This is a genomic window from Leptospira andrefontaineae (assembly GCF_004770105.1).
GTDB classification, from domain to species: domain Bacteria; phylum Spirochaetota; class Leptospiria; order Leptospirales; family Leptospiraceae; genus Leptospira_B; species Leptospira_B andrefontaineae.
In genome coordinates, this window is record NZ_RQEY01000012.1 from 170,620 (window position 1) to 228,290 (window position 57,671).

Below are 57,671 nucleotides of genomic sequence, written 5' to 3' on the forward strand. Positions count from 1 at the left end.
CTTTTTAGCATATTCTGATTTGCTAAACCAGGGAAGATTTGGAATGCCGTTCACGACTCTAACTGTAAGTCAGGTAAAGATCATTTCCGGCATTTTAAGTTTGGGAATTGCAGGTCCTTACTTGTATAAAGTGTATAAAGGTGCTTCGGAAGGATTCGTTCTATCCGGGTTATTTTTCTTCTCCGTAATTTTCAGTGGGATCTCGTGGATACACGCATTCGTATTCTTATTATTCCCAACTGCATTTGTTCTTTCCAAACTTTGGCCGGAAAAGGGAGAACCACTCTTGGTCTGGGATAAATGGAAATCAAAACTATTAGAATATAGATCAGCTACGATCTTTATCTCCATTTCCGCATTAGTTCTACTCTTAAACAGAAGTTTTATAGGGAATATAGCGGAAGAAGCGATACTGATGTTCTCCTTCTTATTATATACTTCTTTAATACAATATGTATGCACTTTCTATTCGGATAGAACTAGTTAATCATTTTAGAATACTTATGCTAAAAAAGGAAAATTTAAAATACAAACCAAGAGTCGCAGTAGATGCAAGACCCTTGTCTTATGGTATTACCGGGAATTCCAGATACCTTGCAGAGGTTTTAGAAAGACTTTTGCGTCCAGATTCTCCTTTAGAATATTATCTTTATTCGAATAAACCGATCCATCCAGTATTCAATCATCTGATAGGACTTACGCCCACTTTTATTCCGAGTAAACTTCCGGGAGTTTTGTGGCTGAATTTTACTATACCTTCTTGGGTAAAAAAGCATAGGATAGATCTGTTTTGGGGAACCTTACAATTGCTCCCTGCATTTGGTTTGAAAATTCCTACTTTAGTAAATTACCATGATCTAAATTTCAAATCCGCACCTGAAACGATGACTACTGCAAATTATTGGCAGCATAAGATCATGTCTCCGATCACTTTAAAGAAGGCAGATAAAGTTCTTTGCCTTTCCCAAAATACCAAAAATGATATTCTAAATTTTTTACCCGAGTTAGAGCCTAAATTAGAAGTAGTTTATCCAGGGGTCCAAGGTTTTGGCTCCGTATCCCCTCCCGAAAAAACCCTTCCTAAAAATTTTCTATTTTCTGTAGGGACATTAGAACCTAGGAAAAATTTAAACACTCTTGTAGAAGCTTATCTTTCTTTAAAAAAAGAAGAACCGAACTTCCCCTATCCTCTTGTTTTAGCAGGAAGACTTGGTTGGAAATCGGAAGGCCTAACCTCTCTTTTAAAAGAAGGAGGTTTGGAGAAGGACGGAGTTTATTTTATAGAAAATCCGAATGACTCAATATTAGGTTGGCTTTATAAAAATTGCTCTTATTTTGTTTTCCCTTCTTTACATGAAGGTTTTGGTCTTCCATTACTAGAAGCGATCAGAGAAAACAAACCTTGTATCGTTTCGGATATTCCTGTCTTTCATGAAGTTCTGGATGAATTTACGGATTCTTTCGTTTCTCCTAAGAATTTAGAGGCATGGAAAAACGCACTTTCCTTGACCGGTAAAAAAGGGATCTATGGCAGAAAGCCGAGTAGAAACGATTGGTCTTGGGATTCGACTGCAAAGAAGGTCGAAAACTCTCTCGTAGAACTTTGGAAATCAAGAAAGAAAAACTCCTAGGCCCTCAAAGTATGAAAAAATCCGATATATCCAAATCCGTATGGTGGAATTGGGAGAACTCCGAACCGGAAATCAGATCTTCCAAGATCAAAAAAAGTAAATTAAGGATCAATTATATACCTCCTTTCCTTGCGATTTTGGTTTACGGACTTTTCTTATTGTATTTATTTCCTTTGAGAACCTTAGTCTCTACTTGGATTTTCAAATTTGTAGAGTTACTCCAGATCACCAAGGTATTAAAACTTTCCCTATTAACTGACAAAAGACTGTATGATTATACGGCGCTTTTTGTGATCTCTTATATCGCGTTCGCTTTCTTTTTAGATCTAGTCCGATTCCTAAGAAAGAATCTATTCCAAACTTTTGTTACTGAAGAAAATAGACTCGCAGTCACCAAATGGGGCTTCTTAGGAAAAGAAACAATTCGTTGGAATCCAGACCAAACCGGTTTACAGATCCATCATAAATCCGGATGGTTCCGTTCTCTGTTAGGTTTCGAAAAATTATCCTTTAGAATTCATCTTTCGGAAACTGAAAATTCAATACTTGCAGAATCTCCTTATTTCTTCTCCAAAAGTAATCAGGATTTTTTATATTCCGTTTTTAGATCCGTTTAATGTTTAAACGTTCTCTCGAAAGTCTGGAGTTCCTTAAAAAGGCAGAGAATATATTTCGTTCTCCTTCTATTTGGGCGGGCTTTTTATTCCTGGTATGTTTTACAGGAATTTTATTTTTATTCGATCTTAGATTTTTATCCAGACATTACGATTGGGATTCGATCGTTTACACTCATAATATAGTTACCAATAAATATTGGAAAGTATTCTTCAATCCTCACCATATCGGTTTCGAAAGCACGGGATTATTATACTTAAAGTTTTGGTATTGGTTTCATGGGCCTGACTCTGCAATGTTTGGTCTCAGACTTAGAGTTTTAGCAGTAGCATCCTTCTTCATTTTTATACTTATGTTCTCTTACTGGAGATTATATAAGGATATGATCGGTGCTGTTCTTTTGGGATTAGCAGTTCATTGTTCCCAAGGCTTTTGGTTTTATGCCCAGCATAATGATACTCCGCTCATTCATTCCTGTTTTACTGCTGCATTATTTTTACTTTGTGTTTGGAATTCTAAGAACGGTTGGTCTCCCGGAAAACTATATATTGCGGGGTTTTTGCAAGTTTGGAATGTTTATTATCACCAATCGGATACCATTTTCCTAACATTCGTTCCGGCTTCCGTTCTTCTTGCGAATAAATGGAGAGGAAGAAGTTTCGAATATTCTTATAAACTAAAACTAATCTTCGTATATTTATTCTCCGTAATTCTCATTCTCACGCTTTCATATTTGTATGTTGGATTTATTCTATTAGAAAGAAATTTAACTGCACCGGTAGAAAGTGAGAAAAACTTTGCTAACTGGCTATTTTTATACGCTTCTCAAGAAAAATGGGGAGCAGCTCCGGGGCCTAAAAATTATATCATGAATTTTTATAGAGGGATTGGAGATGCTTTCTTGAATTTTGAAGGAGTTAAGAATGGACTAAGGATCAATACAAACGATCTTAAATCTCTCAAAAGTTTCCCTTATAATCTAAATCTAGGCTTCTGGATTGGGATCTTATTTTTAGCATTCTTAAATTGGATACGTCTTTGGAAGTCCTATAAAACAGAACTCATTCTTTTATTCTTCTGGCTTATTCCTTCCTTTATATTTTACACTTGGTGGGAAGGTTATTTTTTCGAGTTCTGGGTCTCTTCTGTGATCGGACTTTTAATTTTCGCTGCCTTAGTATTTCGTTCCTTAGAATTTGAGAACTTCAGATTTGGGATCAGATCTATCTCTCATATCATTTTCTCCTCTTATGTGAGCTTACTTTTTCTAGTCAATTTCACTTATTCCACGCTTCCTAGATCAGAAAGATCTCATAAAAGTTTTATAGAGGGAATTGAAGATAAGTATGAATATATCACTCCTGAACCAGTATATCGAAACGAATAAATAAGTGCTTGTGAGTTTCCCTCAGTCCAAAAAACTGCACAGGAGTCGAGGACAAACGAACGAATGCTGTTCAATTCAGCCCATTTTCTCGTATTTTTGCCGATCGTTTTGATCCTAGCAAAAATCCTAAAAGGTACATACCAAAGGGCTTTCCTTCTTCTTGCCAGTCTCTATTTTTATAACGCTTGGCATCCTGCTTCTATAGCATGTAACGATATCAGAACCTCTACTTGGTACGAGAACTGGATCGATCTATCCTTCTGTAATTTTAATATTAACTTATATATCATCATTCTGATCGTTTCCATGATCGTGGACTATGTAGCGGGAAGATTGATGAGTGGCGAAGGAGTTTCTGAAAAATTCAGAAGACTCTGCTTAGTAGCTTCCTTGATTACGAATCTTGGGATCTTAGCTTATTTCAAATATACAAATTTCCTTTTGGAAGTTTTTGCAGATCTATTCAATCAGATCTCCACCGGTGCACCTCTTAAGATAGAACATTTAAAGATCATTCTTCCTGTTGGTATTTCATTTTATACATTCCAGTCCATGAGTTATACTATCGATGTATTCCGCAGGAACTTGGAGGCTCGCAAGTCCTTCTTAGACTTTGCATTGTATGTTTCCTTCTTCCCTCAATTGGTCGCGGGACCAATCGTTCGTGCCCACACTTTTTTCAGGGATTTAGATGATACTCCTAAAGTTACGGCAGAAGATGTTCAGATCGCTTTTGCACAGATCTTAATGGGATTCACTAGAAAGATCGTATTTGCGGATAACTTAGCGAAAGTTGTAGACTTTACATTCAATAATTATAAAATTCTAAACCCTGCCGAGATCTGGGTAGGAGCAATGGCTTTCGGTTGGCAGATCTATTTCGACTTTGCGGGATATACTGATATCGCAATCGGAACTGCGAGACTTTTCGGGTATAAATTTGATCCTAACTTCAATTTTCCGATGGTTGCCAGAAATATCGCGGATCACTGGTCCCGTTGGCATATTTCCTTCTCTACTTGGATCAGAGACTATATTTATATTCCTCTAGGCGGTTCTCGAGTTGGAGTATTAAAAGGATACAGAAACCTTTTTATTACTTGGTTATTCGCGGGAATCTGGCACGGAGCAGCTTACCACTTCGTTGGGTGGGGACTTTGGCAAGGTGTCATGTTAGGTATTCATAGAGAATATTCTAAAACCAAAATTGCTGCCTGGCTGAATGAAAAAGGAGGTTTAAGCTACGATATCGGAGCTCGAATCTTTACTATGTTCTGTCTTTCCTTTGGATTCATTTTATTTCGCGCAAAAACAATGAAGGCTGCTTGGGCAATGATGAAGTCTCTCGTATTCGTAGTGCCAGGCGGAATCTATTCGGTTAAAACATTCGTAAATTACGATTATGGAATATTACTCGTGATCTGTTTCATTCTTTCTTATTATTTCTCCCGAAACCCGATAGAAACAATCGTGGAAAACAAGAAAAAGTTCGGGGTATTCGTTACAGCGAATCTATTTATCATTCTGTTCTTCGGAGCAGGAGGCCAAAACTTCCTGTATTTCGATTTCTAAGGCAAATATGAATCCGTATATCAGTTTGATCCGTCAGAGAAGTTTTTGGATACCAATTTTAGTATTGGCTTTATTCGATCTGTGCCTACAAACAGGAGTTTATAGGCCTTATCTTAAAAAGGGGTCCTTTGCGGCGAACGTTATCCGAAACACTGATTATGTTTTAGAAAAGAAAGCAGAATTCGAACCTACGATACTTCTTCTTGGGACCTCAGTCGCTCACCAAGGACTTTCTCTCAAAACTTTAAATGAAACTCTGGAACCTTATGGAGAAAAGATCCAATCCATCGCAATGGAAGGGACCGAGTTAGTAGTACAGGACTCACTTGTACGTAACCTTCTTCCTAAATTCCCTAAAGTACATACCGTTCTACATATACTCGAGATCTCTACTCCTTGGGTGGATCAAGAAGATCTACAAATCCATACTCTAGCAATGCTCGGAGAGTTGGATAGAAGAGTGGCATTTCCTCTAATTTACGAATTCAATTATAATGTGCGTTATGATGATCTTGGATTTTTAGCGTTTAAGAGTATCGCATATAGAAGAGACATCCGCGACTTCATACTAGATCCTTCCAAACGTTTAAAAGATATTAGTAGAAGGAAAAAAGAAGCTAAACTCACTCCTTGGCCTCATGAGAATACGAACCTGCCTAGTATCAGTATGTTCCCGGAAGTAAAAGATATCAAATCCTGTTTGAAGATCACTAATCCTGGAAATGGTATCGCTGCTCCTGAAGGTTCCGACCAATTCCATAAAAAAGCAATCTGGGACACCTGCGGTTTAGGGGAAAGAACTCCTGTAAAAGTAGAAAGGACCAAACAGGTAAATAACTACTTCCATAGGTTAAAAATTTTGCATAATGATATTCGCCAGGTCGGTTCAAAGAATGGGCAGAATATCAAGATCATTGGAGTGATCGCACCTTATAGTGAAATTATTAGAAATTGGAGAAGCCCCGACAGAAATCGTATCTGGGTAGAAGAGATTCAAAAGATTGATCCAACCACTGTTCTACTTGATTACCAAGCTAGCCTAGATGGGGAGAATAATGGGGATTATTATTACGATCTAATCCATTTGAATAAAGCCGGTATGGAAAAATTCTCTGCGATATTCACTGCTGACTTACCTTCCATTCTAGGATTAACTCGGAAAAAATAAAGATGATCTTTACCTCGACTTTATTTTTCGTATTCTTCCTGATCGTTTATATTCTGTACTGGTCTTGGGATAGCCGTAAGTATAGAGAATGGATCTTATTAATTGCATCCTTAGTATTTTACGCATCTTGGAATCCGCCTTTTCTTTTACATTTATTAGGGATCGTATTCTTAAATTATCTTTTTCTTAAGCCGATCGCTAGGACAAAAAGCAAAAAGTTACTTACTATCATCGTCTTGATAGACCTGATTAATTTAGGAATATTCAAATATTTCTATTTCGTATCCGACAATCTTTTCTACGTCACAAACTTATCTCTGTTCAACACGAGCACATTCTCTTTTAGGATCATCCTTCCTTTAGCGATCAGCTTTTATACATTCCAAGTAATGGCGTTCGTGATAGATGTATATCGAGGAAAAGTAGAAGAGCTTCCGAACTTCTTCCATTTCACTTTATTCTTATTATTCTTTCCTCAATTGGTCGCAGGACCTATTATGAGGGCGAAAGATTTTTTCCCAAGACTGGAACATTTAAGAATCCATAAAACTGCGATCTTTACGGGATTATTCCTGATAGGACTCGGAGCATGTAAGAAAATCCTAATTGCAGACAATTTAGGCAGTTTGATCGATCCTGTATTTTTAAGACCGAGAGAATACGGAAGCGGATCTTTACTTTTAGCAACAATAGGATTCACATGGCAGGTGTATTCAGACTTCTCCGGATACACTGATGTAGCCAAAGGTTGCGCTTTATTATTTGGATTTAATATTCCAAGAAACTTCAACGCCCCATTCTTCAGTAAGAATATACATGAACTTTGGAGAAAATGGCATATCACCTTGGGCACTTGGCTTAAAGATTATATCTATATTCCTTTGGGAGGAAGTAGAGGCTCGGAAGCCAGAACCAATATCAACCAAACAATCACATTCGCTTTGGGCGGTTTATGGCATGGTGCCAACTGGACTTTCTTAGCCTGGGGACTCTCTCATGGACTGTTCTTGTTTGTGGAAAGAACCTTCGAAAGAAAGGGGATCAAGATACTGCCAGAAGTCGGAAAGTTTTTCACGGGAATACGGATCTTTTGGACCTATTCTCTATTTACTCTTGCAGGAGTATTCTTCCGAACTATTAATATAAGTGATTCTTTTTACTTTTTCGAAAGTTGGTTCTATCATATACGCCCAGAACAAGCCAATATACTTTCTTTCAATTTAGTAATTCCTTATATTATCGGTGGAATTATTTTCCATGCGGCAGAAGCGCCTAAACATTACCCACTTTGGTTCCAAAGAAATAGGACCAAACTTTTACTTGCCTTCCTTTTGATCGGAGCCTTGATCTTTGGAAATTACGCGGGCAAGGGACAAGACTTTATTTACTTTGCATTTTAGATTATGAAAAGAATTCCTTTGTTATATCGCAAAATTCTTTGGATCCCTATCGGGATAGCCGCCCTACTTCTCGTATGGGACAGGATACTTTCTTCCGAGAAGGTCAGACCTTATACAGAAACAGGTGCAGAATATTATTTTTATAATATGAAGGATAAGGTTCTTTCTGCCATGAAGAAAGAAACCGATTCCAAAAAAGAAGACCAAAAGGTCCTCACTTTTTTCGGAACTTCTCATATGGGAGAATTCTCGCTAGTAGAGTTTGAAAAAGAAAGTCCGGGCTTGATTGTATATAATCTTTCTGGACCTTCTGCTCCTTATTCTTTCCATAATTTTACTTTGGAAAAACTACTATCTAGAAAAATCCCTTTAGATTACGCGATTTTAGAATATTATCCTGATTCCGGGACGGATTTCGCAAACAGATATCCATTACGTTATTCTTATGATTTCCCATTCTTCTTAAGATATTGGAATATATTTTCTACAAATGAATGGGATAGTTTTTTAAAAGCGAAAGTGTTCCACACTTCTGTATTTCCTCCCAGATTCAAAGAAGCATTTTCTAGGATCAATAATCCTTTGGAAGTCATGCAGCTTATGTATGTTCGTGATATTTTGATCAACGAATCGGACAAGTTTAAAGGTGGAATTCCAAATGGACTTCTGGCGAATACTCCGGAAGATAAACTAGGTTCTGAGTCAGACAGAATTTTTAATGAATCTTATAAGAACTTCAAAAGTTCCAAAGTACAGGAATACTTCCTTAGGAATTTCCTGAAAACCGCAAGAGAGAATCATATTAAAGTAGTCTTATGGACTCCTTTATTATATTCCACATTCTCCGAAAAAGTAAGATCCGCACCATTCTTCCAAGAATGGATAGATTTACGTAACAAACTCATCCAAGAATATCCGGAAACTTTGGTATTAGATATGGAAGAATATCGTTCAAGAATGAAATGCCAAAAGTTTATCGATCCTCACCATCTTAGCGGTGGATGTTATGCGGAACCGACTAGATTTTTAGTGGAATTTTTGCAGGAAAAGGGAAATCTTCCTAAAGTAAGATGAACTTCGACGAAGCCCAAAAGACGGTAGATGATTGGATCAAAACCATCGGGGTTAAATATTTTTCAGAACTTACAAACCTAGCAATCTTAATGGAAGAAGTAGGAGAATTCTCCCGCTTAGTCGCAAGAAAATACGGAGACCAATCTTTCAAAAAGGGAGAAGATCCGGAAGGTTTATCCAAGGAGCTAGGAGATATACTTTTTGTTCTGACCTGTTTGGCAAACCAAATGGGGATTTCAATGGAAGAAGCTTTTAAAGCCACCTTGGAAAAGAACACTACCAGAGACAAGGATCGTCATAAGAACAATCCCAAGTTAAAAGATCTTTAATATATTATTTTTGGCCTTGGACAGCAAGTTCAAGGGAAGAAGCTCCACTTCTACTTAACAAATCCAATACTTTTACGATATCTTCGTAGTTTGCCGTTTTATCTGCGAAAAATCTGACTTCTTTTTCTTTTACAAGCCCTTGTTTTAATTTTTCTTCCAGGCCTGCTTTTTGGACTTTTTGATCTCCTATTCTATAGGAACCGTCCGGCAAAAGTGCAAATTCCACCCTCTCACCTTTTGGATCTTCTCCTTGACCTACTTTAGGAAGTTCTAATGGAATGGACCGGATCTCTTTTCGGAAGCTGACCGCCAACATTACGAAGACTAGAAGTATAAAGACTACGTCTATAAAACTTGTCAGGTCTATTCCCTGATCTTCTTCCTTTAAAATCGACTTTCTCATTTGTATTTATCTAGGAGGGATTTTTAACCAGGACAATGCTTCTCTTTCCAGATCTAATAATCTATGTTTTAGGAATTGGAATCCGAATAAGGAAGGGATTGCCACAAACAAACCTAGAATTGTTGTTACGAGTGCAAGTTTGATCCCGCCTGCAAATGCATCTAAACTAACGGTTCCTGCTGCTTGTAAAGAAGAGAATGCTTCGGAGATCCCAAGCACGGTTCCTAAAAGTCCGAGCATTGTCGAAATTCCTGCGAGATGTTTCATCCAGGAAAGTTTGGTTTCAATGGGAAATAATACTTCTGAAAGTTTTTCCTCCCAGATCGAAGAATTGTTTTCGGTTAAGAAGGTTTGTTTTAAGGATTCTTTTCTTTTTGGAAGAATGCTCCATACATGGATAAAGGTTCCGAGATTCCAAACGGAAAGAAGGATGATCAGGCCGGAAACCCAATCCAATCCTTGTAGAAAGCCTAGGTCTTTCATCGTTTCTCCAAAATACGGGAACTTCTACTTTCTGTCACCCGAACAAAAATCCAAATCCCTCTTGCGCCCTAGAGATTCGCCAAAATCCTAAGGGAAATGGCCTCTTTTCAAATGCCTTCTTCAGATACGAAGGCGGATTTCGTTCGAGTAAATTTCAACAGGATCGCTTCCAAGTACGATCGTTTCAACGATTGTAGTAGCTTCTTCTTACATAGATCTTGGAAGAATAGACTAGTAGAAGAGATTGAAACTGAAACCAAGGGGCCAATCCGAGTTTTAGATCTATGCTGCGGGACTGGAGATATCTCCGTTCGTCTGGAACGGTCCCAGAGAGTGGAATCCTTACTGAGTCTGGACTTCTCCGAAAACATGTTAGAAGTCGCAAAGACAAGGTTAGAAAAACCGATCAACCAAGGCAGAGTAAAAATAGAATGGGGAGATGCCACCAATCTTTCTCAAATCAAAACTGAAAGCCTAGATGCGGTCAGCATTGGATTCGGTTTAAGAAATGTGAACGATCTAGATAGGGCGTTATCAGAAATTTATAGAGTCCTCAAACCTGGTGGTGTATTCGCGAATCTTGACGTAGGAAAGGTTAAAAATCCTTTTATAAAAGCATTCGCTGATTTTTATTTTTTCAGGATCGTTCCTCTTTTCGGTTATATACTCTGGGGAGGCAAAAACGAAATGTTCGATTACCTACCGGTTTCTTCTCTTTACTATCCGGGCCAAGAAGGTTTAAAATCCAAATTAGAACAAACAGGCTTTGAGAAAGTCAGATATACCAATTTCGTATTCGGGAATAGTGTTCTTCATATAGGAAAAAAACCTAATAGACCGTAGTACCAAACCTTTTCCCCCCGTCTCCTAAGGTAAAGAGATTAGAGTGGGGTTACCCTTCATGAAAAAGTTCCTAGCCTTGGCAATAATTGCCGGGTTCGTTTATAACTGTGGCCATAAGAAAAACGGCCTATTACTACCGTTTTTTTTCCTAGGTAGCCAGCACACTGCAACCGGAGGAGTTCCGGGAAACAGCGGTAGCCCCGGAGTAGTATTTGTTCCAGGAGATGGTTCCGGAAATCCAGTAACCCCTCCTGCAGATAATACAAATAATAGCGGTGGTTCCACTACTACCCCATCTGATTCTAATTCGAATCCATCAGATTCTTCTAATACATCCGGATCTTCTTCCGGAAGTGCAGGAAGTTCTAATGATTCCAATTCAGGAAATTCCGGGTCTAGTTCTTCTCCTTCCGATACTGCAAATAATAACAGTGGCTCTTCTAATGGAAGTAGCAATTCCGGATCTTCCGATTCAGGTTCAAGTTCTTCTTCTAACTCAGGAGATAATACTTCTTCCAATTCGGGATCTTCTTCTGATTCCGGAAACAATACCGCGTCCAGTGGTAATTCCAATTCTAATAATTCTTCTAGCGGTTCTTCAAGTTCCTCTGGGGATTCAACTGCATCCAACGGGTCCTCTAATAGTGGAAACTCGGGATCTTCTTCTAATAACACAAGTACTGATTCCAATTCAGGAAGTGGTTCCAATAGTGGATCTGGAGATTCTTCCGGAACTCCTACAGTGGTTGTAGTTGTGGTAGAAGATCCGAAAGGAGAACCTACTTTTAACTATAATACTACGATCAATATTCCGTTAAACCTTACCGTATTGGATAAGAAATCCAATGTGGTTTCTGGAGCTACTGTTCTAGTATATGATGAGAATAATAACATACTATTCCAAGGTGTTTCCGATTCTTCCGGTAAAGTAACTGGAACATTAACCGTTCCAACTTCCGTGGGAAATATCACTATCGATATCTCGATCGGTGGAGAATCTATTACTCAATATATCAGCTTAGATTCAGTTCTTGGTATTAACAGAACAATCCGATATGAGATCAATCTTCCAAGCACTCAAATTGTAGATACCGATGGAGACGGAGTTCCTGACGATACCGACATTTATCCGAACGATGCTACTCGTTCTACAGAGGTCTCTTACCCTGCTGAGGGAGTATTCACTGTAGCTTACGAAGATCTTTATCCTTCTGCCGGTGATGCAGATTTAAACGATTATGTAATCCAATTCAAAAATAAAGAGGATCTAAACTCAGCTGGAAAGATCGTAAGACTGAAAGGAACCTACCAACACGTAGCAAAGGGTGCCGGTTACAGACACCAATTGTTTATCAAATTACCTGTGGATGTAGGCGCTTCAGTAACTTATAAACTGACACAAGCAGATGGAAAAGTAGAAGTTGCAACGAACACTGTAAATGTAACTGCTGCGAATCTAAAATCAGGTTACCAAATCTTCGATGATTCCAACAAAACGATTCGAGGACAGAATGTTCACCCTGGTGATGTATTCAAGGCTGGATTTATTGCAACGGTAGAGATCGTATTCAACGCTCCTGTAGAAAGAGCTAAACTGGGATCCTTCCCTTACGATCTATATGCATATGTGATCAACACAAAACAAGAGATCCATTTCCCTGGATTGTATAAGAATAATAATGGAACAGATAAGTATCTGGACAGCACTGGATTCCCTTGGGCGATCTTAGTTCCGGGAGCTTGGAAGTATCCGTATGAGAAATACGATATCAGAAAAGCTTCTGAGTCCGGATATTCAGAATTCAATCTCTGGGTGTCTTCCGGTGGAAAAGAATACAAAACTTGGTACTATGATGTGACAAATGAGTCCAAGGTGTTCCCTGTTCCAACCGATAGTAACCTACTCGGTTACCTATTTCTCTCCGTGAAAAAATTTGCGATCTTCTATGCGATGGGATTAGTCATCGCAGGTGGAATTGCAGTTTATTTCTTGAGAAAAAAACAAAGTTTAGTCGTGTAGAACACAAAACCCCGCTTAACAAATATTGCGGATTGAAAGGCGTCGCTTAAAATTGTCGAGCGACGCCTTTTTTATTAAAGCGAATGGAAAACTGGATCAATTTAGGCAAACCAATCTCTGCGATTATCGCCGCCTGGTTTTATTGGGACTTTTACCGTAAGACCTACTACTCCGGACAAGGAAGTACATTCACAACATTTGCGTTCTTTTATGGAATGATCGCAACTGGGATCGCTCTTGCTTGGGAAGTAGGAGTATTCGATCTATTCGAAAATTACACAACATTCTCCAAGGCAATGCTTATAGGAGCCATTCCGGAAGAAACCTCCAAGGCAATCCTAATCTTTATATTCTTAAAACAGGTAAAAAATTCGACAAACCTTGCGGATGGATTGTATTTCGGTCTAACCTTGGGCGCTTCTTTCGGTTGTATAGAGAACGTATTTTATTCTTTCAAATTGGATTTTTGGCAAGGTTTGCTTCGATCCGGAACTTCTTTACCTTTGCATACCTTCTCAGGAGGTATATTAGGATTTTTTATTTTAAAATTCCTGCAATCTAGAAAGGGGAATCTTTCCGGATTAGATCTGATCTCTGCATTCTCCTTTTTAGTGATTTTACACGGATTTTATAATTTCTTACTGATACAGGGAGGACTGGGTACAGTTTATATCCCTCTAATACTAGGACTTTCTTTTTTAACTTTAGAATTACTCGTGGTTCAAGCAGAAGTAACTCTTCCATTCGAGTTACTACAGGCAGAAGATCTGTATGTGGATGATTATTCTATGATCCGCAAATTTTCCAGATACGATTCCTGGTTAAGGGCAGCCCAATCCAAAGAAAGTATAAAAGAAATTCCTTTATTAAGAGATCTTTCCACGATTCGATCGTTTATCTCGGTTTTACTTTTTGGGGTTCCTATCTTCTGTCTGAACTTTTATCTATTCGTTCCGGAATGGATACCGTACTATTTAGCAAATATTAGCTCATTAGAATTTATCACATTATTCATGGAATATCCCGCTTGGCTTGGATTTTTATTCCTACTTAGAGGTATGATTAACCCTTCTTTCTTCCGAGAAAGAATTTTAAAGATCCCATTATTCCTTTCTGTGAACCTAGGCCCACAAGGGGATGAAGAGCCTAGCCTTGCCTATTCACTTTCCAGAAAAGGTTTTTACTCTCCTGTGATCCGAGAGCCAGAACTAAATAAAGAAACAACAGTTTCCTTTTATATTGCGGGAAAAAATTTCGAGAAGATTCCCGTAATCCCGGTTTGGAAAAATTTTAGACCGGAAGATCCAAATCATGAAAGCGGTGCGCTGTATAGATTCCCCAAGATCCCATGGGGACTTCTAGCCTGGAGATGGTTTATCAGGGTAAAACAACAATATCGAAATACATTAGATGCGTTTTCCGGGATAAAAACTTAAAACTGCAGAAAGGACAGAAAGATAATCCGAATAATCCCGAAATACATGTTGAATTTTCTGCTCCTTCCATTTCGAAAGAAGTTCGTGATCTTCCGTAATACCTATAAAGTCGAGACCTAAGTTTCGAGCAGTCTTGGAGTCCCATATTCCGTCACCGAAACAAATTGTTTTGGAAAATTGTTTAGAATATTTCTTATTAGATTCTTCTATCGCAAACTGAACAATGGATTCCCTCTCATAAAAGGAAGAGGCAGTTGCAAGAGGAGCATCTAACGGGAGATCACAATCTTTTAATTTTAAGAATGCAGGTCCGTAAAAAGATCCGGTTGCATAAGCAAAAGGGATCCCTTCCGATCTTAGTTTTTCTAAAAAAACTCTCGCTCCTGAAATTTCCGAAATTCTGTTTTGAAATTTCTCTTTTATATTTCGGGCTAACTCTTCTTCGAATTTTTTAGAGATCTCTTCGGTCCAATCGTCTCTGAAAGAAGTATAAATCTCTTTGAATATATTCGAATCCGTATGATGTTTATATTCTTTCACTTCCGGACTTAAGCCCGGAAGTCCGAAAGAAATCAGAACTTCATGAAAAGACTTTCTGTGTAGGGTGACAGTGTCGGTTAAGGTTCCATCTATATCAAATACAACCAAGACCGACATTCTATAATTCTAACGAATCCGATTCAGACCGTCAAAATCATCTGTTCCGATATAGAACTCGGACGGCCCTGCTTGGTACCAAGAAATCCTCATCACCTTCGCTGTTAATGTTTTGGCTCCCGCAGGAACTCCTAACCCTACTTGGTTCACTGTAGTAGTCAAAGGTGTACTTCTGGATTGTAATTCCACGCCATTCTGATCGGAAAAGATCCAACGGATATAAACCGGCTTTCCAGCCTTAGGAGCTTCTTCCAAGGCGATACGTAAGCTGATATTTCCTTTATCACCCAGGTTCCAAGAAGTTCCGGAACGGAAGATATGATATCTTCCTCCGGCCTTCTCTTGGAATTTTGCCTTTGCGGAAAGTTGATAAGTTTTTCTTTCTTCGTATCTGAATTCTGGCCCTTGCAATTGAGAAGATTGCCGGATGAACGCTTTTGCCGTTAATCCTAAACCGAATAACAAACAAACCAGATTGAATGCAGGAATCATCCACCATTTAGGCAGAGTCCGGGTAGAAGGTCCGGAAGCGCTTAAAAGCCATATTAAAAGAAAACCTAATATACCTGCGCCACTTGTCCAAGGCTCATAGAAAGTAACGGGAAAGAATAGAAGAGGTAAAAACCAATAAGAAGTTCTGGTAAAAGATTCTAAACCCACCCAGACAAAGAACAAAAGGAAGAATAAGATCCCACCTTCTGAAAGTAAGAACACCCAAGAAGTTAATGCAAAGTCTTGAGTCCCATTCTGAGGATAAGCACCTCTTGGTCCGGACTCGATCCAATGCAGCGCAAACCCACCAAATCCCTGCCCAAATACTGGAGCTTCTTTGAACCAATTCCAGGCGGATAATGTCTGGACCCAGCCATCCTTCCAGAAAATTTCCAACATTTTGGAAAGTGTTTTGCCTTTCGTCCATGCGTTAGACGCATCTTCTCTGATCAATTGCCAAGGAGTGAAGGCCCAGTCCATTCCACCTACAAAATAGACTCCTACTAATACGGATATAGTCCCAAGCACAACGAATGGAATAAAAGAATATTTCCAGATCGGATTTCTGAATCCCCGTTGGTAACTAAGTCCAATCACTAAAGCAGTTTGGAAAATAATCAGAAGCCAATAACCGGAGCTTTGGTATTTCCCTGCAAGTCCAAGTGCAATAAACACAGCAATGCTTAATAGAACTCTAGAAGAGATCCTCCAGTTTCTGCTATGGATCTGGTAAAAGAAAAACCCGAATAAGATCGGCATTCCTATTCCAAAAGAAGAAGCGTCCGGAAAGAATGCAGAGACTCCGAATGTTTCCGCATTTCCCGCGGTAAATGGAAAATCAGTAGAAGGAGCAAGTCCTTGCATAGCACCCAAAATTAAATTCGCAGTGAAACCTGCAGTGATCCCCGTTCTCCAATGTTTTCCAGGAGCATCAGTATCATGAGAACTTGTTTCTTCTGCGAAGAAATATAAGAATGCGGATAACCAAGAACCTATACTATCTAAGCTCAATGCAAACGCATACTTAGAAGAAATCCCGGAAGAATATTCGGTATCCTGCAAGATCCAGGATGTCAAAGGATCCGTTCCGAAATAAGCAAGTAGTCTATCTAAAAGCAAAAATACCGCTAAGATCAGAAATGCTGTCCTAGGATTTTTAGTGAACTCAAGAGAATTCTTATAAGGACGGTTTATATAAAAATATCTTAATACAGGATCGTCATCATTTGCAGGATGCCCGTAAAACGTGGAGATATATTGTCTTAGGAAAATCCCAAAAATCGCCCCGGCAAATAGAGCGGATAAATATAAATACCCACCTTCCCCATAGAGCAATAATCCAGGAGAAAGTAACGCGAATGCTGCAGTGAACATTCTGCCTGACTTTCTATGATGAAGATTGGGAAGTAATCCAGCAAGGAATTGGATCCATACAATTCCAAGGTTCCCATCCGGATCTCTTACTACAAGTGTCCAACGCAGCAACAGGTAGGACAAGATCACTGTTAAGATCAGTGTAAGAAAGGTAGGAGTTTTAAGAGGCCTCAATCGGGCGAAAAGATTTGGCACGAATTGGAAATGCTCGCCGAAAACGAGTAGATTTCAATCCAAAAAAATAGGTCGAATGAAGCGCGGGGAATTAATCGTCCAGAGAATCTGGATCGGATGGAATTTTATAGGTCCCAGTCAATGTAGCCGAAAGTGGACCTTTTTTGCCGGAGGCCTTGTGTTTAGATACAGCCTCGGCGTATTCTACAGTGTAACGAGTCCAAGGAATTGCCTTTAGTCTGGCTAAAGGAATTTTTTTGCCAGTTCCTTCGCAAATGCCATAGGAACCGTCCTCAATTTTCTCGAGAGCCACGTCGATTTCTCGGATGGTCTCGATCTCTGACTCGGTCAAAACGGAACTCAACATCTCTTCGTTGATTTCCGAAGCGATATCTGCGATATCTCCCATTTCTTTCAGGCCGGAAGGTTTGCTATTATCTTCCCACTTCGCATACTTCTCCAATAGAGAGTTTTTTCTCTCTAAAAGAAGGTCCGATATTTCACTCAGGACCTTTTTGTCGTATGCAGCTTTTTTAGTCACCATCTGGATTTAGGATTATACCTTGGATTCCTTATGTTCGACGTGGGCACGGCAAAATTTACAGAATTTTTTCGTTACCAATTTCTCGGATTTCGCCTTTTTGTTCTTGGTTTGGAAGTAAGAATTTTTCTTACAAACTTGGCAAGAAAGCTTAATGATCTCTCTCATGACGGATGATACTCTTAGCTAAGATTGGTCTGAACAGGAATTTGCCGAGTTTAGACCAAAATAATGGCCGCTCAGTTTACACTATTCGGACTGATTATGCTATAAAAAAAAAGAACAGCCAAAAATCAAGGAAGATCGGCCGAAATTAGCGATTTTTCCCTTTCTTCCTGGGGAATGGACCTTCTCCAGATCCCCGCCAGAACACTTCCAATCAAAGAATGCACAAAACTGGAAATTGCAGCAGGAATCGCCACTAAAGGGTCTGAAAAATTATTCCGAGAGAGAACCGCTCCTAATCCGCTGTTTTGCATCCCCACTTCTATGGAAACTGTACGAGCTACTACAAAAGATTTGGTCCCAAAATATGCTGCCCAATACCCGAAAAAATATCCGGAGATATGGAGCAAAAATACGGAAGAAATTAAATGAAGTCCGGAACTGATCACTGCTTCTTTTCCGGAACCTATGATCGAGGCAACAATCAATGTAATCAGTATAACTGCGATCAATGGAGAAACGATCTTCACCTTCTCCGCAAATCTAGGAGTATAACGATTTAATAAAATTCCTAGGATCACAGGAAGAATGACTACTTGAACCGTATCAAAAAAAAGACCGGAAGCATTTGCACCCACGCTATTCCCCACTAAAAATAAAGTGAGAAGTGGGGTCATGATCACAGATAGAACAGTGGAGATCGCAGTCATTGTAACTGACAGCGCCAGATCACCTCTTGCTAAAAAAGAAACCACATTAGAAGCAACTCCTCCGGGGCAACAGGAAACTACTATAATGCCGACCGCTAAAGGAGCAGGAAGTTGGAAGAAGTTTCCCAAAAACCAGCCAGTTAATGGCATTATCGTATATTGACCGATCACACCGATTAAGATCGGCTTAGGCGCTTTAAATACTCTTGTAAAATCTTCCGTTCTTAGGCTGATCCCCATTCCGAGCATTGTCAGTCCTAAACTATAAGTGATCCAAGGTCCCTTAAATCCGTGAAGAACTGATGGAAAAAACCAACTGAATGTCACACCACAGATGACCCATAGTGGAAATAATAAAGCTGCCTTTTCAAAAAGAGGAGCCAAGTTCTTATCTCGAGACTAGATCCACTACCCTGTCCAATTGTTCCTTGGCCAGATAAATATGGGGAGAAAAACGAACCCTTCCTAAACGAAGTGCACACATGACTCCATTCTTTTTGAGATTGGAAACTACATTCTCCATGGAGAGTCCTTCTTTTTCTGCGACCACGATCCCGGTTTTAAAATCTGGGAAATGATCAGATGCAAGTTTCCAACCTGCATCCCTCAGTTTATCAGAAAGATAATCTGCGAGTTCATAGATCCTTTCCATAGAATTATGGAAACCTATTTTATGAAGCATTTCTAATGTGGATTGGAAATACACCCAATCTATAAAATTCACTGTAGAAATTTCGTAACGATCCGTGCCTTTTAACTCTTCTCTATAAGGTAAATAGACTTCGTCGTTTACTACGGAGCCTGTGCCCTTGAACGGGAAATTCAGGCCTTCTAACTTTTCTTTAGCAATATATAGAACTCCAAGCCCTAAAGGCCCGAGTAACCATTTCCAAGCCGGGAAAGCCATATAAGAAATTCCCATTTCTCTAGGTTTTACAGGAAGAAGTCCCACTCCTTGGGCACCATCCAGTACAAACTCAATCCCTTTTTCGGCCAAAAAACTTCCGATCTCTTCTAATGGGAAAGGCATTCCTGTGCACCAATGTACAGCAGAAAGACTCACTACTTTTACATCAGGCGTAATAGAAGATTTTAAGTTTTCTAGAAATCCTTCCGGAGTTTCTGCCATTGGAACAAAAGAAATAGACACTCCTTTTTCTTTCCAATGCTCCCAAGGATAAATATTAGAAGGATATTCGTTTTCCAAAAGAAGGATTCGATCTCCCGCTTTGAGTTTGAGACCAAGAGAGATGAATCCGATCCCTTCGTTTGTATGATGGATTAAAGAAAGTTCTTCAGCTTCTACCCCTAATAATTCCGCAAGAATGGTGCGGATCGCTTTTTTAACGGTTGGATATTTACGTACTTCTGTGCTACCACCTCTGGCAGCGTAACCTTGCAGGTATTCATTGACCGCGTGTAAGGTGTCCGTGTTTGCAGGAGTGGTCCCGCAATTGTTTAACCAGATCATTTCCCGGTTTACCGGGTACAAATGTTGTAGTTTGGTCCAGTCCGGACTAGGATTCGTTTTCATCTCGAGGCCAGATTGGATCTATCCTTAGGAGGGAAAACTTCTTTTTTAAGAACTTCTTTCAAAAGGTTTAAACTCTTAGGCCTGCAAAGCAAAACCGGGAATCGTATGTTTCCCGGTTTTCTAGTTCTTACTTTTTCTTTTTGGCTGCCTTTTTCTTAGGAGCTGCTTTTTTGGGGGCAGGTTTTTTCTTAGCTGCTACTTTTGCTTTTTTAGGTGCAGCCTTCTTCACTACTTTTTTAGCCGCGGCTTTTTTGACAGGTTTAGAAGGTTTTAATCCTTTAGAACTTTTACTGCTCGGTTTAGAATTTCCTACTGCCTTTGCTACTTCTTCAGCTTGTTCGTCCCAGAAGTATGCGCCTCCTGCAGAACGAGTCTGATCGAATGTATTTAATTCAGCTTCGAGCAAAGACTGGTAATTATGGCTATAATCCATGAGCTTAGAAAACAATAGTTTAATATTCGAATCTTCGAATTTAGTGGTAAGCTTTTCGTAGAATGCTACTGAATTCTCTGCTTCTCTGATTGCGAGCTCCAATGCCTCGTGAGCGTCCTTAGAACCGGAACCGGTGATAGTTCGTTCCACCTTATTCATGATCTTCTGGATGGTGGTTTGGTGGAATTTATGGATGGCGGCCAATTGTTTTAAGTTAGGAAGTTCAGCTCCTTCTGCCACTCTGTAAATCTCTTGGATGAATTTAATATGTTCATCCACTTCCTCAGCGAGTTTTTCGAATAATTCCCTAGTTCTTCCCGGAGGAAGTTTTTCGTACGTATCCATGTAAAATTCGAAGTAGTCCTTCTCATGCTGGATCGCAGCTGCAACAGCTTCCAAAAATGTAGTTTCTTTTAAAGGTTTAATACTCATTCTGCATACTCCGGTCGCGACAATTCTAGAGGATTTTCAAGTTGGTTCAATAATATTTTTTCTATTTTATTCCTCTTCCTCTTGAGAAAGATAGATTAAAAATTGAGCTAAATAGTACGTCGACATCACCCAAACTCCATGGAACGGAAGTTTATTCGGAGTGAATTGTCCGAGTGCGATGGTAGAATCGGAAATGATAAAACTGATCGCTCCTAAAATTCCAAGCCATCTGTCTCTGGAAGAAACTTCTCTAGCTGCGGATCTCCAACCCATCACACAAATTGCGGAAACGTAAACCGCGACTGGAATGGTCAACGCAGGAGCAATCCCGGGAAGAAGCCAATAAAAATAAGAAGCACCAAAAATAACGTAAGGGATTAATCTTAAGAAATGTACTGGATTTCCCCAAGAAAAGCTAACGGAATACGCTACCTGAGCAATTAAGAAACTGCCCAAACCGAAAACAAAATATTTGTCCGGGAAAGCTAGGATTGTATCTCCCCCGAGTGAAAATACGAGACCAATCCCGAGCCAAATTCCTGCACGGGTTTTCCATCTTCCCTCGCCCACACTTAACGCGATTAAATATAGAATTGGAATAATTTTGGAAATCAAACGAACTAGAAATATGTCCGAGCCTAAAAATAGAACTCCCAAATGAACAAGGGCCAGAATCGGGAATATAATATAAATCATTAAGAGCTCCTAATCTCTAAACACCCGGTGATTTGGGATTGTCTTCCAGACCAAACCGAGGAACCTGTCTTTCAAAGGCCCAAATAGGGCCTCGGAAGCTGCGATGATCTCGTTTAGCCAAAAAGATTCTACACTTTTTCTTATTTTTTCCGTTGTAGTAGGCCTTTTGATTTATTTGGACCTATTCGTAATGAATAAAAGAGCCCATAAACTCTCTCTCAGAGAGTCGGGATACTGGACTTTGTTCTGGGTAACTCTTGCTTTCAGTTTTTCTCTTTTAGTTTATATCTTTCACGAAGATCCGACTAACCCAGGTCTCGCAAAACAAAAGACCCTGGAATTTTTAGCGGGATACCTTCTGGAATATTCTCTTTCCGTGGATAACCTTTTTGTGTTCATCATGATCTTTGCAAAGTTCAGGATACAGTCCCAGTACCAACCCATGATCTTAAAATGGGGGATCATAGGCGCATTGATCTTTAGAGCAGCGATGATCTTCTCTGGCGCAGAACTAGTCTCCAGATTTGAATGGATACTTTATATCTTCGGATTCTTACTACTCTACTCCGCTTGGAAAATGTTCTTCCACGATGAAGAAGAGGACTTCGATCCGGAGGAAATGAAACTTCTGAAGTACGCTCGTAAAATTCTTCCAATGTCCAAAACATTCCATCCGGAAAAGTTTTTGGTAAAAGAACATGGAAAGACTCTTTTTACTTCTACATTCTTAATCCTGATCGTTGTGGAATTTAGCGATATTCTTTTCGCGATCGATTCTATTCCTGCGATATTCTCCATTACACAAGATAGTTTTATTATCTATACTTCTAACGTATTCGCGATCCTAGGACTCAGATCTTTATTCTTCCTTTTGGGAGGAGTAATGGAACTGTTTGTACACCTAAAAAAAGGTGTTTCACTTCTACTTGCTTTCGTAGGAGTAAAACTTCTTCTTCCTGCATTTTCCGGATATGTTTTTGGAAGAGTGATCCATGTTTCTATCGAGATCTCCTTGGTGGTGATTGTAGGAACTCTAACACTTTCCATACTCGCTTCTATTCCTCATTATCTTAAAACGAAAAAAGAAGGAGCCTGACGGCAAATCGAATGGCATCAGAAAAACTTTTCTCCGAATTTCCACCGGTTTCTACCGAAGAATGGACGAACCTGATCCAGAAGGATTTAAAGGGCGCGGACTTCGAAAAAAAACTGGTCTGGGAAACCCAAGAAGGATTTAAGATCCAGCCGTTTTATAGAAAAGAAAATCTAAAAGGAAAGGAATGGCTCCTTTCCAATCTTCCCGGAAAATTTCCTTATCTTAGATCTACCCGCAAACTTACAAACGATTGGAGTATCAGACAGGACATCGATACTCCTGATCTAAAAACCGCAAAAGAATTAGCAGTAGAAGCAATCTCCAATGGAGTTTCTGCTCTGGGACTCGTGCTCGCAGATGTCGGTTCAGGCAGAAAAGGGATCCAAATCAAAAATGAAAAGGATCTTGCTTTCTTATTGGAAGGCTTACCTCTTAACGAGATCACTCTTCATTTTGTAGCAGAAGAGAAATCTCCTGAACTTTATTCCTGGCTTCCTAAAAACCAAACTCTTGTGGGGGGACTCGGTTACGATCCTTACAGAATTCTTGCAAGACAAGGTCATTCGGGCGGTCACGGCCCGGAAACTTTAAAACCGATCTTAACCGAACTTGCAAGTAAATGGAAAAATTTCAGAGCACTGACAGTTCATTCTTCTACATTTAGAGATAGCGGCTCTACAATTGTCCAAGAGCTCGCTTATACTTTGGCGCTCGGTTCCGAATACTTGTATCGTTTAGGAGAATTAGGTGTTTCTCCAGAAGTAGTTAACTCTCAGACAATCTTCCAATTTACGATCGGTCCTGATTATTTCTTAGAGATAGCAAAGTTCAGAGCAGCAAGAACCTTATGGGCGGAGATATTTTCTTCTTATTCTTCCGATAAGGGAGAGGCTTCTCTTCCGTTTATAGAAGCGGAAACTGCAAGGTATAATTATGGGATCTACGATCTTCATAATAATATTTTAAGAGGAACCACTGAGGCAATTTCTGCTGCGATCGGCGGCGCCGAGGTAATCAATGTTCTCCCATTCGATCATCTATTACAACCTGCGGATTCTTTCTCTCTTAGGATCGCAAGAAACGTTCAGCTGCTTCTAAAACATGAATCTTATTTAGATAAGGTTGCTGATCCTTCTTCGGGTTCCTATTATATAGAAACGATTACCGATCAGATCACTGAGCAAGCTTGGAAATTGTTTACTGAAGTGGAGAAGGATGGAGGATTCTTAGAATGCCTAAAATCCGGTAAGATCCAATCTTCAATTTTGGAATCCAGAAAGAAGAAGGAAGAAAACTACTCTACTCGTAAAGAGATCTTCCTTGGAACCAATCAATATCCGAATTCTAAAGATAAGATCCAAAACAAAGATCTAAATAAAAATATCAAGTCTCCTTCTCTCTCTTCTACTCCTAACGAACTCAAAGTGACTGCACTTCCTGAGTTTTTTGCGGGAGATGCAATCGAAGAGATCCGTATGAAAACGGAAAACTACGAAACCAAAAACAAAACTTCCGTTAAAGTACTCCTTCTTCCTTTAGGAGACTTAAAAATGAAAAAGGCAAGAGCGATCTTCTCTTTAAACTTCTTAGGATGTGCTGGATTTAACGTAATCGACCCGGGAAGTTATGAAACTTCCGAAGAAGCGATTGCAGGTATCCAGAAAGAAAATCCTCAGATGATAGTCTTCTGTAGTTCCGACGAAGAAGTAACATCTTATGTAAAGGATATTCTTCCTAAATTAAAATCCAAACCGCTTGCTTATGTAGCCGGTTATCCAAAAGAAATTCTTCCCGAACTGGAATCCGCAGGTGTGAACGGATTCCTTCATGTTCGATCCAATCTATTAGAAACACTTTCCGATCTTCAAAAAAGGCTGGGAATCCAATGAAAAGACCTACATTCTCCCCTAACAGAACTCCAGCAACAGGAGATACTAAATTCGAATCCTGGTCCAAAGAGGCCTTGGACGAATTAGGACTTTCTAAATTAGAAGAAACGATTTGGAATACTCCTGAAAAAGTCCCTGTTAAGCCGGTATACGTTCCTAAAGACGTAGAATCTTTGGAACACTTAGATTATGCCGCAGGAATTCCTCCTTTTTTAAGAGGACCCTACTCTACAATGTATGTCCAACAACCTTGGACAATCCGTCAGTACGCAGGATTTTCCACCGCTGAAGAATCCAACGCATTCTATCGCAGAAACTTAGCAGCAGGACAAAAAGGTCTTTCTGTTGCATTCGACTTAGCGACTCACAGAGGATACGACTCAGATCATGAAAGAGTTTTAGGTGACGTAGGAAAAGCTGGAGTTGCGATCGATTCGGTTCTGGACATGAAGATACTCTTCGATCAGATCCCTTTAGATCAGATGTCAGTTTCCATGACAATGAATGGAGCTGTAATTCCAACACTCGCTTTTTATATCGTAGCTGCGGAAGAACAGGGAGTAAAACCGGAACAACTTTCAGGCACTATCCAAAATGATATCTTAAAAGAGTTCATGGTACGAAATACCTATATTTATCCTCCTGAACCTTCCATGAGGATTATTGCGGATATTTTTAAATATACCACTGACTTCATGCCTAAGTTCAACTCCATCTCCATCTCAGGCTACCATATGCAGGAAGCAGGAGCAACTGCGGATATAGAACTCGCTTATACTTTGGCGGATGGGTTGGAATATCTACGCACAGGTATCAAGGCTGGAATGGATGTGGATAGTTTTGCTCCTCGTCTTTCCTTCTTCTGGGCAATCGGTATGAACCATTTTATGGAAATTGCTAAGATGAGAGCGGGAAGACTTCTCTGGGCAAAACTTGTAAAAACTTTTAATCCTAAAAATAGCAAGTCTCTCGCACTTAGAACTCATTGCCAAACTTCCGGTTGGAGTTTAACAGAACAGGATCCATTCAATAACGTAGGAAGAACTTGTATTGAGGCTCTCGCTGCTGCGCTCGGTCACACTCAGTCTTTGCATACAAACGCGCTCGACGAAGCGATCGCACTTCCTACCGACTTCTCCGCAAGGATCGCAAGAAACACTCAGATCTATTTACAAGAAGAAACGAATATCCACAGAGTTGTGGATCCTTGGGGTGGTTCCTTCTATATCGAATCTTTAACTTCTCAACTCGCAGAAAGAGCTTGGGAGCTTATCCAAGAAGTGGAAAAACTAGGCGGTATTGCAAAAGCTATCGAGACCGGAATTCCTAAAATGAGGATAGAAGAAGCCGCTGCACGTAAGCAGGCAAGGATCGACTCCGGTAGAGATGTAATTGTGGGTATTAATCGTTATCGCCCTTCTAAAGAAAATCCTTTGGATATTCTGGATATCGATAATACTGCGGTGAGAGAATCTCAGATCCGTAAACTAAATGAACTCAAAAAAAACCGAGACAATGCCGCAGTGAGTGCAGCATTAGAAGCAATTACTGAATGTGCTAAAACAGGGAATGGAAACCTGCTTGCACTTGCTGTAGATGCAGCTAGAAAAAGGGCAACTCTTGGCGAGATCTCTTTCGCTATGGAGAAAATTTTCGGCAGATATAAATCCGTCACTCATATGATCAAAGGAGTGTACTCGGAGGAAATCATGGATGATCCGGATTTCAAAAAGGCAAAAGAACTCTCCGCAAAATTCGCAAAGTTAGAAGGAAGACAGCCTAGGATCATGGTCGCTAAGATGGGACAGGATGGACATGATAGAGGTGCAAAAGTAATCTCAACAAGCTTTGCAGATATGGGATTCGACGTCGATATAGGCCCTCTATTCCAAACTCCTGGAGAAGCAGCAAAACAAGCCATCGAGAACGACGTGCATGTCCTAGGAGTTTCAAGCCTCGCAGCAGGTCATAAAACCTTAGTTCCTCAGGTGATCCAAGAACTCAAAAAACTAGGAAGAGAAGATATCCTAGTCATCGCAGGTGGAGTAATTCCTCAGCAAGATTATGATTTCTTGTATAAGTCTGGAGTGAACGGCATTTTCGGACCTGGAACTAAGATCTCCAAAGCAGGCGCAGAAATCCTAGAACTTCTGATCAAGAGTGTAGAAGGTTAAGCTTACTATGCCCGAGACCGAGGGAAAAGAAGAAGCCCAAATCCGAGGCTCTATCAAAAAGAAGAGCCTTCCGGATGCCGAAACTTTTTCCCAAGGAATTCTATCTGGAAATATAGTTCTATTAAGTAGAGCAATCACTTTAGTAGAGAGCACCCTACCTTCTCACCAAGAATTGGCGGAAGCTATATTAGAAAAATGTTTACCTCATTCCGGCAAAAGTATCCGAGTCGGTATCACTGGTATTCCAGGTGTAGGTAAAAGTACATTTATCGAATCCTTCGGAAATCATCTGATCGAACAAGGTAGAAAGATCGCAGTACTTGCAGTAGATCCTACATCACAATTATCTAAAGGATCCATTTTGGGGGACAAAACCAGAATGGAAATTCTTTCCCGTAAAAAAGAAGCATTCATCCGTCCTTCTCCCTCCGGAGATTCTTTAGGTGGGGTCGCACGTAAAACTAGGGAGACAATCTTCTTATGCGAGGCCGCAGGTTTTGATACCATACTTGTGGAGACCGTTGGCGTTGGACAATCGGAGACGGCGGTCAATTCCATGGTGGATATATTCCTTCTTCTTTTAATAGCTGGAGCAGGAGACGAATTGCAAGGGATCAAACGTGGGATCATGGAAATGGCGGACCTGATCGCAATTACCAAAGCGGACGGAGAAAATACTGCTAGAGCGAATCGTGCAAAAGCAGAAACAATTTCCGCAGTTCACTTTCTTCCTGCTCATGAATCAGGTATCAAAACAGAAGTTAGAACGTGCTCGGCGGTTACTGGAGAAGGGATTTCCGAGATCTGGACTGAAATTTTAAACTTCATACAAGCTATCAAAGACAAAGGTTACCTAGATAAAAAAAGAAAAGAACAGGCCAAACACTGGTTACATGAATCTGTTCAATCTATGTTGTTAGATGATTTCTTTTCTAAGTTAGGAAATGATTTCCATAAAGCAGAAGAACTTGTAACCGAAGGACTGGCAGGCTCTTATCAAACTGCTCGTAAGCTTGTGAAATATTATAAGAACGAAGATAATAACCTGGACCAATAGGTCCAGGTTATTGAAGCCCGAGACTAACTACTTATCGATAACCTAGGTTTTGGGACGGACTATAATCAAATTTAAATATCCAGCGAAACCAAACAATCACGGTTTTGTAATATAATCCCCCTCCTAAACGATGTTTGTCCCGACCACATCACTATGATTCTGGTTCCGGATGGAATTTTTTTTCTTGGAAAATATGTCTTTTGGGAGATTGATGGTGGATACAAAAGATTGAACCTCAATCGCGAAACGCCTCCGCTCTAACAAGAAATTGATCTAGACCTGAGTCGGTTATTGGAAAAGGAAAAAACATGAAACCTCGTATTTCTGGACTAGTCTTATCGATTCTGTTAGCGATATCTACCATCTCTTGCGCAACTTCTAGCGCAGGACTTGCAACTAGCACTGTTCCTGTAGCGGATAAAAAGTATAAGGTGGTTTCTCCTGTAGAAGGTACAAAATACTGGTTCACATTCGATATCGCAATTATTGGAATTCCTTTAAGCGAACCTCCTATTGATCAATTATTAGATGAATTGAAGAAGGAAAAAGAAGCGGATGCTCTAATCAATGTCCGCTATTGGACAGATAAATCCATCTTTGTATTCTTAACTGTAAACCGTCTTCATATCTCTGCAGAAGCGATCAAATTCGAAGACGAGACCTTAGATCCCAAAAAGAAAGGCCGTTAATTCTAAAACGATATGATTCTTCTCAGATCTATCATTCTGTCTTGTTTTACAATTTTTACTATATACTCATGCTCAGGTACGTTCGACAGATCCGATGTAGGAGGCAGGGTGATTAGTACGCAACTCATTGATTCTGCTACAATCATTCGTTCCAAAGATTATATGGAGTTAGGAGTTTCGAGCGGAGAAAGTTCCGTTTTCTTTTTGTTCGGACTTATTCCTGTCACCAATCCATTAAATATGGATTATGCACTTAGTGAAGCAGTTCAAAAGATCCCGGGAGGGAAAAGTTTGATCAAGGTAAAATACTGGCAAGAGACTCACCTATTCTTTCCAGTCGGTACGATAAGTGTTTTGAAAGTTAAGGGTACAGTGATCGGCTCTCCTTCTACAACTCCGAATGAGGCGGGTAAAAGATGAAAACCCGATTATTTGTATTCTGCTTCTTTTATATTTTACTAGTTGATTGTGTTCGTGAAGATACTGTTCCGCAAGGAGATGCAAACAGCCAGATCTATGCTGCAGCAGAATATCTTTCTAAAAAATGTGGAGATCCCATCCCGGCAAATTTCCCAGCTGCAATTGGAGATGTGCAGAGAAGGAACCTAGATCTTTGTAGTATCGCTATCACTAAAGCGGACTGCCCTTTCATATCCTATCCGGCAGTTTGTCTTTGGATCTATTATGATAAACCCGCGGGAGAGATCCCTTGGTATTTGAATTTTAAAGATGTATTTGTGGATCCTAAATTGCCATGAAGTTAAAAAAAGTTCTGATCAAAATCGCTTTTCTTGCGGCAATCGCTCCATTGGATCTGTTTGCAGAAGTAACCTTTAAAGCCAGGTTATTCTCCAGACAAAAAAACCAAGGGGAATCCAAGACTCAGGTTCTACTTTTTGAAACCAAAAAGATCTATAAAACAGATGCAGAAGGTTATTTCGACGCCGTAGTACCTTCTCCTGGTATTTATACTTTCCGTATCTTAAGAGTAGAAGATATGCAGGATATTAAAGGTAACGTCGAAGCCTCAGGCCAAACAGTTACTCTTTATACGGATTCAGGTTCTGACTCTTCCGTAGCATCTCCTAAGACAAAAGAGCCCAAGGGTACAATCACAGTTTCCGCAGAAAGAGATAAACCTATTCTTTCCAGGACAACGATCAAATACGAAGAGATCAAAAGAATGCCTGGAACTTTCGGGGAGCCGTTACGCGCACTCGAAACGATTCCAGGCGTGGTTCCTTCTGCAGCATTTGGTGGTGGAGCAAACAATTATGTGATCCGGGGTTCCGATCCGAACTCAAACTTATATTTAGTGGATGATCTTCCTATCCTCTATCCATTCCACTTTGATGGATTGAGCGCTGTGGTAAACGCAAACCTCATCAAATCGATCGACGTGTATACTGGTGTATTCCCTTCGAATTTTAATAACGCATTGGGCGGGGTCATTCATATTGATACAGTGGACAAGGTAGACAAGTCTCAGAAAAACCTGATCATCTCCGCTTGGTCCAGTAGTGTCAGTTATATGAGCCCTACTTTCGGTGGAAAAGGTTATCTGATCGCTTCCGCTCGTGTAGGATACTTGGATAGATTTGTACAAGGTTTAACTTCTGCATTAGGCGCTGACTTTCCGGAAGGTTTAAGACTTCCGAGGTTCGTGGACTCTCAGGTAAAGTTTGTTCATAATTTTAATGAACATCACCAGTTCTCTTTTCATTCTTTTTATTCTAAAGATGATTTCGCAGCGAATCTTCCTGCTAAATACCAGAACGACCCTGCCAATGATGCGACTGCTGCATTTGCAGGTGCAAGTATTTCCTCGGGACAAGGATTTAGAACACAAGCGTTACGTTATACTTGGAAGCCAATCAATACATTCTCGAATCGAGTAACACTTATCAGTTATGATCCGTTCACGGACTTTAACGTTTCATTCGGTTCTATTCAAGGAAAGAATAGAGCAAGCGGTGCGTATAACGGCGTGCGTCAGGATGCTTTCTGGGATCCGAATAAATATTTTAGCGCTGAGTTCGGAACAGAATACAGATTATTAAATTATTATTCTACCGGTTCCAGTATCATACAATCAGATCCGAATAATTTAAGTCCGAATCCTTATGATACTCAAAGCCCTGACTTCACTACTATCCCCACGGATATCAAAGCGAAAGGATCATATTATAACGGTTATCTAACTACTAAGATTAAACTCGGCGGTCTACAGATCGAACCGGGAATGAGATACGATTATATTCCTTACGTGAACAATAGCGCATTCGGTCCGAGAGCCCAGGCTTCCTATAAGTTCGGACAAGGAACTACCATCTTCGGAGGTGGGGGAAATTTCTTCCGCTTCCCTCTGGATACTAGATTCAATAAGGATAGTGGGAACCCGCATTTAGATTTCGAAAAAGTATTCAAATACGGTGGTGGTATCGAACAACTTCTGGCAGGAGATTATCAGATCAAAGGGGAGATCTTTAAACAAGAATACTCCGACTTGATTGTAGACGATCCTTATATCACTGACCCGATCGGGACAAATCCGGACCCATATGGTAGGATCGCTCAACCTTATATCGCAAACAAGAAACTGAATTATTCGAATAGCGGAACCGGTTGGTCTAGAGGTTACGAATTAGTACTTCGTAAGAACTCCCGCCCAGGAACCAGGAACTGGTTTGGTTGGATTACCTACACTTGGTCCCAAACATTCAGAAATAATAATATATTCACTCCTGATCCGGGCTCGGCTCCTTTAAGTGCGCAGGAAACCCAGATCGCAGCGGAGTTTTATAAGAATTCTAAAGAGACATTATACGACTACGACAGGACCCACGTGATCAATATGGTCTTCGGTTGGAGATGGAGCCAAGAGTGGCAGTTCGGTGCCAGATGGTCCTACTTGACCAGCAGGCCATTTACACCTATTGTAGGGGATGACGGGGGAAGGTTTAGTAACCCGGCAAACGGCCAAACCTATTGGGTGCCTCAATATGCCAATAACCCTGCCCTCGGAGAATATATCAATAGTCGTAGGTTAAAGCCTTATCATCGACTTGACATTCGTTTCGATAGATTTTTCAATTATGAATGGGGGTATGTAAATACCTTCCTGGAGATAGTAAACGTATACCTAAGGGAGAACGTAGGTGGAGAGGATTTCGATAATACGAAACCTTATTCCAAAACGAACCCAAGTCCTAGCCCGACATTCGGAACAATTCCTTTGCCAGGTGGTGTGATCATTCCGTTCTTCAACGTGGGTATCGAGGTTAAGTTCTAATGAACATCCGGAGTATTAGAAAAGGAACTACACACTGGCTCGGATTATTCTCAGCCCTAGTTATATTCTCATACTGTTCCCAATATTCTCCGGAAGCTTCGAACGAAAGTACGCTTGTCTTACAATCTCTCTTAAATTATTCCGCAAATCCATCCGCAGCTTGTAAGTCTTCCATGCAAGAAGCAGAAGATTGTTTAAAAACTTCCTTCGATCTAAGCGGAACGGAAGAAGCTGAAATTTCCGGATTATTCTCCGGAGGAACTGCAAAGAGTTACGAATCTTATTGCGGCCAATTATTGGCGCAAGAACAGATGTCTAGTTTAGATTCGAAAACCCAAGAATGTATCTTCAATTGTAATGAGGCATATTGGTCCAGGGTCGGATCTGAAAACGATTGTAGTGGAGAAGGTTCCGAAATCCTAATTTCTAATTCCGGAATAGAAACCCTCAATTGTGTCAGAAATTGCAAAGAACTTTATTCGTCAGAACCAGAACTTTAAGTCCGAAATTTCGGAACAAAAACAGAATGACTGGGATCGTATCAGACAAAAAAACAGAAATTAAGAAGGAACTAATAAAATGAGTTTTGAAAATGCTATTGGGTACATGGAAACGGCGATCTTCGTGATCATGGCGATCGCAAGTGTTCTTGCAGTAGCCGTTGTAGTAGAAAGAGCGATCATATTCGTTAAAAATACGAAAGACTCCGCCTTCGTATTACCTGAAATCATCCAAACCGCAAGAAAGGGAGATCTTTCCGGAGCTCCTAAATTTTCAGAAAATTATCCGGAGAATGTTTACGCAAGATTCGCTGACTTCTCCTCCGAACATTCCAAAGGTGGAAAAGAAAGCCTGGGTGAATTGATGGAAGGAAAGATGATCGGAGAAAGAGTCGGTTTCGAAACTAGACTTTCTATTTTAAACACTTTGGGAAACAACGCTCCATTTATCGGACTGTTAGGAACAGTATTCGGAGTCATCAGTGCATTCTATAAATTAGGAACTTTGGGGAATGCAGCTGGAGAAGTAGTAATGAGAACTATTTCACAAGCACTACTTGCAACTGCGGTAGGTCTTGCTGTCGCGATTCCAGTGGTTATGGCAAATAACTACTTCACCAGAAAATTGAAAATCATCCAATCCAATCTGGAAATTCTTTCCAAAGAATTTTTAGCAAGCCTGTCTCGGAAAGGTTAAACCGAGGATTTCTAGAAAGGAGAATTTATGGCAGGTCAAAGTTCTTCCGGCGACGGAGAAGAAATCGGCAGTATCAATATTACTCCGATGGTGGACGTTATTTTAGTTCTTTTAGTAATCTTCATGGTTACCGCGAACTTCTTAAAAAAAGAATCCATCAATATCAATCTTCCTAAAGCGGATGCGGTGGATGCGAATCTAGCCAAAACCGTTCAGGTAGCATTATCTAAAGATGGAAAAATTTTCTTAGAAGGAAATGAAACAGATTTCCCGAGACTCGAAGCTCAATTGCAGAGAGAGACTAAGATCCGTCCAAATATGAGGATCACGTTATCCGCTGATTCTTCCCTTCCATACGGAAAAATAGCAGAAACTATGGGAAAGATCAAAAAAGCGGGCGTGCACCAAATCGCATTATCCGTTAAAAGGTGATCCGGAGAAATGAATCCTACTCTGGAAAAAGTAAAAACTGATGTAATCCAAAAACTCAAAGAACTTTCTCTTTGGGAGATTTGTGTTTATGGTTCTCTTGCTTTTCACCTATTTCTGTTTTTAACCTACTACTACATCACTCATAAAGAAAAGGAATTCGTAGATTCCGAACAATTGGAGATGAACGTAGAAGTAGATATCCAAGATATTCCTCCAGAATTACTCGGTGGAGAAACTTCTCCTACTCATAAAGATCCAAACGAATGGGTAGAAGGTGCCAACGAAGAAGGAAAAGATCCAGACCCGAACGAGATCAAAGAGAATGAGATCAGCGGAGAAGGTACTGATAAAGACGGATTCTTATTCGCTTTTTATGGAGACAAGGCCCCTACTCCGATCATCGATTTTTCATTGAGAGATTATTTTCCAGAGAATGCTCGCGCACAAGGTATTTCCGATGCGATGATCTACTTGGAAGTGCAGGTAGATGAAAAAGGAAATCTGATCAATGCGAAGGTAATCAAATCTTCTATTCGCGGATACGGTTTCGAAGAAGCCGCAGTTAAAGTAATCCGATTAGCTCGTTGGAGCCCCGGTTATGCGAAAGGAAGACCTACTCGTATGAACCATAGAGTGCCTGTCCATTTCGAACTGGACGATAACTAATCTCGACGTTTCAAACCGCCTAAATATTTCCATATTTTACACAATGGAAATATTTTTCTGAATAAGATTCCTTATATATTCAAGGCTATATTCTAAGAATATAGCTGCGGATTTCCGCTTAGTTTTCGTCCATTGTAACTAGAGATGGAATCCGGGGCTTGGAAATTTTTTATGACCGGCGTAATTGCCAGTTTGATCATCGTATTCTTCTTTTCTCATTCCAATACTGGAATGATCCAAGCCGAGAAGGATGTCCCGGAAGAAACCTTAATTCTCGCGGATAAACAAGAGAGCGTTTCAATCCAATCTATATTCTTTGGAAAACAAAACTTCTTATATTTCGGATCTTTAGACTCTTCTAAAAACGATCTGGATCAAGTGGAGAAATTCGTCCAGTGGTTTGATAAATCCGCGCCGGGTGATTCCCAATTTGTATTTATCAGTTTAACTCCAGAAAAAGACGAGCAGAAAGATCTACAAGATAGATTCGGCAGACTAAGTGAGAAGATACTTTTACTAAAACCTGCAAGCTCAAGTGCAGCATTGGAGTTAGCCAGATCATTCGGGATCCAAGCTTATATCCAACCTGACAGCGGAGATATGAAATATAAGACCGCACTAATCTGGGTGGACGATTCTCCCAAGATCAGAGGTATCTTTCCTAAAATTCCGGAAAAACCGGATTCAATAGATCTGCCTTCTCTACTCGTCCGAGCAAAAGAAGTTCCCTAAAATCCTTTAAAATACCATCTCTAGTAAAGTATTTCCCAAAAATTGGAATATCCTAAACCCCATTTAGAAAGGAAAATTCTTGAAAAAGGCCCCAGATCGGAAGTAAAGTGGAAAGCCGCGTTAACAAATTGTTTCCGGAGTTATTCCAAATGCAAAAACGTTTCGTATCGGTCGTATTCGTACTGATCCTATTATTCATCACGCCAATTTCAGCATTAACACCACCGCCCAGTCTGGAATCTCAGGTGAATTCTTCCAACTTTATCGCTTTGGCAAAACTTTCCAATGTGAAAGAAAGTAAGATCTCTTCTAATTCTATTTCAGTCACTGCAAGTGTAGAAATCCTAAAATCCTTAAAAGGAGGAAAGGAACTCCCTCAAAAATTCGATATCGCATTTTTGATCTTTCCGGAGTTATTCGGAAAATGGTTGAAGGCGGCCCCTCAAGAGGGAGAATATATACTTTTTCTAATTAAGAAAAAAGTAAAGGATAGCAAAGGTGTCGAATCCGAGGTGATCGGACTTTACGAACCACACCCTTACGCTTTCCGAGAATACAACAAACAGCTAGAAGAAAACATTTTATCTTTAATTAAGAACTAAAGGACAAATAGATGAAACTGAATTCACGTTTATTATCCGCTCTATTACTTTTACTATCTACGGGCAGCCTATTCTCCCAAACACCTCCCGGCTTGGGAATGAAACAAGAACCGGCGGAACTTTTAGCGTCTTTCAAAGAAGCTAATCCGAACAGGATCTCTCATAGAGGACTTTCTTCTTCTGTAGATCTATCACGGTACATGCCTCCTGTAGGAGACCAAGGACAACAGAGTTCTTGTGTGGCTTGGTCCACTGCTTATGCCACTAAATCCTTCCAGGAATATATGGAAAGGAAGGACAGAGGTTGGAAACTAAGCGATTCTTCCGGAACGCCAAACTATTCTAACATATTCTCACCTGCATTTATCTATAACCAGATCAATGGAGGAAGGGATAACGGCTCTTTGATCTCGGATGCGATGCGTCTTGTTGTGGAAAAAGGGGCCGCTCCTTGGTCTTCTATGCCTTATAACGAAAGAGATTATCTAGCTCGCCCCCCTCAAGACGCTTTTAATGTGGCATCTTCTTATAAGGCAAAAGAGTTTTTAAGGATTAGGCAAACAGATCCTAACGAATTGAAAAACCAACTTGCACTCGGAAGGCCTGTCGTGGCAGGGATTCTAGTTTATGAAAACTTTATGAACCTAAAAGGAAAAGAAGTTTATAAAGAAGGGGTCGGAAAAACCTACGGCGGACATGCGATCGCGATCGTAGGGTACGACGATTCAAAAGGTGTATTTAAATTTATTAACTCTTGGTCCACTCAATGGGGAGATGATGGTTACGGGTATATCGATTATAGATGGTTCACCAAGGTTTGCCAATCCGCTTTCGTTCTTGTAGATGATGTTGCGCCTACAACTACTACGAACACAACAACCACTACTACACCTGCAACAGATGTGAAACCGGTTCCTCCTGAAAAAGTAAAACCGACTGCTCCTAAAGAAATCGCAGCGACTCAAGGTTCTTTTTCAGATAAAGTAGTTTTAACCTGGGCATCTGTCCCACTTGCGATCGGATACGAGATCCACAGAAAAGGACCGGGAGATTCTTCTTTTTCTAAAGTTGGACTTTCCCAAACCAACGGATTTACCGACGACGGGATCCAAAAGGATATCGCTTACTCTTATAAGGTCGCAACTCTAACCGATACTGATTCTTCCGATCTGTCCGATGGAGAAGCAATCGGTTATGCAAAAACAGAAGAAGCGAAAGCTCCTCCTAAAGTTGTAGGAGTTAAAGCAAGCCAAGGACAATATCCGAATAAGATCGATCTAGTTTGGGAATCTATAAGTGGGGTTTCAGATTACTACGTATATAAATGGAACTCCATCCAGAAAAAATATCTCTCCGTTGGAAGAGTGAAAAATACCAACTATACCGACAACGCCGCTGCTAAGAACGGAGTAACTGAATTTTATGTAATCTCTGCGATCAGTAATGGTAAAACCGGAGATGCTTCCGATGCAGCGTCAGGGTTTACCTTGAAGTCAGAGGCCAAACCGCCGAAACCTTTCGGGCTTACCGCTACAAAAGGATTATATAATAGTAAAATAGAAGTACAATGGCAGAAGGTTTCAGGTGCTTCTAAATATCTGGTCTATCGTTATGATGTGAGTGGATTATTCGGCGGCGGCGCTTGGTCAAAAATCGGAGAAGAAGCAAAAGAAGCATTCATTGACGAAAAGTTAAATGGGCAATATGCATTTTATGCTGTGGCCGCAGTGAATAAGGACGGGCAATCCGGACCATTCTCCGATTATGCTTATGGATACATAGATCCGAATAAGCATAGAGCGGCAAAACTTCCTAGTCCTGCAAATCTAAAGGGAGCACTCGATACCAAAACGGGAAAAATTTCCTTAAAATGGGACTCCGTAAAAGGAGCCAACGAATACTATGTGTATCGTAAAAAAAGAGGGGCTTCCTCTTGGGATTTCGTTTCCGGAACCAATGAAAAGACTACAAACTTTACTGCGGATGTGCCTGAAAAAGAAATTTTGTATTTATACTCAGTAACTTCCAAAACAGATTTGGGTGGAGAAAGTGATAAGGCGAGTCCCGTTTCCGCAGTCCTTTCCCAAGCAAAACCTGCAAAGGTAATGCGTTCCTTCGGAGGAGATTCTAGTTTAGAAAAGTTTAAAGGACCTTGGACTGCTATGTCTTGGGACGGTTCCAAAGGTGTGAACCAAGTTCTTCTGGAAATTGAAAGCCAAGACAATGTGAACTACGTTGTGAAGTTCAATAAGCAGAAAATTTTCGAAGGAAGATACGTAGAGAATAGCCCGATCATCGACAAAGAAGGTAAGTTCCGAATTGAGATCGAGAATGCTGGAGATGCTCTGCAGGTGACTCTAAAAGATAATGGGATTATCAATCAAAAGGCGACATTGAATTTCTTGAAAGAGTAGCCGCGGCAGCGATGCGAAGATCTTTAGTCCCGGGCTTCGCCCGGGATGAGCGATAGCGAAATCGTAGCAGCGCGACCCGAGCCAAGCGAGGCGGGCCGCCCAATCTTTTTGTTGGAATTCCAACATGAGAAATCAGTAAAAGATCTACTTGATTTTTTATGAATTTGTGATATGGAAGCTGTTGTCGAGCGGGTACCACCGCACCGGCCCCCCTTCGCAGCGACAATAGGAGCGAGAAGACGACCAGCTTTGCTGAGTCGGTGACCGAGAAAGTCGAGGTCAAACGAGACCTTCGACCAAATCAACACCCTCCGTTCCATCGAAGACTTTTTGCGGGTACCACCGTACCGGCCCCCACCCAGAACAAGGGTGGGGAAACCCAACCCCGTTGGAATTCCTACAAACTAAAACAGATCTACTTCTTTAGCTAGAACGAAAATATTTCCCACTTCTTTCAATCTTTGGGTAAGCTCAGGCGAACTCAGGACCTTAGTAACGGCCGTTTCTGGAAGTTTTTGCATTTCTTTAAAACGTTCTTGGTAGTCTTGGATCCAGATCTTTTTACAGAACAGATTGGCTTGGAAATAATATACTTGGTGAGTGATGAGGAAGTTTAAGGAATCAATATCTTCCAAAGCTTCTGCAGTGATGATCGCTTCCCTGTTATCGGAAAGTCTTCTGCAATAATCTATGAATGCAAGATTGTCCAAGAACTTAGTTAAATCCTGGTCCGCTTTGAATTTAAAACTGATCGGGTCCAATTTAAATTCTTTGATCATCTCTCCTAAATCCAAAACAACTTGGTGACTCTGGCTCTTTACCCCGAAGTCATCCGCAGCAAAACTGATCCCGAAATTCCAGAATCTTCTACATACAGACTTAAGAGTTGCCTCCCCTTCTTCGTAAGGTTTTTCGATCAGCTCCATACGAACATTTTGAGGATTCAGGTTTTGTTTCAGAAGAAGTTCATGAAAGCGGGTAACCTTCTCGTCCGTATCGAATGTATCGATTAAAGTCTGAGGAGAAATATTAAATTTTAGAAGTCCGGGAGAACCGTTACAGGACATGATCAATTTCTCTAAGATCAGAAGTTCTATCCTATTCAGATCTTGGTCATGAGGAATATCCCGGATTAGATCCGCGTAACCTGCGTAAGCTTCTCCTCCCACAAAAACTTCTCCACCTTTCATGGAGAATGTATGGTCCCTATGATTATAATGAATGATCGGCTGGATAACCGCGTCCGCACGTTCGCTTGCGAAATAATCGTTTACACGATTGAGATAAGTCCAACTCCAACGAACCAAATTATCTTTAAGATTCTTTAAAGAAGAAGTTTCCAACTCTCTGAAGATTTCTTCGACATAGGAAATAAAATTACACTGGGTTCTTCCGATCCCGAAATCAAAATTGAGAGCTCCGGTCCGGATCGCTTGGTCATGGAACCTTCCCATGGCTGCATCAAAATTAGCAAGACTGACTGGTCCTGAATTGTCTAAAGGTGCAACTCCGATCAGTAGGTTCTTTTTATCACCATAGGCATAATAACGAAATAATTCACGATGGGAAGGTTCTATGTCTGAGATCCTTTGAGGGATCAATTGTATGAATTCTACTAGGGAAACTGTGGAAATATTTTGAAATCTGAGGAGGAAGATTGGCTTTCCACGATTTTCATTAATGAATACCGTCTTAAACTGTTCCAGATCCCCCATATCGAAGGATCTTAATTTTAAGTTATAAGCATCGGTCATTTCGTTTGCGACATTAATCGGCATAGGATAGGCTTACAACTCGAAAGCCCGTGGACTGGATTTTAAACGACTGTTGTTTTATGTAAAGCGGAAACGTAAACTATCGTTCGAGATTCGATCCACACCTAATTCGGACAATTTTCTTTGCCCTGGTCCGGGGTTTACCAATATAACATCTCCTTCTAGAATTACTTTCTTATCAAACAAAATATCTCCTTCTACTTTCAAGGAGGTGCAGCGCACTAAAGAAGGAATGGCTTGTATACGATCAGTAAAATCTCTTACCTTCTTGTAATATGTTTCATCCAATGAGATAACTAATTCTCCGAGGCCTGCCTTCTTTCTTTCTTCCGACATAGTAACGGAGAAGTCCGGATTTAAAGAATAGGCATCAGAACGCCTGACTAGATAGTCTTCGCATTTTTTTACGGGAGCAAAACGATCTCTTGGAATGATGAGACCTTTCGTATTGGAGAAGTTTTGGATGGCAGATCCCATCGCAGTCTCTAATTGTAGGACCTCCTTCCCTTCTACCTTTTTGGGATTTACGATCAATGATAGTTTGAAAGAACCTTCGAGTAACTTTTCTTTTAGCACATCTAATCTGATCCAAAGATTATTAGTGGAGAATGTTCTAAATTTACCTAATCCCTCGAACTCATGCATATGATCTGAAGGCACCTGAGCGGTTTCTAATAATTGTAAGTTCTTTTTTTCTCCGCCAACGATCCTTCTGAAAATTGCTCCACCTTTTTTGTCAGCGAGTGTTTTAGGAGTCATCTCCATGCAGAAGTCCAGGTTCTCTTTCAGAATATATTCTAATATTCCAGGATGAACAGTTGCGCCTAGATTATCTCCGTTAGAAACGAATGCTACCTTGTATCCATTTTCTAAAAGTCGATCTAATAGTCCTGTTTCCAAAAGAGTGAACCAGATATCCCCATGGCCAGGAGGACACCATTCTTCTGAATTTCCTTTAGAAATTTCCAGAGGTTTTAGTTCAGGAACGACTAGTCTTGGCACCTTATGTTGTAAGAAACTTGTGGGATAATTTTGTGAGAATTTGATCTTTTTAAGCTCTTCTTGGCTTTCATCCTGGGTGCTAAAACTATCCATCAGGATGAGAGGAACTTCTAAATTATATTTTTGTCGGATGTATTCTACCTGCTTGCAGACCACTTCTAAGAAGCTCATTCCATCCTTGATCTCTATTAAAGATTTCGGTCCGGAAAGCCCCATGCTGGTCCCAAGGCCTCCATTCAATTTGATCACTACTAATTCTTTCAAAAATTTAGGATCACCTGGATATTCTGATTCTATCTTTTCTAAAGAGATCTCGTCTTTGCTCGGGTCCAGATCCCCGACTTCTTCCCATTTTACGATCCCTGTTTCTCCATTGCGGACTTCTTGGATCTTGGAGATAAAATCGGAAATGAACTCTCGAGAAAGTCCTTCTCCTAACATTTTTTCCGTAACTAATTTTTCAGATTCTGTGATCATCGAATCCATCTTATAATTCCTTTCGCATCGTATATTTCGTCAAACTCGCCCAATTCAATCGTATATTTTTCTTCTTTGGAAGAAGGATCATAAATCAGTTTTAGTTTTACTTCTCTTCCGCTATCGTTCTTTTTCACTGGCTTCTCATTCTGCTCCATATACAAAGGAAGGAAGACTATATAAGAATAAATATACACTGATCTTTTGGAATTTTTCCTATAATACAAGACCCCTTTTTCTGCAAGATCTCGTTTTAGGATCTTTGTATAAGGTACCGGAAAAGTCTTGTTCCAAGTGACAAGAAGTGTCTTGTCCATCTCGGAATGTTTAGGCACCTCAGAATACAAATTGGTTACGGAAAAAAGAAAAATACCTAATACCAGGAAACGAAAGATGACTCTCATAAACTTACAGACAGATTAGGAACCAGCAAGTATTCTTCAAGTAATTACTTAAGAAACAAAGGACCGCTCACTATAGCATTCTTTGCTACTTTTAGAAGAAAGATCCTATCTATTTAACGGATTCCTTATATTTAGAATAGGTCTCGTTGTCCGAATCGAATACAATATCCGCAGTAGCGCAGATCACTCCGCCCAGTGAAACGATCCTGATATTCAGTAGAAATTCCTGATCCTGGAAAACAAGTTGCCCTAAAGCTAAATATTCCGCTCCGGAAAGTTTCCCTATAGAAACGATCTGATCGTTTAGCACTAGCCCGCTTGCTTGGAAATCCTGCTCTCCTATTACACGATTTAGCCTATCTCTTTCCAGCAATTGGAATGTTTTAGGATCGAATAATTCTTTTCCAAGTCTATCGGTGACTAGTCTTCCTAACTGGGAATTGCTCCCGTTTTCATTGATTATATTTAAGATAGCAAGCCTTGCAGGCAGTTTTCCGCCTTGAGCTTTGAGAGAAGACAAAAACTGGTATTTAAGTTCGGAGGCGATAGTTGCCACTCCTGCATTCGGATTTTTCGCCTTCTTTTTGACTTCTCCCGAAGAAACACACGAGAATAATAATATCGTAACTGCAAAGAGGAAGATCCAAATTTTCATTTTCCCGCCTATATTAAAAATATTTAACTAATGTGACTTGGTTTCCGGTGCTATTAAATTTCACCAGATCGAATGTAGCTAAAGTAAGTGTGAGCCCTCGTCCATGAGTGATCCCTTCCGAATTCAATTTTTCCATACTACTTTTTTGAAGCCTAGCATGATTAAAACCTTTCCCTTCATCCGTGATCCTTACTCCTATCCTGTCTCTGGATAGAGAATATTCTACTTTTACTTTTTTGGATTTATAATAAGGGTCCTTTTGCCTTTCCTGAACGAACCTGAAATAATTTCCGTCTGACATCGCCCTTGTTTTTTCTTCAAAGCTGATATTCAAATTTCCATGTTCGATTGCGTTGATGATCATTTCCCTTAGGCAATTTCTCATCGCAGTAATCGTTCCTGGATCCACAAATCTGTACAAATTTGTAGTCATTCTTTGGCTTAAGAGTTCTGCATTCTGCAAATAATTATTCGCAGTGTAAACCGTCTTTTCATCATCTACATACCTGGACATCAAGTCTTGGTCAGGTTCGAAAGCTCTTCCTAAAATTTCTCTTTGGCCCTCATATTCCAAAATCTGGAATTGGACCTGTAACTCTTTAGGTTCTCTTAAATATTTCTGTAGGAATTCCCCTAAGAATCGAACTGGTTTTCCTTCGGAAGCAAGTTCTTCCAATTTTTCTAATACATATAATTTCTTGTACGCATCTTGTAATTCACCCGCCTTATAGATCAGTTCCATAAAGTTTTTGCCGATCACTTCTTGGGGTTTAAATCCTATATGTTTGGAGACAGATCTGTTCGCTGCGAGAATATTCCAGTTTTGGTCTAAGGAGAATAGAAAGTCTTCTTCTACTTCGAATAAACTTCTATATTTCGCTTCCGATTCTTCTGCGTAGTTCCGTATATTTCCGAGTTCTTCTACTCTTTGTTTCAATTGGTCTGATAATCTTTTGATCCTATCAGCGAGTCCTAAGGATAGAAGGCTTACTTCCATCACTGAGCCTACTTGTATTCCCCACAAAGTGAAAAAATTATTCGGAAGTATCCCGAAAGATTTTAGGCCGAATAAAAAGCTGAAAAATAAAAAAGAAGACCAAGCGAATAAGAAGTATTTTGCCTCCCTTCTTCCCGCCAGTAAACATTGGACCCCATTGGAGATTAAAAATCCTAATGTAAAGAACATTAGAACCAAACTGCTCATGATAGCAGTTCTATATTCCCAAAGGAATAATGTGGAGATCATCCCCCCGAAACTAAGAGCAAAAAGTAGATAATATAATTTGGACGTTTTAGGAGTGTATTCCGGAGCATTTAAAAAAGATCTGCTGAATGCACCTGCAGTTAAGATCACTGAAAAAATGGAAAACGGCAGACTGTAGTTTGCCCATAAAACGGAACCTCTCCATAAATATTGGAAAGAAAGGCCGTTCAACGTAAACTGAAAGAGTATATAAGTTAATATATAAATAACATAATATAGATAACTTTTATCTTTAGTGGAAAACAACAGAAATAGATTATAGACCACCATGATCAACATGGAGCCGTAATATAATCCGAGTGCGAGTTGTTCGGTAAAAGAATGTTCTATAAATTCGTTTTTAGAAAATGCCAGAAATGGCAATAGGATAGAGCTGGAACTTGCAATCCTAAAATAGATCTCTCTTTTAGAGTCAGGCTCGTCCGAAAAAGGATACGCAAAATTTCGATGCTCGATCGGGCGAGTGCCGAATTCTCTCAAGTCTCCTGAATGATTGATTGCAGAATCGGAAGTTCTTCCAGAATACAAATCTACAAAATCTAAAAGTGCATAATCTATTTCTAAGATCCAATTTACAACTTTATCTGTTTGGTTCTCCGTCCGAAGACGAACCCATATCGCAGATTTAGAATATCCTAAACTGTTCTGGAAGATCTTTTCAGATCCTCCTTGGTCGAATATTCTTAATACTTCTTTAAATGACTTTTTACCTGTTTCGTCATGGTAAACGGAAAGATAAGGAAGAAGAGAAGAGCCATCCATCCTCTCTTCCAAGAAGAAACGATCCTTTTTTTCATAGGTCAGACCTTCTCCCCAAATGGAAAAAGAGAAGAAGATCATCAAAAGAAAACTAGAGAAGATTATAGATCGAGTCTTGATTTCCTTTCGCATGGGCTACAAATCGTTTGCAAATTTTAGAAAAAAGCGCCTACAAATTTTAGGATTTTATCAAAAATCTGTTTAGACACGATAAATGTCCCGATGCTACTTCCAATCTGAGGGAGCATAAATACTAAGAAGATACGAGTTACCTTATTCTTCCAATATCCGCCGAAAGTTTCGGTATCTTCTCCTAATCTTTCGAAATCTTCTACCAACGGTTTTCTAAACCAAGATTCAGATAAAGCCGCTACCCAACCCGGTTTGATGATCGGGTTAAAGTTTCCAATTGGAGCAGCAATAAATGCAAGAAGAATGGAGACTGGATGTGCAAGTGCGATGATAGCACCGATCGCGGCAAGTGTTCCCTTAACCAAGATCCATCTGATTAAAAATTCTTGACCTTCTTCCTTTCCTCCGAACCAGTAAAGTGCAGTGAATGCGGAGATAATGATCGCAGGAAATAATAAAGGACGAATTCGATCCCAGAAACCTTTTACAGGTTGAATATCTAAATGATCAATATCCTTATCTTCTACGATATGTTTTACGATACCTTCTAAATGTCCTGCACCAACTACTGCGAAAATTTTCTTACCTACTGCAGCTTGTTGTCTGATCCTTTGCGCTAGGTACGCATCTCTTTCGTCTATGATCACATTTTTAACGGACTGATATCTGGCAGGAAGTTGTGAGAATAGATCCTTGAGTACATCATCGGATTTCATCTCTTCTATTTTTTCAGGAGAGATCTCTTCTTTAACAATGAGTGAGCTAACCAAGGTGGAGAATAACATCATTCTACTCCAGAAACCTACGTTCCACCATGCCCTTTTTAGAGTAGTGGAGATCTCCCGGTCGACTGGTACGATCTTAGCGTGGATCTTATTTCCTTCTTCGATCGCTTTTCTCATTTCGTCACCTGGACGAATGTTTCCGTAGCCTAGTTTTTTCTGGAAAGAAGAAAGGATTAGGCTGGAAAGAAGGAGCCACATCTTTCTTTCCTTAAACACTTTGAAAATATCTAATTTTTTCCAATGATCCGGATCCTGAACGGATCTCATTCTAGAAGCACAAAGTTCCACACAGACCGTGTCCGGTTTTTCTTCTTGGATAATTCTAGAAACTTCATCTATACTTTTTTGGCTAATATGAGCCGTTCCCAAAATTGTGATCTGAGAACCGTTTAATTCCAAGGTGCGGATCGGTTCGGAGGAGGCGATTGTTTGCAAGAGGGTCGATTTCCTTTCTTTACATACAGTTTCCTTTAAGCTGGATGATATGAAACTCTATTTTTCCTAAAAGAGTGGGAATTCCCACAAGATTTTTAGAGGGTTAAATCGTCACATAATTCGATTCCCGCCCGGTAAAATTTCCGGGAAAAAAGATTTGAAGGAACTTCAATGATCCTAAAATACTACCCGGTTATTACTGACAGAAAGTATGCTCAATAAAGACGTAAAAATTATAAACGTCGGGATCGCGGATATCCAAGGAGGCCAGTCTCCTTCCATGATCCGCACCACATTAGGTTCCTGCATCGGGGTCGTTTTTTATTCTCCGGAGAAGAAGGTAGGAGCTATGGCCCATATCATGCTCGCCAAAGATCCTTCCGGAAAAGATTCCTCCAAAAATCCCCATAAGTATGCAGAAACTGCTCTTCCGGAATTGGTAAAAAGAATGACGGAGTTAGGTTGTGGTAAGGGGGAATATTTCGCTCGTCTATTCGGAGGAGCTTCCATGTTCAAGGGAATGAACTCGAGTTTCCTACAGAACATTGGCGATTTGAACGTAAGTGTCGCAAAAGAATTTTTAGATAAAGAAAAAATAACGTTACTAGTGGAAGACGTCGGAGGCCATGAAGGCAGAACGATTAGTCTCTATTTGGATGATGGCAGGATCCTTTTGAAGAAGGGCGGATTCGAAAAGTACCTTTATAAAGTCAGGTAACGGAATGAAAGAAAAGATAGATCAACTTTTTGAAAACGAAGCCCAGCTTCCTAAAATCTCCTCCGTAGTAAGTAAAGTTATGGAGATGGCGGGAAAACCGGACGTAGTCATCGCAGACCTGGCTAAGGAAATTTCTAAAGATCCTGGACTTACTGCTGCAGTGATCAAACTTTCCAACTCTGCATATTTCCGCCCTGCTAAACCTGTAAAAACTGTACAAGAATCGTTAATGACCCTCGGAATTAAGACAGTACAGGAAATCATTCTATTGAACGAAACCAAAGGGATTCTGAAAAAAGAACTGAAAGGTTATCAGGTAGATGGGGATTCCAACTGGATTCATTCTTTGATCGTAGCTGAGCTTGCTAAAAGGATCGCAGTTCAGAAAAAATTAAAAGTGGATAAGGATGTAGTATTTACTGCAGGACTTCTTCATAATATAGGAAAAGTAATACTAGCAGATTTCTTTCCCACAGTACTCATGCAATTCAGAACCGAATTACAAACCTACCAAGGGCCTTATACAGACTTGGAGGCAAAATTTTTCGGATACACTCACCAGGAAGCAGGAGCAAAACTTTTAGCAAAATGGAATTTCCCTGAGGAATTGATAGAAGTAGCCAGATATTATACTGAACCTGAAAAGGCCACTCAGTTCCCGGAACTAGTCTCTATCGTACATATCGCAAATTGTATCGTGATCCTTGGTGGAATGGGAATTGACATAGGCGGTTTGAAAATTCCACTCTCTTCTAAAGCCTTACAAAACGTAGGTGTGACAGAGGGAGATCTGCAAATGTACTACACTCTATTACCGGAGATGGCTAAACATATCGAAGAGTTGATCTCGGTTTGAAAAACATCGCCCTGATCGGCCCTAGAGGTGTCGGAAAATCTAAAATCTCCCGCAAACTTTCCAAACTCACAGGCAAACCGGTAATCTCTACAGACATGATAGCTGTCTACCTGACAGGTGGAGTGTCCATTCCTGACTTCGTAAAATCACATTCAGGAAATTGGAAACCTTTCCGTGACCTAGAATTCCAAATCCTAAAACAAGTCTCAGGTTCTCAAGATCTGATCTTGGATTGCGGCGGTGGGATCTTATTCGACCAAGACGAATCTGGTAAGGAAATTGTAAGTGAAAGAAAGACAAATATACTGAAAGAAACCTCGTTTGTGATCTCCCTTTCCAGAAAATCCGAATACTTAGTGGAAAAAATCCAGAACGATCCTACTCGTCCTCCTTTAAGTAGCGTTCTTTCTTATAAAACAATTTTAGAATCCAGATTACCTCAATACAGGGCTCATTCGGATATCCAGATTGCCTTAGATGACCGCAGTACGGAAGAAGTCTGCGAGGAAATCCTACGCAGATCCGGCTGGGCATAATACAAATAGGGCGATCTGCTCTTTCCTTGAACGCCCAAATTTACAAGATATTACAAAAATCATAAATATCTTTACGACTTTCTAATGGAATTAGAATCTTCGTTATAACCGGATGAGAAAAATATCATTCCAAAAAGTTCAAATCCGCTGTTGGAACTCCAACAGATCGGAATACGGAATTTTAGGGCATCCGGATACACAAAATATAAAAATGATACAGTTAGCACTAGAGGTCCGAGATGATAGATACGGAGGTCCCGAAGAAGAATAAGTCTTCCTTCGAGAAACTAGTAAAGGTAATTCGGCAAAGAAATTATAAAAAGGCGACCGAATACACTTACCTAAGATATAATTTGGACTTTCTTTTGTTCGCGGACAAACCCGCGGAAAAAGTAGTTACGAAAGATATCGAAAAGTACATAGAATATTTAAGGAAGAAGAAGGTTTCATCTTCCACGATCCAGATAAACATCAGTTCTTTAAAAATGTTTTTTGAAGAAGTTCTGGATATGAACGTATTCGAAGACTTTAGAAGACCTGCAAGGGAGTACAAAACCCCTAAGGTCCTGAACCAAAAAGAGATTACACTTCTTTTAGAGACTGCATCAGAGTCTCCGAGATCCCATCTTCTCTGTGCGTTAGCCTATTATGCTGGCCTACGAGTGGGAGAGATCATTCGTTTAAAATGGGGACAATTCGATCTTTCTAAAAAAACGATCAAAGTGGACTCCCCTATCCCGACTCAAAACAGAACCGTTTTGATGGATGGAGAATTACAAAAGATCTTGAAGAAATTCGAAAAGGAAGTTGGAACCGAGAAAAGTTCCTATTTGTTTCCAGGTAAATACCAAGGCACTCATTTGACTTCCAGAAACGTAGAACGTTTAGTCGGAGATCTGGCAAAGTATGCAGGGATCAAAGCCCAAGTTACCTTGTTTACACTCAGACATAGTAGAGCAATCCACCAATTGGCGGAAGGCAAAAGTCTGGAAGATATTAGGGAGTTTTTAGGTCATAAAAGTCTTGCGACCACGGAAAGTTACCTTCCAATTCGCAAAAACCTAAGGCCTCAGGTTAGACAAAAACATATCCAAGACGCTTTGAAAGAAATTAAGAAGAAGTACAAGTATTAAAGACTTATCCGGCCGGAGTGCCGGAACTTCTTCTTTTTTGAATATTCTTTTTTCTTGATAGAAGTTCCTGTATTTTTGCATGAACTTCGGAAGTCAGTTCCATTCTGGTAAAGATCAAAGAAGCTATAACAAATAAACTTCCTACAATAGGTCCAAATATTAAAGTTATTCTCCAGCCAAGTTCCGGGTTTTGAATCTGTGCCCCTGCCTGGTATCCGATTGTTTCTAATAAAAATCCTAAAAATGCGAAGCCGATAGCCCGAATGATCTTGGTTGCCATCTTCCAAAATCCAAAATAGGCACCTTCTCTTTTTTCTCCTGTCAGAAGTTCGTCATAATCCACTACATCTGCCACCAACGAATCGAAAAGAAGAATGGATCCCGCAAACATCCCGCCAAGAAATGCGGCAATCAACGGTACCTCATAAGATCCTTGGGGCAAGATAGGATACAAGATGATTGTCATAACTCCAAGTAGGAAACTTCCCCAAAATGCAGGTCTCTTCTTCCCGAATTTTTTTGCTAAGTACACCCAAAGTGGAATAGAGATCGTAAGAAAGAAAACAAAAGGAAGAAGGATACGTACCACCACTTGAGAATCCTCGAGCAGTAATCTTTCCTTATAGTACAAAAGTCCCAAAGAAGAATTTAAGGTCCTTGCAGCAGTTGCGACTATAAACGCTAAAAGTAAAGGCAGAAAATAACGATTTCTTAATATAAAACTTGCAGATTGAAAAAAGGATAAGATATTTTCTCCGACAGAAATATGGTTTGTTAAAGGTTTACGATATGGAAAATCTCTCCCTTTCGTAAAAATATAAGAAAAATAAGAAACAAAACATAATATAACCCAGATACTCCCGGAAGAAAAACTCCTGGATACAAATCCGTCTTTCCCGAATGAAACCCAGATCGCAGGAAGAAGTAGTCCCGACAAAAGACCAAGATTAGCAAAAAATAATCTCCAACCAAAGATCCGATTTCTTTCTCCAGGCGTAACACTGATCTCACCTCCTAAGCTAATATGAGGAACCGCGATCATTGTCATAAATGTATTCGTAAGAAAGTATGTGATTACCAAGTACAAAAACTTATGACCTTGGGTTTCCAACTCAGGAGGGGTGAAAAGAAAGTAAGCGCCCAATCCAAGCAAAAATCCGCCGATTAAAATATAAGGCCTTCTTCTTCCATTTGCGAAACTAGTTCGATCTGAGATATATCCCATAATAGGATCGCTGATCGCATCCCATAAGATAGCAATCAACATCGCCAAACCGAATAAAGAAGGTTTTAATCCTACTGTAGAAACATAAAAATCCAGAAGATAGATCTGGGCCATGGTTTCCACGGCAGTGATACCCACTTCTGCAGAAGCGTAACCTGCCATGGTACGATTCGAAAGAGTTTGTTCTTTCATAGAATAAAACTTTTTTCCAAAAACTACTGTGAGAGTTATCTTAACTTAATTGATAAAAGTTTTCCAAGTACCACTCAATTTGCCGGAACGAACCAGATAGATCTCTCCCATCTCCGCCATTACCTTTTCACTTTGTGTAGGTCTAAAAAACACATGATCGTCTGGATCTAAGGAAGTCGCCTTAGATCCATTTAGAATACTTTGGTTGGTGCTTGACCCGAATAAAGAATTGTCCTCGAGTCCTTTTGGAGATTCTTTTTTCGCGGAGAATGCTCCTCCGTAAATAAAGTACGTTACTTCTTGGTTCGGATTCCAGATCGGAAATAGAAAGGATAAAGATTCCAAGAAAGGAATTTTAGTCCCTTCTAATTTTTTCAAAACTGGAGTTGCGATATACACTGCAGGACTATGTTCTTCTAAACTTTCCACATCGAAGTCTGTAGGTTTTACCAAGGCGGAACCTAAGGATACATCGTTAACCACTCCTGGATTTTTTTGATAGAAGCTATAAGTTTTACTTCCTCCACCGTTAAATATTAGGTCCTTTTGGAATAAATTCGGGAACTTTTCCTTTCCTAACTTTACGAAATTAGAATATTTATCTAATGAGTTTAAGAGGGACTTTTCCATGGCGGAGATCTTATCTCCAAAGATCACGGGAACAGAAGCAACATGTGGTTCGTATCCCATATAACCGGAAAGTTCTAGATTTTTAGGATTTGTATGTAGGATTTCCAACGCGGAAATAGAATCTTCCGGTTTAGAAAATCCTCCTCTGTGTAATCCAATATCGATCTCTAAACTTAGTTTTAATTTTAGGTCCTTCTTCTTTGCAAAATCTAAGTATTGACTGACGCGAGTAGAAGTATCTACCAACCATTGTACATTTTGAAAATTCTCTTTTTTGGTTTTGGAGTATATATTTTCCAAAGCGGCGATCGGCATCGGTTTTCCCAAAAGAATATCAAATTTTTGGAATTCTGGATCATTCAATAACATGATGATATCACCGGAATGAAATACCATCAATCTTTTGGAACCCGTTGCATTTACGATATACTTAAGTAGATCCAAAGAAGGAAGAGATTTTACCACAACTCTATAAGATAAAGGTGGTTTGATCTTTTCTTTCAGAAGTTTTAGATTCGAATCCAAACGATCTAAGTCGAGTAATACGATCGGTTTCCCTGGACCATTTTGTTTGAGTTCAGTATTTAGATCCTGGAAATACGAGGTGTAAGAAGCGCCGTTATCTTTGGGCTTAATAAAAACAATTAGTAAAAGTGCGACTGCAAAGATCCAAAGTAATCCGTGATTAGACCCTTTTCTATACATCCTAAATTCTCCTCTGAAAAACCAGATCGGATTTTAGAATGTTAGACTATTCAGGCAAACGGAATTTAGGAAGAGATAGATTAAATCGGACTGCGATCATTCTAACTATGATCACAAGTAAGGCGGAGACAGCAGTGTTTAAACTTCCGTTCACTTCGAATTTATCTAATACAATGTATAAGATTGCTCCTGCCAAACATGCAGTTGCATAAATTTCTCTTCTGAATATCATCGGGACTTCGTTAATGAGAGTGTCTCGGATCACTCCTCCGAATACTGCAGATACCATTCCTAAGATAGCAGCTGCAAATGGATTTACTCCGCTGAGTAATGAGATCCTAGTTCCGATCACAGTATAGATCCCTATCCCAACCGTATCGAAAAAGAAAATCCCGGTTTTCATTCTGATCAAAAATCTAGGAAATATGAATGTGATCGCAAAACCTGTAAATATAGCCCAAAGCACATTGGAGTCGGAAACCCAAGAGACTGGATAATTTCCGAGTGTAATATCTCTTAATGTTCCACCACCAATCGCAGTGATAAATCCAGTGAAGAACACGCTGAATGCGTCGGCATGATAGGTCTTTTTTTCCGCAGCGGCCAAGGCACCGGACACAGCAAATACAGTGACCCCGGCCAAATTGAAAAAATAAGAAAGATCCACCTTAACTCTTTTTGTAGGTCTTCTGTTTTTTCTTTCCTTTACCCATAAGAGAAGGACTGAGTAATGCATTCAAACCAGGGAGGAAACTTCCGACTTTAGCCAAAAATCCTCTGGAGCCAGGGATTAAAACTTCCATAGGTTTGTTCGCGATCACTTTATTAAAGATAATATCAGTTACTTCTTCCGTTTTGAGATATCTGTTGCCGGAGAATGTCATGGAAGCTTCTTCATAATCTTTTTGAAGATCTAACATTGGAGTTTGGATAGCATCCGGGCAAACCACACTTACAAATACTTTTTTGGGTCTTAGTTCTTGAGCAACAGCTAAGGAAAATCCTCTGACCGCAAATTTAGAAGTAGAATAAAGAGAAATTCCAGGAATAGGGGCAACACCGGCCAAAGATGCAATATTTATAATATGCCCTCCCCCTTGTGCAATCATTCGGATAGAAGCTTCTCTAGTTCCGTACATCAAACCTTTGGCGTTGATATCGATATGTCTGTCTATATCCTTAGGACTTACATTCTCAATGTAACCAGGAAGAAGATAACCGGCCACATTCATCAGAATATCCAGCTTCCCCCATTTTTTATAAACAAGATCCATAACCTTCTTCCAATCGGATGGAGAAGTCACATCTAACTTTGAGATCAAAACCCTATTCTTATCAAACTTTTGTTTAGTAACGTAATCTTTCAGGGCTTTTTCGTTCAGATTGGTAAGAAGAATATTATGGCCTAAAGCATACGCTTTCTCCGCCAGATTTTTGCCTAAACCACCGCTTGCACCAGTGATGAGTATATTCATGTATATTTCCTAATGGGTAACTATATTACCGAATTCTAATTGTCCGAATGAGAAGGTAGGACTTGTTCCGGGGAAAAGCCAGAAACCGCTCATTTCGGAAGAAGGCATCACATTATAAAATTCAGGATTTCGCAAAGAAGGACCGGCAATCTCTTTTTCTAAAACCATGGAGATGTACTGATCAAGACCTATCTCCAAAGTATTTCCGTTTAAGATCACTTCCATTCCGGTATTTTTAGCATATTTACGCACGCCAGGGATACGAGATTTGAGTGGATTATAATTATCCGCACTTACTCCATTCTCACTAGTTACAAAAATTCCTTCCGGGGTATTTGCTACCAGGCTATGGTTTCCATATGTATGCCCAGGAGTTTTGATCAAAGCAACTCCCCCGCCCAGTTCGGTATCCGAATCTAAAAGAACGACCCGATCCATAGAGATCCCACCGGAACCATTAGGACAATACCAATCGGATTGAGGAGGAAGAAGTCCTTGGATGGAATTCCATTCTTCTTTCATGACTAAAAGTTTTGCATTCGGGAAATATCCAGGCTGCCCATTTGCTCCCAACCATTTTCGTAGATCCTGGGTATGTAAATGATCGAAAGAAATATAATCCACCTTCTCCGGAGGAAGTCCTACTTGTTTCAAACATTCTTCCACGGTATTCAAGGTAGGAGCCATGATCTTTCTTCCAATATTTTGAAAAGGTCCGAAACTCTGGGAAAGCCTTTTGAAAAACGGGGTTTCTGCATTTGCATCAACGTCAGAAGGAGAGAAAAGTAGAGTTTTAATCCCCTCGGAAGTTTTATATTGGATAATAAACAATCTGTTGATTATATGAAGAAACGGCGTAGGAAGACTAAATGCATTTAATAAAGCATATTTAGTAGGATATGGCACTCGGACCAAATCAAAGGATTTGTAATATACTATTTGTGGCCCCGATAAGAATTTATCTCTAAATCTTCTCGCTCTTTTACGAACATCTTCCAAACGATCCACTGGAGCAGGAAGACTTCGAGAACCTAAAAAATCTTTGATCGGTTTTAAGCTAGTATCTTTTTTAGAAGACGGTTTTTTGACTAACTTGGAAATATTTACCTTTGCCATAAGTTCATCCCTTCACATTTATTTCTGTTCCCGTTCTCAAAAATGAAAACGGGATTATCTGATAAAACTTTTTTATAAAAACTTAAAACGGTTTGTACAAAGCCAAGTAAGCGGAGAATGTACCAAGCACTGGAAGACCGAACCAAAGTATTTTTGCGAACTCAGGTTTTTTATAATAAGCAGTCAGTAGTCCGCCAAAGATCAGCCAGATCGCAATTTTAGCAATTACCCAACCAGGGAAACTAGTCAGAAGTCCAATTCTGGCTAACATTCCAAAACCGCCCAAAAGTATGAGTGTCATACCAATTCCATGAGCGGAAGCGATAAACTTTTTAGGAGCGTTCTCTTTTGTGCCTCCTCCTAATACGTGAAGTGCAAGACCACCGTACGCGGAGAATAAGAATAAAATACCAAGGATATGAATGAGTTTATAAACCGGATAAGAAATCATAGGTGATCATTCTTAAGATCCTTTGGTCTTATGGAAAGCGAAAAACGTTCTTCTACTTTTCCAAAAGATGTTGTACTCCGACCCAATTCCCAACCGGCGGAGCTTCTATATATTCTTGGCAACGTTTTCTATATAAAATGGCCACTATATCTTCCGGATAAACTTTTAGGGCTTGCTCGAAATTCTGCAAGGCTTCCTTAAAATTTCCTACCTTATATAGAATGATCCCTCTAGAGATCAAAGCCAGAGTAGCGTCTTTCAGTTTGCGAATATGAGGATCGTCCGATTCATAAATTTCGTAGATGATGATAGGTTGGCTTTTCCCTTTGACCACCACAGAGTCCACTTCTCTGATCGCAAGTTCATCTGCGATAGTAAGACTAGACAAAGTATTTTGAGTGATTAGGATATCCGCCTTATACAAATTTGTAAGACTTTCTAAACGAGATGCAACGTTTACTGTGTCGCCAATTACAGTTGTGTCCAGTCTATGGGAAGAACCTACAGTCCCTAACATCAGATTCCCTGTATTAATTCCGATACCGATCCGAACACCTTTTACATGTCCGTGATTACCCTTTACTTCTTCTTCGAGTTCTCGGACCCTTCTTCTCATATCGATGGCTGCAAGAACCGCCCTGTCCGCCGCAGACTTACCTTCCCAATTGTTCTCGGAATGGATCACTCTTTCTGCGGAGAATAATGCAAGGATCGCATCTCCCATAAACTTATCCACAAAACCCTCATACTTTTGGATCAGAGGTTCCATCTTAGCAAGATAGCCGTTGATAAATTTAAAATTTTCCTCAGGAGTCATCTTCTCGGAGATTGTAGTAAAAGAACGAATGTCCGTGAATAGAACACTCATCTCTCTTAACGCTGAATCTCCTAAGTTTACATCCACCGCAGAATCTTTTCCAAGCACACTTAAGAATTGCATAGGAACGAAACGGAAGAAAGCATTCTTCTGTCTTGCCAATTCCAGTTTTTGATGGCTGAGTTCAATGTTCAATTCTTCGGATTGTTTATATAGATCTATGAACCTGTTTGCAAGTATGGTAGTTAAAGAAATTACAAATAGAAGATATGCAAATTGTGTGAATCTAATTCCGGACTGGAAGAACATAGAATCCAACACATCGTAACCTGAGATGAATACGATGATGAACATACTGATCGCCATAAGAGAAGCGTCTTTTTTCCGCAGATAAACGGCTTTTCCCATGAAGTACAATAGATAAATAAGAGAAGGCAGAATAGAGATCTGCCATGCCCTTAAACTGATCATCAAATATTGGAATGGAGCGAAGAAGGAGAATAAGAATATTGCAAAACTCCATCCAGTAATAGCAAGTATCGCCTTATTCGGTAAAGTAGAGCCGTAAAAATAATCATGAAGAAATAGCAAAAATAAAGGTGCGAGCAAGGATACGGAACCATATTCAATTCTTGTAATCCAAGTGCTATCTTGTATAAAATCAAAAATGATCGTGGATCTACTCAATGAGTAAACCGCCATGGAGATCGAAAAAACACCAAAGTATAAATTATATTTGTCAGTTCTTCTTTTTGAAAAAATAAGAAGATGATACAATCCGAAAAATATATAGATCGTATTTAAACTTAGATTAAGTAAAACTCCGATCTTCTTAGAAAAATCGTATTCAACTCCTAACGTATAATCCCCATCTAAATAAAATCCAAGATCCACATTCGTAGGTGTGAACACAGGAGAAAGTACAGGATAATCTTCTTCAGAAAGATGAACCGCTGGTGCATCCCCCAACATATGAAATACTAGTTTGTTTTCTCCAGCTTGCAGGATACTTGAGTCCACCTGTAATTCCATATCCCTAAGAGTTTTTCGGATCTGCATCTTTCTGTCCGAGTTCAAATGGATCTCTTTTTGGAGAAGATGACCGTTTAAGTAAATTTCCCAGTTCTCTCCTATAAAATTTAAATAAAGTCGGATCGGATTCAAAAAAACTTGGGCCTTAGGATCAAAGTTTAAATTGAATTTTGTCTGGATGGTAAACTCTTGGACCTTGTCTGATACTGGAGTTTTATAGAGCTGGTTTAGAACGATCGGGAATTTTTCTATTTTTAAATACCCAGGTTCTGTAGGCTCGAAGCCGGATTTGAATTCTGGTTTAAATCCTTGTACGGATTCCCATTCCAATCTTTTTAGATCCAGGTCCTTCCAACCAGGAATGGGCTCTTCTTCCTGAGAACCCAGGGAATAAAAAGAGAATAAGAAAAAAGAAATGAAGAGTAAAGATCTGAAAGGTAAAGCCGGAAATTTTTGTTTTTGCACCATGCGTTATTCGACAGTAGTAATTGGATGAGAAAAACTGAGAGATTTCAAGTTTTTTAACGGATTTTTTCCTTTTCCCAAAAATGTTTTCGGTAGAAACTATCCGGAAGGGAAAATAGGAGGAAAACTTTATGTCCGACTCATGGGAAGGTAAAAAATTACCAGAAGTAAGTTTATCTAGCTCTGCAGGAAACACAGTAAATCTACCAAAAGACTCCGCAGGATCTTGGACCTTATTGTATTTTTATCCGAAAGACGATACCCCGGGCTGTACAAAACAAGCCTGCTCTTATAGAGACAATTTGGAAAAGTTCACTCAAGCAGGAGCAAAGGTCTATGGGATCAGTTCCGACTCGTTGGATAGTCATAAACAATTTATTGACAAATTCAATCTAAGTTTCCCTCTTCTATCCGATCCGAAACAAACTTTGAGCGGTCCTTTAGGAGTTTATGGAGATCAGGAATGGCAAGGTAGAGTATTCAAAGGACTTTCCAGAGATAGCTTTTTGGTAGGACCTGATGGAACCATCCGCAAAGTATGGAGAAAAGTGGATCCCACTAAAACTGTCGCAGAGACTTTAGAGGAGATCTTAAAAGAGGCCGGTGCCTAAGGCGTGATCGTAAAATACACTCTAGATACATACCAACCGCATAGACATTTATTAAAGGTGGAAATGGAAGTCCACCCAGACAAACAGGAAACATATCTTTGTATTCCGAATTGGTCCCCTGGCTCTTATAAGATCCGAGATTATTCTAAATCCATTCACCAAGTCCAATTTATACAGCCCAAGTCCGGTTGGAATCTTGAACAAACAGATCT

General features: G+C 39.9%; 56 protein-coding genes (2 of these 56 only partly in view). 33 read left to right on the top strand and 23 right to left on the bottom strand.

Annotated features, from left to right (window positions below):
* The 9 genes from EHO65_RS07745 to EHO65_RS07785 all read left to right on the top strand — a co-directional run.
* Positions 1 to 487 carry the final stretch of a glycosyltransferase family 87 protein gene (locus tag EHO65_RS07745; RefSeq protein WP_135773554.1) on the top strand. It extends 824 nt beyond the left edge of the window, so the window shows 487 of its 1,311 coding nt (coding positions 825–1,311); its start codon lies beyond the left edge, outside the window; it ends in the stop codon at positions 485 to 487.
* 16 nt (positions 488 to 503) lie between these two features.
* On the top strand, positions 504 to 1,631 hold the full coding sequence (locus EHO65_RS07750; protein ID WP_135773555.1) for a glycosyltransferase family 4 protein: 1,128 nt from the start codon (positions 504 to 506) through the stop codon (positions 1,629 to 1,631).
* 11 nt (positions 1,632 to 1,642) lie between these two features.
* Positions 1,643 to 2,248, top strand: a complete 606-nt coding sequence (locus EHO65_RS07755; RefSeq protein WP_135773556.1) for an LIC20162 family protein — start codon at positions 1,643 to 1,645, stop codon at positions 2,246 to 2,248.
* Positions 2,248 to 3,633, top strand: a complete 1,386-nt coding sequence (locus tag EHO65_RS07760) for a hypothetical protein (RefSeq protein ID WP_135773557.1) — start codon at positions 2,248 to 2,250, stop codon at positions 3,631 to 3,633. The genes EHO65_RS07755 and EHO65_RS07760 overlap by 1 nt, the downstream gene beginning before the upstream one ends.
* Before the next feature lie 63 nt (positions 3,634 to 3,696).
* Entirely contained in the window at positions 3,697 to 5,205 is a 1,509-nt protein-coding gene (locus EHO65_RS07765) for an MBOAT family O-acyltransferase (RefSeq protein ID WP_135773558.1), read from the top strand.
* Positions 5,206 to 5,212: 7 nt separating this feature from the next.
* The gene (locus tag EHO65_RS07770) at positions 5,213 to 6,373 is read left to right on the top strand and encodes an SGNH/GDSL hydrolase family protein (RefSeq protein WP_135773559.1); all 1,161 of its coding nucleotides are present in this window, start codon (positions 5,213 to 5,215) and stop codon (positions 6,371 to 6,373) included.
* Positions 6,374 to 6,375: 2 nt separating this feature from the next.
* Positions 6,376 to 7,773 (top strand): MBOAT family O-acyltransferase, encoded by a 1,398-nt coding sequence (locus EHO65_RS07775; RefSeq protein ID WP_135773560.1) that lies wholly within the window; start codon positions 6,376 to 6,378, stop codon positions 7,771 to 7,773.
* 3 nt (positions 7,774 to 7,776) lie between these two features.
* Positions 7,777 to 8,847, top strand: coding sequence for a DUF1574 family protein (locus tag EHO65_RS07780; RefSeq protein WP_135773561.1), 1,071 nt, complete (start codon positions 7,777 to 7,779; stop codon positions 8,845 to 8,847).
* On the top strand, positions 8,844 to 9,176 hold the full coding sequence (locus EHO65_RS07785; protein ID WP_008588869.1) for a nucleotide pyrophosphohydrolase: 333 nt from the start codon (positions 8,844 to 8,846) through the stop codon (positions 9,174 to 9,176). Before EHO65_RS07780 ends, EHO65_RS07785 begins: the two co-directional genes overlap by 4 nt.
* Before the next feature lie 4 nt (positions 9,177 to 9,180).
* Here EHO65_RS07785 and EHO65_RS07790 read toward each other — a convergent pair whose 3' ends face one another.
* Positions 9,181 to 9,579 carry an ExbD/TolR family protein gene (locus EHO65_RS07790; protein WP_135773562.1) on the bottom strand — a complete coding sequence of 133 codons (399 nt, stop codon included), beginning with the start codon at positions 9,577 to 9,579 and terminating at the stop codon, positions 9,181 to 9,183.
* A 6-nt stretch (positions 9,580 to 9,585) separates the two neighbouring features.
* Positions 9,586 to 10,062 carry a MotA/TolQ/ExbB proton channel family protein gene (locus EHO65_RS07795; protein ID WP_135773563.1) on the bottom strand — a complete coding sequence of 159 codons (477 nt, stop codon included), beginning with the start codon at positions 10,060 to 10,062 and terminating at the stop codon, positions 9,586 to 9,588.
* A 96-nt stretch (positions 10,063 to 10,158) separates the two neighbouring features.
* On the opposite strand from EHO65_RS07795, the gene EHO65_RS07800 reads away from it, so the two are divergent.
* From EHO65_RS07800 to EHO65_RS07810, 3 genes are all read left to right on the top strand, one after another.
* Positions 10,159 to 10,905, top strand: a complete 747-nt coding sequence (locus EHO65_RS07800; RefSeq protein WP_135773564.1) for a ubiquinone/menaquinone biosynthesis methyltransferase — start codon at positions 10,159 to 10,161, stop codon at positions 10,903 to 10,905.
* Positions 10,906 to 10,963: 58 nt separating this feature from the next.
* Complete coding sequence (locus EHO65_RS07805; protein ID WP_135773565.1) at positions 10,964 to 12,925, top strand: LruC domain-containing protein; 1,962 nt, start codon at positions 10,964 to 10,966, stop codon at positions 12,923 to 12,925.
* Positions 12,926 to 13,008: 83 nt separating this feature from the next.
* On the top strand, positions 13,009 to 14,361 hold the full coding sequence (locus EHO65_RS07810) for a PrsW family glutamic-type intramembrane protease (protein ID WP_135773566.1): 1,353 nt from the start codon (positions 13,009 to 13,011) through the stop codon (positions 14,359 to 14,361).
* Here EHO65_RS07810 and EHO65_RS07815 read toward each other — a convergent pair.
* From EHO65_RS07815 to EHO65_RS07850, 8 genes are all read right to left on the bottom strand, one after another.
* Positions 14,332 to 15,018 (bottom strand): HAD family hydrolase, encoded by a 687-nt coding sequence (locus EHO65_RS07815; protein WP_135773567.1) that lies wholly within the window; start codon positions 15,016 to 15,018, stop codon positions 14,332 to 14,334. The genes EHO65_RS07810 and EHO65_RS07815 overlap by 30 nt on opposite strands.
* A 9-nt stretch (positions 15,019 to 15,027) precedes the next feature.
* Positions 15,028 to 16,995, bottom strand: coding sequence for a hypothetical protein (locus EHO65_RS07820; protein WP_135773761.1), 1,968 nt, complete (start codon positions 16,993 to 16,995; stop codon positions 15,028 to 15,030).
* 154 nt (positions 16,996 to 17,149) lie between these two features.
* Complete coding sequence (locus tag EHO65_RS07825; protein WP_086445833.1) at positions 17,150 to 17,602, bottom strand: TraR/DksA family transcriptional regulator; 453 nt, start codon at positions 17,600 to 17,602, stop codon at positions 17,150 to 17,152.
* A 12-nt stretch (positions 17,603 to 17,614) separates the two neighbouring features.
* Positions 17,615 to 17,767, bottom strand: coding sequence for a 50S ribosomal protein L33 (gene rpmG / locus EHO65_RS07830; protein WP_010514486.1), 153 nt, complete (start codon positions 17,765 to 17,767; stop codon positions 17,615 to 17,617).
* A gap of 125 nt (positions 17,768 to 17,892) precedes the next feature.
* Positions 17,893 to 18,858 carry a bile acid:sodium symporter family protein gene (locus tag EHO65_RS07835; protein ID WP_135773568.1) on the bottom strand — a complete coding sequence of 322 codons (966 nt, stop codon included), beginning with the start codon at positions 18,856 to 18,858 and terminating at the stop codon, positions 17,893 to 17,895.
* Positions 18,859 to 18,862: 4 nt separating this feature from the next.
* Entirely contained in the window at positions 18,863 to 20,008 is a 1,146-nt protein-coding gene (locus EHO65_RS07840; RefSeq protein WP_135773569.1) for an aminotransferase class V-fold PLP-dependent enzyme, read from the bottom strand.
* Positions 20,009 to 20,135: 127 nt separating this feature from the next.
* The gene (locus EHO65_RS07845) at positions 20,136 to 20,873 is read right to left on the bottom strand and encodes a ferritin-like domain-containing protein (protein WP_135773570.1); all 738 of its coding nucleotides are present in this window, start codon (positions 20,871 to 20,873) and stop codon (positions 20,136 to 20,138) included.
* Positions 20,874 to 20,939: 66 nt separating this feature from the next.
* Positions 20,940 to 21,569 carry a lysoplasmalogenase gene (locus tag EHO65_RS07850; protein ID WP_135773571.1) on the bottom strand — a complete coding sequence of 210 codons (630 nt, stop codon included), beginning with the start codon at positions 21,567 to 21,569 and terminating at the stop codon, positions 20,940 to 20,942.
* 103 nt (positions 21,570 to 21,672) lie between these two features.
* Between EHO65_RS07850 and EHO65_RS07855 the strand changes: the two genes are divergently transcribed.
* The 15 genes from EHO65_RS07855 to EHO65_RS07925 all read left to right on the top strand — a co-directional run bounded on the left by EHO65_RS07855 (position 21,673) and on the right by EHO65_RS07925 (position 37,809).
* Positions 21,673 to 22,665 carry a TerC/Alx family metal homeostasis membrane protein gene (locus tag EHO65_RS07855; RefSeq protein WP_135773572.1) on the top strand — a complete coding sequence of 331 codons (993 nt, stop codon included), beginning with the start codon at positions 21,673 to 21,675 and terminating at the stop codon, positions 22,663 to 22,665.
* A gap of 11 nt (positions 22,666 to 22,676) precedes the next feature.
* Positions 22,677 to 24,554, top strand: coding sequence for a methylmalonyl-CoA mutase family protein (locus EHO65_RS07860; RefSeq protein ID WP_135773573.1), 1,878 nt, complete (start codon positions 22,677 to 22,679; stop codon positions 24,552 to 24,554).
* On the top strand, positions 24,551 to 26,728 hold the full coding sequence (gene scpA / locus EHO65_RS07865) for a methylmalonyl-CoA mutase (RefSeq protein WP_135773574.1): 2,178 nt from the start codon (positions 24,551 to 24,553) through the stop codon (positions 26,726 to 26,728). The genes EHO65_RS07860 and scpA overlap by 4 nt, the downstream gene beginning before the upstream one ends.
* A 7-nt stretch (positions 26,729 to 26,735) precedes the next feature.
* Entirely contained in the window at positions 26,736 to 27,785 is a 1,050-nt protein-coding gene (gene meaB, locus EHO65_RS07870) for a methylmalonyl Co-A mutase-associated GTPase MeaB (protein WP_135773575.1), read from the top strand.
* Positions 27,786 to 28,093: 308 nt separating this feature from the next.
* Positions 28,094 to 28,474 carry an LIC20211 family lipoprotein gene (locus EHO65_RS07875; protein WP_135773576.1) on the top strand — a complete coding sequence of 127 codons (381 nt, stop codon included), beginning with the start codon at positions 28,094 to 28,096 and terminating at the stop codon, positions 28,472 to 28,474.
* A 12-nt stretch (positions 28,475 to 28,486) separates the two neighbouring features.
* Positions 28,487 to 28,894: a hypothetical protein gene (locus tag EHO65_RS07880; RefSeq protein ID WP_135773577.1), complete on the top strand. Its 408-nt coding sequence runs from the start codon at positions 28,487 to 28,489 to the stop codon at positions 28,892 to 28,894.
* A complete protein-coding gene (locus EHO65_RS07885) occupies positions 28,891 to 29,232 on the top strand; it encodes a hypothetical protein (protein WP_135773578.1) in 342 nt (113 codons plus the stop codon). Before EHO65_RS07880 ends, EHO65_RS07885 begins: the two co-directional genes overlap by 4 nt.
* On the top strand, positions 29,229 to 31,766 hold the full coding sequence (locus EHO65_RS07890; protein WP_135773579.1) for a TonB-dependent receptor plug domain-containing protein: 2,538 nt from the start codon (positions 29,229 to 29,231) through the stop codon (positions 31,764 to 31,766). Before EHO65_RS07885 ends, EHO65_RS07890 begins: the two co-directional genes overlap by 4 nt.
* The gene (locus EHO65_RS07895; RefSeq protein WP_135773580.1) at positions 31,766 to 32,266 is read left to right on the top strand and encodes a hypothetical protein; all 501 of its coding nucleotides are present in this window, start codon (positions 31,766 to 31,768) and stop codon (positions 32,264 to 32,266) included. The genes EHO65_RS07890 and EHO65_RS07895 overlap by 1 nt, the downstream gene beginning before the upstream one ends.
* Positions 32,267 to 32,345: 79 nt before the next feature.
* Positions 32,346 to 32,963: a MotA/TolQ/ExbB proton channel family protein gene (locus tag EHO65_RS07900; RefSeq protein ID WP_008588785.1), complete on the top strand. Its 618-nt coding sequence runs from the start codon at positions 32,346 to 32,348 to the stop codon at positions 32,961 to 32,963.
* Between the two features lie 27 nt (positions 32,964 to 32,990).
* Positions 32,991 to 33,395, top strand: a complete 405-nt coding sequence (locus EHO65_RS07905; RefSeq protein WP_100710793.1) for an ExbD/TolR family protein — start codon at positions 32,991 to 32,993, stop codon at positions 33,393 to 33,395.
* Positions 33,396 to 33,404: 9 nt separating this feature from the next.
* Positions 33,405 to 34,061: an energy transducer TonB gene (locus tag EHO65_RS07910; protein ID WP_086445817.1), complete on the top strand. Its 657-nt coding sequence runs from the start codon at positions 33,405 to 33,407 to the stop codon at positions 34,059 to 34,061.
* A gap of 171 nt (positions 34,062 to 34,232) precedes the next feature.
* Complete coding sequence (locus EHO65_RS07915; RefSeq protein ID WP_244243477.1) at positions 34,233 to 34,793, top strand: SCO family protein; 561 nt, start codon at positions 34,233 to 34,235, stop codon at positions 34,791 to 34,793.
* A 149-nt stretch (positions 34,794 to 34,942) separates the two neighbouring features.
* Positions 34,943 to 35,395: an LIC_20196 family exoprotein gene (locus tag EHO65_RS07920; protein ID WP_135773582.1), complete on the top strand. Its 453-nt coding sequence runs from the start codon at positions 34,943 to 34,945 to the stop codon at positions 35,393 to 35,395.
* An 11-nt stretch (positions 35,396 to 35,406) separates the two neighbouring features.
* Entirely contained in the window at positions 35,407 to 37,809 is a 2,403-nt protein-coding gene (locus EHO65_RS07925) for a C1 family peptidase (RefSeq protein ID WP_135773583.1), read from the top strand.
* A 404-nt stretch (positions 37,810 to 38,213) separates the two neighbouring features.
* On the opposite strand, the gene EHO65_RS07930 is transcribed toward EHO65_RS07925, so the two are convergent.
* The 6 genes from EHO65_RS07930 to EHO65_RS07955 all read right to left on the bottom strand — a co-directional run bounded on the left by EHO65_RS07930 (position 38,214) and on the right by EHO65_RS07955 (position 45,497).
* The gene (locus tag EHO65_RS07930) at positions 38,214 to 39,563 is read right to left on the bottom strand and encodes an EAL domain-containing protein (RefSeq protein ID WP_135626996.1); all 1,350 of its coding nucleotides are present in this window, start codon (positions 39,561 to 39,563) and stop codon (positions 38,214 to 38,216) included.
* Positions 39,564 to 39,641: 78 nt separating this feature from the next.
* A complete protein-coding gene (locus EHO65_RS07935) occupies positions 39,642 to 41,072 on the bottom strand; it encodes a UTP--glucose-1-phosphate uridylyltransferase (RefSeq protein WP_135773584.1) in 1,431 nt (476 codons plus the stop codon).
* Positions 41,060 to 41,467 carry a hypothetical protein gene (locus EHO65_RS07940; protein WP_135773585.1) on the bottom strand — a complete coding sequence of 136 codons (408 nt, stop codon included), beginning with the start codon at positions 41,465 to 41,467 and terminating at the stop codon, positions 41,060 to 41,062. Before EHO65_RS07940 ends, EHO65_RS07935 begins: the two co-directional genes overlap by 13 nt.
* Positions 41,468 to 41,576: 109 nt before the next feature.
* On the bottom strand, positions 41,577 to 42,122 hold the full coding sequence (locus EHO65_RS07945; RefSeq protein WP_135773586.1) for a CsgG/HfaB family protein: 546 nt from the start codon (positions 42,120 to 42,122) through the stop codon (positions 41,577 to 41,579).
* Positions 42,123 to 42,135: 13 nt separating this feature from the next.
* Complete coding sequence (locus EHO65_RS07950) at positions 42,136 to 44,277, bottom strand: 7TM diverse intracellular signaling domain-containing protein (protein WP_135773587.1); 2,142 nt, start codon at positions 44,275 to 44,277, stop codon at positions 42,136 to 42,138.
* A 23-nt stretch (positions 44,278 to 44,300) separates the two neighbouring features.
* Positions 44,301 to 45,497, bottom strand: a complete 1,197-nt coding sequence (locus tag EHO65_RS07955; RefSeq protein ID WP_135773588.1) for a TraB/GumN family protein — start codon at positions 45,495 to 45,497, stop codon at positions 44,301 to 44,303.
* 211 nt (positions 45,498 to 45,708) lie between these two features.
* Between EHO65_RS07955 and EHO65_RS07960 the strand changes: the two genes are divergently transcribed.
* The 4 genes from EHO65_RS07960 to EHO65_RS07975 all read left to right on the top strand — a co-directional run bounded on the left by EHO65_RS07960 (position 45,709) and on the right by EHO65_RS07975 (position 48,740).
* Positions 45,709 to 46,215: a chemotaxis protein CheD gene (locus EHO65_RS07960; protein ID WP_086445808.1), complete on the top strand. Its 507-nt coding sequence runs from the start codon at positions 45,709 to 45,711 to the stop codon at positions 46,213 to 46,215.
* Positions 46,216 to 46,219: 4 nt separating this feature from the next.
* Positions 46,220 to 47,071: an HDOD domain-containing protein gene (locus tag EHO65_RS07965; RefSeq protein WP_135773589.1), complete on the top strand. Its 852-nt coding sequence runs from the start codon at positions 46,220 to 46,222 to the stop codon at positions 47,069 to 47,071.
* On the top strand, positions 47,068 to 47,607 hold the full coding sequence (locus EHO65_RS07970; protein ID WP_135773590.1) for a shikimate kinase: 540 nt from the start codon (positions 47,068 to 47,070) through the stop codon (positions 47,605 to 47,607). Before EHO65_RS07965 ends, EHO65_RS07970 begins: the two co-directional genes overlap by 4 nt.
* A 239-nt stretch (positions 47,608 to 47,846) precedes the next feature.
* Positions 47,847 to 48,740 (top strand): tyrosine-type recombinase/integrase, encoded by an 894-nt coding sequence (locus EHO65_RS07975; RefSeq protein WP_135773591.1) that lies wholly within the window; start codon positions 47,847 to 47,849, stop codon positions 48,738 to 48,740.
* Positions 48,741 to 48,744: 4 nt separating this feature from the next.
* Here EHO65_RS07975 and EHO65_RS07980 read toward each other — a convergent pair whose 3' ends face one another.
* From EHO65_RS07980 to EHO65_RS08010, 7 genes are all read right to left on the bottom strand, one after another.
* On the bottom strand, positions 48,745 to 50,157 hold the full coding sequence (locus EHO65_RS07980) for an MFS transporter (RefSeq protein WP_135773592.1): 1,413 nt from the start codon (positions 50,155 to 50,157) through the stop codon (positions 48,745 to 48,747).
* A gap of 45 nt (positions 50,158 to 50,202) precedes the next feature.
* The gene (locus tag EHO65_RS07985; protein WP_135773593.1) at positions 50,203 to 51,492 is read right to left on the bottom strand and encodes an alanine racemase; all 1,290 of its coding nucleotides are present in this window, start codon (positions 51,490 to 51,492) and stop codon (positions 50,203 to 50,205) included.
* A gap of 46 nt (positions 51,493 to 51,538) precedes the next feature.
* A complete protein-coding gene (locus EHO65_RS07990) occupies positions 51,539 to 52,159 on the bottom strand; it encodes a trimeric intracellular cation channel family protein (RefSeq protein ID WP_135773594.1) in 621 nt (206 codons plus the stop codon).
* Position 52,160: 1 nt separating this feature from the next.
* Positions 52,161 to 52,967, bottom strand: a complete 807-nt coding sequence (locus tag EHO65_RS07995; protein ID WP_135773595.1) for an SDR family oxidoreductase — start codon at positions 52,965 to 52,967, stop codon at positions 52,161 to 52,163.
* Between the two features lie 9 nt (positions 52,968 to 52,976).
* Complete coding sequence (locus EHO65_RS08000; RefSeq protein ID WP_135773596.1) at positions 52,977 to 54,083, bottom strand: MBL fold metallo-hydrolase; 1,107 nt, start codon at positions 54,081 to 54,083, stop codon at positions 52,977 to 52,979.
* 82 nt (positions 54,084 to 54,165) lie between these two features.
* Positions 54,166 to 54,534: a hypothetical protein gene (locus tag EHO65_RS08005; protein ID WP_135773597.1), complete on the bottom strand. Its 369-nt coding sequence runs from the start codon at positions 54,532 to 54,534 to the stop codon at positions 54,166 to 54,168.
* A gap of 52 nt (positions 54,535 to 54,586) precedes the next feature.
* Positions 54,587 to 56,851: an adenylate/guanylate cyclase domain-containing protein gene (locus tag EHO65_RS08010; protein ID WP_135773598.1), complete on the bottom strand. Its 2,265-nt coding sequence runs from the start codon at positions 56,849 to 56,851 to the stop codon at positions 54,587 to 54,589.
* A 128-nt stretch (positions 56,852 to 56,979) separates the two neighbouring features.
* On the opposite strand from EHO65_RS08010, the gene EHO65_RS08015 reads away from it, so the two are divergent.
* Together EHO65_RS08015 and EHO65_RS08020 are read left to right on the top strand one after the other, a co-directional pair.
* Positions 56,980 to 57,459: a peroxiredoxin gene (locus EHO65_RS08015; RefSeq protein ID WP_135756596.1), complete on the top strand. Its 480-nt coding sequence runs from the start codon at positions 56,980 to 56,982 to the stop codon at positions 57,457 to 57,459.
* A gap of 3 nt (positions 57,460 to 57,462) precedes the next feature.
* A protein-coding gene (locus tag EHO65_RS08020; protein ID WP_135773599.1) for a M61 family metallopeptidase crosses the window boundary here: on the top strand, positions 57,463 to 57,671 show its start. It continues 1,558 nt past the right edge of the window; 209 of the gene's 1,767 nt are visible here — the first part of the coding sequence; the start codon lies at positions 57,463 to 57,465; the stop codon falls past the right edge of the window.

Excerpts from the sequence above, each read along its gene's own strand:
- EHO65_RS07750 (WP_135773555.1), top strand. The coding sequence starts at position 504 with ATGCTAAAAAAGGAAAATTTAAAATACAAACCAAGAGTCGCAGTAGAT.
- EHO65_RS07755 (WP_135773556.1), top strand. The coding sequence starts at position 1,643 with ATGAAAAAATCCGATATATCCAAATCCGTATGGTGGAATTGGGAGAAC.
- EHO65_RS07760 (WP_135773557.1), top strand. The coding sequence starts at position 2,248 with ATGTTTAAACGTTCTCTCGAAAGTCTGGAGTTCCTTAAAAAGGCAGAG.
- EHO65_RS07765 (WP_135773558.1), top strand. The coding sequence starts at position 3,697 with ATGCTGTTCAATTCAGCCCATTTTCTCGTATTTTTGCCGATCGTTTTG.
- EHO65_RS07770 (WP_135773559.1), top strand. The coding sequence starts at position 5,213 with ATGAATCCGTATATCAGTTTGATCCGTCAGAGAAGTTTTTGGATACCA.
- EHO65_RS07775 (WP_135773560.1), top strand. The coding sequence starts at position 6,376 with ATGATCTTTACCTCGACTTTATTTTTCGTATTCTTCCTGATCGTTTAT.
- EHO65_RS07780 (WP_135773561.1), top strand. The coding sequence starts at position 7,777 with ATGAAAAGAATTCCTTTGTTATATCGCAAAATTCTTTGGATCCCTATC.
- EHO65_RS07785 (WP_008588869.1), top strand. The coding sequence starts at position 8,844 with ATGAACTTCGACGAAGCCCAAAAGACGGTAGATGATTGGATCAAAACC.
- EHO65_RS07790 (WP_135773562.1), bottom strand. The coding sequence starts at position 9,579 with ATGAGAAAGTCGATTTTAAAGGAAGAAGATCAGGGAATAGACCTGACA.
- EHO65_RS07795 (WP_135773563.1), bottom strand. The coding sequence starts at position 10,062 with ATGAAAGACCTAGGCTTTCTACAAGGATTGGATTGGGTTTCCGGCCTG.
- EHO65_RS07800 (WP_135773564.1), top strand. The coding sequence starts at position 10,159 with ATGGCCTCTTTTCAAATGCCTTCTTCAGATACGAAGGCGGATTTCGTT.
- EHO65_RS07805 (WP_135773565.1), top strand. The coding sequence starts at position 10,964 with ATGAAAAAGTTCCTAGCCTTGGCAATAATTGCCGGGTTCGTTTATAAC.
- EHO65_RS07810 (WP_135773566.1), top strand. The coding sequence starts at position 13,009 with ATGGAAAACTGGATCAATTTAGGCAAACCAATCTCTGCGATTATCGCC.
- EHO65_RS07815 (WP_135773567.1), bottom strand. The coding sequence starts at position 15,018 with ATGTCGGTCTTGGTTGTATTTGATATAGATGGAACCTTAACCGACACT.
- EHO65_RS07825 (WP_086445833.1), bottom strand. The coding sequence starts at position 17,602 with ATGGTGACTAAAAAAGCTGCATACGACAAAAAGGTCCTGAGTGAAATA.
- rpmG (WP_010514486.1), bottom strand. The coding sequence starts at position 17,767 with ATGAGAGAGATCATTAAGCTTTCTTGCCAAGTTTGTAAGAAAAATTCT.
- EHO65_RS07840 (WP_135773569.1), bottom strand. The coding sequence starts at position 20,008 with ATGAAAACGAATCCTAGTCCGGACTGGACCAAACTACAACATTTGTAC.
- EHO65_RS07845 (WP_135773570.1), bottom strand. The coding sequence starts at position 20,873 with ATGAGTATTAAACCTTTAAAAGAAACTACATTTTTGGAAGCTGTTGCA.
- EHO65_RS07850 (WP_135773571.1), bottom strand. The coding sequence starts at position 21,569 with ATGATTTATATTATATTCCCGATTCTGGCCCTTGTTCATTTGGGAGTT.
- EHO65_RS07855 (WP_135773572.1), top strand. The coding sequence starts at position 21,673 with ATGATCTCGTTTAGCCAAAAAGATTCTACACTTTTTCTTATTTTTTCC.
- EHO65_RS07860 (WP_135773573.1), top strand. The coding sequence starts at position 22,677 with ATGGCATCAGAAAAACTTTTCTCCGAATTTCCACCGGTTTCTACCGAA.
- scpA (WP_135773574.1), top strand. The coding sequence starts at position 24,551 with ATGAAAAGACCTACATTCTCCCCTAACAGAACTCCAGCAACAGGAGAT.
- meaB (WP_135773575.1), top strand. The coding sequence starts at position 26,736 with ATGCCCGAGACCGAGGGAAAAGAAGAAGCCCAAATCCGAGGCTCTATC.
- EHO65_RS07875 (WP_135773576.1), top strand. The coding sequence starts at position 28,094 with ATGAAACCTCGTATTTCTGGACTAGTCTTATCGATTCTGTTAGCGATA.
- EHO65_RS07880 (WP_135773577.1), top strand. The coding sequence starts at position 28,487 with ATGATTCTTCTCAGATCTATCATTCTGTCTTGTTTTACAATTTTTACT.
- EHO65_RS07885 (WP_135773578.1), top strand. The coding sequence starts at position 28,891 with ATGAAAACCCGATTATTTGTATTCTGCTTCTTTTATATTTTACTAGTT.
- EHO65_RS07890 (WP_135773579.1), top strand. The coding sequence starts at position 29,229 with ATGAAGTTAAAAAAAGTTCTGATCAAAATCGCTTTTCTTGCGGCAATC.
- EHO65_RS07895 (WP_135773580.1), top strand. The coding sequence starts at position 31,766 with ATGAACATCCGGAGTATTAGAAAAGGAACTACACACTGGCTCGGATTA.
- EHO65_RS07900 (WP_008588785.1), top strand. The coding sequence starts at position 32,346 with ATGAGTTTTGAAAATGCTATTGGGTACATGGAAACGGCGATCTTCGTG.
- EHO65_RS07905 (WP_100710793.1), top strand. The coding sequence starts at position 32,991 with ATGGCAGGTCAAAGTTCTTCCGGCGACGGAGAAGAAATCGGCAGTATC.
- EHO65_RS07910 (WP_086445817.1), top strand. The coding sequence starts at position 33,405 with ATGAATCCTACTCTGGAAAAAGTAAAAACTGATGTAATCCAAAAACTC.
- EHO65_RS07915 (WP_244243477.1), top strand. The coding sequence starts at position 34,233 with ATGACCGGCGTAATTGCCAGTTTGATCATCGTATTCTTCTTTTCTCAT.
- EHO65_RS07920 (WP_135773582.1), top strand. The coding sequence starts at position 34,943 with ATGCAAAAACGTTTCGTATCGGTCGTATTCGTACTGATCCTATTATTC.
- EHO65_RS07925 (WP_135773583.1), top strand. The coding sequence starts at position 35,407 with ATGAAACTGAATTCACGTTTATTATCCGCTCTATTACTTTTACTATCT.
- EHO65_RS07930 (WP_135626996.1), bottom strand. The coding sequence starts at position 39,563 with ATGACCGATGCTTATAACTTAAAATTAAGATCCTTCGATATGGGGGAT.
- EHO65_RS07935 (WP_135773584.1), bottom strand. The coding sequence starts at position 41,072 with ATGGATTCGATGATCACAGAATCTGAAAAATTAGTTACGGAAAAAATG.
- EHO65_RS07940 (WP_135773585.1), bottom strand. The coding sequence starts at position 41,467 with ATGAGAGTCATCTTTCGTTTCCTGGTATTAGGTATTTTTCTTTTTTCC.
- EHO65_RS07945 (WP_135773586.1), bottom strand. The coding sequence starts at position 42,122 with ATGAAAATTTGGATCTTCCTCTTTGCAGTTACGATATTATTATTCTCG.
- EHO65_RS07950 (WP_135773587.1), bottom strand. The coding sequence starts at position 44,277 with ATGCGAAAGGAAATCAAGACTCGATCTATAATCTTCTCTAGTTTTCTT.
- EHO65_RS07960 (WP_086445808.1), top strand. The coding sequence starts at position 45,709 with ATGCTCAATAAAGACGTAAAAATTATAAACGTCGGGATCGCGGATATC.
- EHO65_RS07965 (WP_135773589.1), top strand. The coding sequence starts at position 46,220 with ATGAAAGAAAAGATAGATCAACTTTTTGAAAACGAAGCCCAGCTTCCT.
- EHO65_RS07975 (WP_135773591.1), top strand. The coding sequence starts at position 47,847 with ATGATAGATACGGAGGTCCCGAAGAAGAATAAGTCTTCCTTCGAGAAA.
- EHO65_RS07980 (WP_135773592.1), bottom strand. The coding sequence starts at position 50,157 with ATGAAAGAACAAACTCTTTCGAATCGTACCATGGCAGGTTACGCTTCT.
- EHO65_RS07985 (WP_135773593.1), bottom strand. The coding sequence starts at position 51,492 with ATGTATAGAAAAGGGTCTAATCACGGATTACTTTGGATCTTTGCAGTC.
- EHO65_RS07995 (WP_135773595.1), bottom strand. The coding sequence starts at position 52,967 with ATGAATATACTCATCACTGGTGCAAGCGGTGGTTTAGGCAAAAATCTG.
- EHO65_RS08000 (WP_135773596.1), bottom strand. The coding sequence starts at position 54,083 with ATGGCAAAGGTAAATATTTCCAAGTTAGTCAAAAAACCGTCTTCTAAA.
- EHO65_RS08005 (WP_135773597.1), bottom strand. The coding sequence starts at position 54,534 with ATGATTTCTTATCCGGTTTATAAACTCATTCATATCCTTGGTATTTTA.
- EHO65_RS08010 (WP_135773598.1), bottom strand. The coding sequence starts at position 56,851 with ATGGTGCAAAAACAAAAATTTCCGGCTTTACCTTTCAGATCTTTACTC.
- EHO65_RS08015 (WP_135756596.1), top strand. The coding sequence starts at position 56,980 with ATGTCCGACTCATGGGAAGGTAAAAAATTACCAGAAGTAAGTTTATCT.